This is a genomic window from Enterobacter cloacae complex sp. 385G4 (assembly GCF_057320665.1).
Genome location: NZ_JBXWDD010000001.1, coordinates 902869 through 960539, shown reverse-complemented (window position 1 = coordinate 960539; position 57671 = coordinate 902869). Strand labels below are relative to the sequence as shown.

Genomic DNA, 57671 nt, shown 5'->3' with positions numbered 1-57671 from the left:
CGACTGGCCGGTGGAGAAATTTGCGCCCGGCAGTGCCATCGGGAAGACCAGTACGATGATGGCCAGCGGGAATAGGGCGATCAGGTACTGTTTAATGCCGAAAAGATTCATGTACTGGGTCGCAAATTTGCGTCCGCCCAGTAACAGAGAGAAGCCTACCAGGCCGCCCGTCACAATCATAATGATGGAGTAAAGCGTATCGCGCATCAGGGTCGGGGCGGCATCGCCGGTTGCCATCAGCGCGGAAATCAGGCTGACTTCGAGAATAACGACGGAAAGGCTGAGAATTAAAGAGCCATAAGGCTCGCCCAGGCGGTGGGCTAATACGTCCGCATGACGAACGACGCTAAACGCGCTGGTTAAAATGCCCACCAGAGCAAGAATATTGATACCAACCACCACTGGCAGTGACTGACTGCTTCCCCAGAAGAGCAGCACAGCCAGTGCCAGAACCGGGAAAATGAGAGACGTCTCCTTGTGGCGGGTCTTTACCGCCTCGTGTGTTGCTGTCATGTGCTTCTCCATCAATGCAGGTGCTTGTAATTATAGATAGATTTTAAGGGCAATAAATTAACAGAAATCTGTAAAATAACCTTTATTTTTTACTTAATTTTACCCTTTGTTATGGTTTTCTTGTTTAATGCCTATAATAAGATATTTCTTTTAAATATATATTTAATAACAATGAATTATGGAATTCATTCGCTCATTGTTTATGACCGGCTGGCACACCGGCGTATCGTCGTCCACACTTAACTCTTTAGGCAAAAGAGAGGTTAGTAATGCCATATAAAACGAAACGCGAATTACCCGATAACGTGAAAAACGTCCTGCCCGAACACGCGCAGGATATCTACAAAGAAGCGTTTAACAGCGCCTGGGATCAGTACAAAGATAAAGACGATCGGCGGGATGATGCCAGCCGGGAAGAGACGGCACACAAGGTCGCCTGGGCCGCAGTAAAACATGACTATGAGAAAGGAGACGATGATAAATGGCATAAAAAGAAATAGCCGTAAAATTATTCGCTGCCTTCATTTTGACTTTTCAGGCGGTTGAACTTCCGTTGTATTGCAACTGGTCCGCTAATTGCTTATCGTAATTTGACTGCTGGCAAAATGACCAGCACAGAATGCCGGGAAGGCGAATTACAGATGTCGCAAGGAAGCATGCAGTGGCGGAGGTGTAAAGTGTTAACGCGTGATTTCTTAATGAAGGCAGATTGTAAGACGGCATTTGGTGCTATTGAGGAATCGCTTCTCTGGTCAGCTGAACAACGTGCGGCGTCACTCGCTGCTACGCTTGCCTGCCGCCCGGATGATGGCCCGGTATGGATTTTTGGCTACGGTTCACTGATGTGGAACCCGGCTCTCGAATTTGTTGAATCGGCAACCGGCACGCTGCCCGGCTGGCATCGCGCATTTTGCCTGCGCCTGACGGCCGGACGCGGCAGCGCCTGTCAGCCAGGGCGCATGCTTGCACTAAAAGAGGGCGGACGCACCACGGGCGTCGCGTATCGCCTTCCGGATGCCACACTCGAAGAGGAGCTGACGCTGCTCTGGAAGCGCGAGATGATCACCGGCTGCTATATGCCGAGCTGGTGCAAGCTGGAGCTCGACGACGGGCGCACCGTTAACGCGCTGGTGTTTATTATGGATCCGCGCCACCCGCTGTATGAAGCGGACACCCGCACGCAGGTGATTGCCCCGTTAATCGCCGCCGCCAGCGGGCCGCTGGGCACCAACGCGCAATATCTCTTCTCCCTCGATCAGGAGCTGACCCGCCTCGGCATGCAGGACGATTGTCTGAATGAGCTGGTGGTGAAAGTGAAGGCGCTGCTGGAAGGGAACCCGCTCAACAGCACGCTGCGACCGGGTTTTGCCTGAGAATACGCCCGGCGAGCCGGGCGTTTAAATTACGCTGCCACGTAGCTGACCGAATGCTCCAGCGACTGGCTGTGGCTGTCGATCAGCACATCCCACGTGCCGGTATACGGCACGGTAAGCCAGGCCTTGTCATCCTGCACGGTCAGAATATCCGCCTGGGATTGTTTCTGTGCTTTCGCACTCATCAGATGAATACGACAGCGCTCTGAGCAACGCACCACCACCGTATCCCCGCCAAACAGTTTCAAACTTGTTTTCACCAGTGCCATTTTCTACCCCGTCGATTTTGCCCATCCCGAGCGTGATGTTGTTCACAAAATACTCATTGCATAACACCAAAGCGGGGAGCGAGGGATGCTGATTTTGATCAAAAAATGGCATAATGATTAAACAAAGATGACAAAATTCCTGAAACCTTTCAGCGGACGCGCGTTTACCCTGTTTAACGCGCGCCTGAAGAAAATTAAATGCGGAAATGGCCGGCGGTTTCAGCAAGGTCGCCCGCCTGGCTTTGCAATGCGCTGGCGGCCGCGGCGGACTGCACCACCAGCTCGGCATTCTGCTGCACCATTCTGTCGAGATGGGTCACCGCGTGGTTAATCTCATGAATGCCTTTCATCTGCTCGCTGGTGGCAATCGAGATCTCGCGCATGATGCCGGAGACGCTGCCGATGCTGGAGCGGATCTCATCCATGCTTTCCCCGGCCAGATGCACGTAGCGCGAGCCGGTGGCCACGCTGTCGGTGGTGGAGTCGATAAGCGATTTGATCTCTTTCGCCGCCTGGGCGCTGCGGCTGGCGAGGTTCCGCACTTCACCGGCAACCACGGCGAACCCGCGGCCCTGCTCACCGGCACGCGCCGCCTCGACGGAGGCGTTCAGCGCCAGAATGTTGGTCTGAAAGGCGATGCCGTCGATTACGCTGGTGATATCGCCAATCTTAGCGGACGCCACTTCGATGGACTGCATGGTGCTGATGGCCTGCGAAACCACTTCACCGCCGCGCGCTGCGGCCGCAGAGGCCTTGCTGGCCTGATCGTTGGCTTCTGCTGCCGATTCATTCGACTGGGTGACGGAGGCGGTGATCTCTTCCACGGCGCTGGCGGTTTCGCGAAGGCTGGATGCCGCCTGCTCGGTACGTCCGGAGAGATCCTGGTTACCTGCCGCAATCTCCTGCGCGGCGTTTTTCACCGAGGCGCTGGCGTCGCGGAGCTGAACCATTACCACCGAGAGCTTATCGCTGAAGGCGTTAAACGCCTGCGCAATTTGCGCCACTTCGTCATCGCCGCTGTCCGGCAGGCGCTGGGACAGATCGTTAGTGCCGTTGGCAATGTTGTGCATCGCGTCGCGAATGTCGGACAGGCGCTTCAGCAGGCGGGCAATCAGGACGTGAACAATGGCGCCGCTCAGGAGTGCGAGGATCACCAGCGAAATCGCCGACGCTTTCAGCAGGGAATGCATGCCGGAGGTGGCATCGCTGCTGTCGAGGGCGACGACCAGGAGCCAGTTCGTGCCCGGCACGGCTGAGGCGATAAAGGTTTTTTCCTCGTCATTCAGCGTTCCGTCGACCGGGTTACCGCTCTTCAGCGCCGCAAGGTCGATGCCTTTGATCGTCTCGGCAAACGGCTTCAGCGTCAGGGCCGGCTCGTTGGCGGCAATCACCGTGCCGTCGCTGTTCAGAAGCAACCCGCTGCTGGCCGGCGTGGGGTGGATCCCGCGCACGTTCGCCACCACGCTATCCATGGCGACATCGCCCGCCACCACCGCTTTCAGAGCGCCATTCTCCTTCACCGGCACGGCAAACGTGACCACCAGCTTCCCGGTCCTGGCATCAACGTAGGGGGCCGTTACCACCGGGCCGTCCGTGCTCACCACCTGTTGATACCAGGGACGAACGGTGGGGTCATAATCCGCCGGGACGCCTGTCGGGTCGGAGAATTTCGCCGTCTTGCTGGCGTAGCCCACGTAAACGTTGGTGAACCCCCCCGCCTGGGCAAGCTGCTTAAACGCCGGAACCGGATCGTCAGCCAGCGCGATGCTCTGCGCGGAGGTAATCACCGTCATTTTGCTTTTGACCCAGTCGGCAATCGCCATGTTGTGGCTGGCGCTGGTGCTGGTCAGAATATCGCGCTGGGACTGCTGGTTATCCTGGCGCGTGACCTGGAAGTTAATTACGGTATTGAGAAGAAGGGCGACGACGAGGCAGCCTGTCGTCGCGGCGATAATGCGTGCGCGAATGGATCTGAACATAAGTGAAATACCTGCTGTGTTGTTTCCATGCCTATCGGCAACCCCGCAGGTAAACTTGATGCTGAAACCGCGTCCATAAGAAAATAATATTTTTACGGGTTTATTATTAAAAAGTTAATACTTTATCCGCGGTCAGCGTCCATTCGGCCAGTTCAACCAGCGTACCGATTTCTACGCCCTCGATCAGCGGCAGCCCGGTAATGCCGCGCCCGTCGGTGCAGGTCTTACAGAGTTTTACCGGCACGTCCTGCGCGGTCAGGATCTCCAGCATCTGCTGAATGTTGTAGCCTTCCGCTGGTTTTTGACCCTTCAGCCCGGCGGTGACGGCGTCGGACATTAAAAATATCCGCAATACCAGGTCGCTCTCTTTTTCGCGTAGCGCGATCGCCAGGCGCAGGCTGTTGAAAAGGGATTCGCTGCCGTAGGCCGCACCGTTGGCGACGATCACAATCTTCTGCATGTTGACTCCTGTTCTTATAAAGGCACGAATATTGCTTAATTTCCCCGGAGTTTCGCTGTCCGGGAGAGTAAGCATGACATTAATGGCCGGCATTTCGCCAGGTGCAACCGAATGGCTCCAGCGCGCAAGGCGGATGCGCCGGGAGCAGCTCAGCAGGCTGGCGCAGCTGAACGTGCTGGTGCGCGGCATTAGCCAGCTGGTGCATATGCTCCAGTGCGAGCGCGGCGCATCTAACGTCTGGCTCTGCTCACAGGGTAAGCTCTATGCGCCTGAATGCAAAGCCAGCCGGGCGCTGGTGGACGAAAACCTTGCTGCACTGAACGACATTCTTGGAAAACAGTCCGCCTTTCCGGGAAGCGCCGTTTGCGAACGTATCGGCAATGCGCTGCTCACGCTGGAGACGCTTCCCGCGCTGCGCGACGGTGTAAATCGGCAAACACTGACGGCTCCGCAGGCAATGGAGCACTACACCCGCATGCTGCGCCACCTGCTCAGTATCGTACCGCAGCTTAATGACAGCATTGACGACCCGCAAATCGCGGGCCGTTTCGTCGCGCTATATAGCCTGATGCAGGGGAAAGAGCTGGCGGGACAAGAGCGGGCCCTGGGGGCGATTGGCTTCACGCAGGGCTTTTTCGATGATGTGACCCGCCAGCGGCTGGTTGACCGCATTGACGGGCAGCAGGCCTGCTTTGAGATCTTTCTCTCCCACAGCCAGGCCGACGTGCAGACTTCGTTCTCCCTTGATTGTCAGCCCGATCGTGAGACGGAGCAGCTCCGGCGGGTGGCCTGTACCCGCCAGCCTGCCGCAGACAATGGCCATACAGCACTCGCCTGGTTTGCGCTGCAAACGGCGCGGCTGGAGCATCTGCGCGCGCTGGAGGAGACGATCATCGCCGATCTGATGGTCGCGGTGGATGAGCGTATTCAGCGCGACGAGGAGTACCCGCTACCCGGGGATGAACAGGACGATCCGCTGGCGCACTACCCGGATAAACCGCTGCTGACCCTGGTTCGCCAGCAGGCACGAGAGATAGAGCAGCTTTCCCGCCAGCTCGCGTCGCTGCGCGATACGCTTGAGGAGCGCAAAACCATTGATAAAGCCAAAAGCGTGCTGATGACCCACCAGAACATGAGTGAAGAACAGGCCTGGACAACGCTGCGCAAAATGGCGATGGACAAGAACCAGCGCATGGTCGATATCGCCCGCGCGCTGCTTACGGTGAAGAGCGTCTGGCAGGTAACACCAAAGGAGTAGCTGCACAATCAGCGGGCATTTTATGCCTGATTGAGGTGCGCGAACGCGGGCAAAACCCGGTTTTCGGCCCTGAAAGAGGGTCTTTAAACCTGGCACTGGCTTTGCATTATTTAATTAACCATTTTTGACGGTGCGCCAACGGCGGTGCATTTGTCTTCGGGATAAAGGCGTCCAGCGGTGCTTCGGCACGGCGGGCGCTTTTTTTTGGCTTTTTTTCGGGAGCGGTTATGGCGGATTTGTCGAGACGGCGATTTTTGCAGGCCAGCATGCTGGCGAGTGGCGCAGCGCTGTTACCGGGTGTTATGCAGGCTGCCTGGGCGGCTGGCTCAGATAAACCGGAACAGGAGACGGTGCGCGTCGGGTTTATCCCGCTGACCGACTGCGCGCCGGTGGTTATCGCAGCGTTAAAAGGCTTTGATAAAAAATACGGTATCACCATCGTTCCCACCAAAGAGGCGAGCTGGGCGGCGGTGCGCGACAAGCTGGTGGCGGGAGAACTGGACGCCGCACACATTCTTTACGGTCTGCTGTACGGGCTGGAGCTGGGCATCGCCGGCAAGCCGCAGCAGATGGCAAACCTGATGACGCTCAATCAGAACGGCCAGGCCATCACGCTTTCAAGCGATCTGGCGGAGAAGGGCGTTCGCGATCTCGACGGGCTGAAAACGCTGATCGGGCAGCAGGCGCCGGGAACCTACACCTTCGCACACACCTTCCCGACCGGAACGCATGCCATGTGGCTTTACTACTGGCTGGCCAGCGCGGGCATTAACCCCTTTGACGACGTGCGCACGGTGGTGGTGCCGCCGCCGCAGATGGTGATGAACATGCGCATCGGCAACATGGTGGGCTTCTGCGTCGGCGAGCCGTGGAACGCGCGGGCGATTAACGACCGGATCGGCTTTACCGCCGCCACGTCGCAGTCCATCTGGGCCGATCATCCGGAAAAGATCCTCGGCACGCGTCGCGACTGGGTGGAGAAAAACCCGCACACCGCCCGGGCGCTGGTGAGCGCGGTGCTGGAGGCCGCGCGCTGGATCGAGGCGTCCCCGGAAAACAAACGCGAAACCGCGCAGATCCTCTCCCGCCGGGCGTGGCTCAACTGCAAAGAACAGTATCTCACCGGGCGCATGCTCGGCGAGTACGACAACGGCCTGGGCCAGCGCTGGCAGGACGCGCACCCGATCCGCTTCTTCAACGAGGGGGCTGTGAGCTACCCGTATCTCTCCGACGGCATGTGGTTCTTAACCCAGTTCCGCCGCTGGGGCTTGCTCAAAGCCGCGCCGGACTACGCGGGCATCGCGCAGCGCATCAATCAGACCGCGGTCTGGCAGGATGCCGCCACCGCCGTCGGCGGTATGTCCACGCCGTCATCACCGTACCGCAGCAGCACGCTGATGGACGGCACCGTCTGGAACGGCGCCGATCCGGAAGGGTACGCCAGCCGTTTCGCCATTCACCGTAAAGGGGCCTGATTATGCCGCATCTGCAAAACACGAAACCACAAGAGACGCCAGAGAGCGGGGAAGTGATTGTCCTGCCTCCGGTACAGGTTCGCCGCCGCCCGCCCGCGTTAGCACGCCGGATGAACGACTTTTTCCAGCGCGTTATCCCGGCGATGCTCGGCCTCGGGCTGCTGGTGGTGCTCTGGCAACTGGCGGCGATAAACAGCAAAGGCTTCCCGACGCCGCTCAGCACGCTTGATTCTGCCATTACCCTGTTTGCCGACCCGTTTTATCGCGACGGGCCTAACGATATGGGCATTGGCTGGAACGTGCTTGCTTCTCTGCAGCGCGTCGCCATCGGCTTTGGCCTGGCAGCGCTGGCGGGTATTCCGCTGGGCTTTTTGATTGGCCGCTTCACCTTTTTCTCGCGCATGTTCAACCCGCTGATTGCGCTTCTGCGGCCGGTCAGCCCGCTGGCCTGGCTGCCCATCGGCCTGCTGCTGTTCCAGAAAGCGGAGCCCGCGTCGAGCTGGACCATTTTCATCTGCTCTATCTGGCCGATGGTGATCAACACCGCCGAAGGCGTGCGCCGCATTCCGCAGGACTACCTCAACGTCGCCCGCGTATTGCAGCTTTCCGAGTGGACGATCATGCGCCGCATACTCTTCCCGGCTGTGCTACCCGCTGTGCTGACCGGGGTGCGCCTCTCCATCGGCATCGCCTGGCTGGTGATTGTCGCCGCCGAGATGCTCACCGGGGGGCTGGGTATCGGCTTCTGGATCTGGAACGAGTGGAACAACCTCAACGTCGAAAACATTCTGATCGCCATCGTCATCATCGGCGTGGTCGGGTTGCTGCTGGAGCAGGGGCTGATGCTTATCGCCCGTCGCTTTAGCTGGCAGGAAAAATAAGGAGCGAACATGAAACCATTAATTCAGGTCCAGGCCGTGAGCCAGCGTTTTTCCACCGCCAGCGGCGAGTTTCTGGCGCTGCAGAACGTCTCTTTTGATATCCACGAGGGCGAAACCGTGAGCCTTATCGGCCACTCCGGCTGCGGCAAGTCGACGCTGCTTAACCTTATCGCCGGGATCGCGCTGCCGACGGAAGGCGGGCTGATTTGCGACAACCGCGAAATCGCCGGGCCGGGGCCCGAGCGCGCGGTGGTGTTCCAGAACCATTCGCTGCTGCCGTGGCTGACCTGCTTCGACAACGTGGCGCTGGCGGTGGATCAGGTGTTCCGTCACACCATGAGCAAGGCCGAGCGCAAAGAGTGGATCGAGCACAACCTCGACCGCGTGCAGATGGGACACGCGCTGCACAAGCGTCCGGGGGAGATCTCCGGCGGCATGAAGCAGCGCGTCGGGATTGCCCGCGCGCTGGCGATGAAGCCGAAAGTATTGCTGATGGATGAGCCGTTCGGCGCGCTGGATGCGCTGACGCGCGCCCATCTGCAGGACTCGGTGATGCAGATCCAGCAGGCGCTGAACACCACCATCGTGCTCATTACCCACGACGTGGACGAGGCGGTGCTGCTCTCCGATCGCGTGCTGATGATGACCAACGGCCCGGCGGCCACCGTCGGGGAGATCCTGCGCGTTGACCTGCCGCGCCCGCGCAACCGGGTGCAGTTGGCGGACGACAGCCGCTATCACCACATGCGCCAGCAGATCCTCCATTTCCTCTACGAAAAACAGCCGAAAGCGGCGTAACGAGGGGGCGTTGATGCGACTGGTCATTATCGGGAATGGCATGGCGGCAACCCGGCTGATTGCTTCGCTCACCGGGCGAGCTTCCGGTCGGTTCGCTATCACCGTCATCGGTGACGAGCCGGAGCATGCCTATAACCGCATCCAGCTTTCGCCGGTGCTGGGGGGTGAAAAAACGGCTGCGGGCATCTGCCTTCAGGATGACCACTGGTACCAGGAGCGCGGCGTGACGGTGCTGCGGGGCGAAAAGGCACTCGCCGTGAACGTGGACGCGCGGGAAGTGCAAACCACCGCCCGCACGCTGGGCTGGGATGCGCTGGTATTTGCCACCGGGTCAACGCCGTTTGTGCCGCCGATTCCTGGAGGCGATGCGCCGCACGTCTTCACGTTCCGTACCCTGGAGGATACCCGCGCCATTCAGGCGATCGCCGGTCCGGCGGTGGTGCTGGGGGGCGGCGTGCTCGGCGTAGAGACGGCGGCAGCGCTGGCTCGTTCAGGTGACAACGTCACGCTCGTTCATCGCGGCCCGTGGCTGATGGAGCAGCAGCTGGACCAGCAGGCGGGCGTACTGCTTGAAGAGGCGCTGGCGGCGCGGGGCGTGCGCTCTGAACTCGCCTCCGGCATCGCGGGGATTAACGGGAATAGCGTGACGCTGCTCAACGGACGCCGCGTCGCCGCCGCGCGCGTGGTGCTGGCGACCGGCGTGCAGCCCAACGTCGCGCTGGCGCAGGCCAGCGGTGTTCGCTGCGCGCGCGGCATCGTGGTGGATAGCCAGATGCGGACCTCCGCACCGGACGTCTACGCCATTGGCGAGTGCTGCGAAATTGACGGCCAGACCTTTGGCCTGGTCGCCCCCTGTATGACGCAGGCGGATGTTCTCGCCGCGCGGCTGGCGGGTGACACAGCCGCGCCGTTTGCCCTCACCGACAACGGCGTGCGCCTCAAGGTGACCGGCGTGGAGCTGTTCAGTCTCGGGCGCACGGCGGTGCAAGAGGATGATGTGGTCTGGAGTTCCTGGGATCCGCTAACCCGTCACTATCGTCGGTTACTGATCCATCAGGGTGCGCTGGCTGGCGTGCTGCTGATGGGCGACTGCCGCAGCGCGGCAACATTTACAGATTTACTGGCAACGGCTGCGCCCGCACGCGCGGACTGGCTGTTCGATCGTTTCACTACGCAACCGCAGGTTGCAGGACAGAACGCTATGACAAAACCTACTCTGGTGGTGGTTGGGCACGGTATGGTCGGCCATCATTTTCTCGAAGACTGCGTTAACCGCAATCTGCATCAGCAGTATCAGATTGTTGTCTTTGGTGAGGAGCGCTATGCCGCCTATGACCGCGTGCATCTGTCGGAATACTTTGGCGGCCGAAGCGCGGCGTCGCTCTCGCTGGTGGAGGGGGAGTTCTTTGCCGATAACGGCATTGAGCTGCGCCTCTCGCAGCAGATCGTCGCTATCGATCGCGACGCGCGCGTGGTGCGTACCGCCAGCGGGCATGAGACCCACTGGGACAAGCTGGTGCTGGCGACCGGCTCATACCCGTTCGTACCGCCGGTACCGGGCAACGATCTGCCGGGCTGCTTTGTCTACCGCACCCTTGACGACCTGGACAACATAGCGGCCCACGCGGCGGGCTCGCGTCGTGGCGTGGTGATTGGCGGCGGCCTGCTCGGGCTGGAGGCGGCGAATGCCCTCAAGCAACTCGGGCTGGAAACGCACGTGGTGGAGTTTGCGCCCAATCTGATGGCGGTGCAGCTTGATAATGACGGTGCGGCGATGCTGCGCAGGAAAATCGAGGCGCTGGGCGTTGGCGTTCACACCAGTAAAGCCACCACGGAAATTGCTGCGACGGACGACGGGCTGGTGCTGCGCTTCGCCGACGGTGAACAGCTGGAAACGGACATGGTAGTCTTCTCTGCCGGTATTCGTCCTCAGGACGCGCTGGCGCGCAGCAGCGGGCTGGCTGTCGGCGAGCGCGGCGGGATCTGCATTGATGACGCGTGCCGGACCTCCGATTCGAACGTGTTTGCCATCGGTGAATGCGCCCTGTGGGAGGGGAAAATCTTTGGCCTGGTGGCGCCGGGCTACCAGATGGCGCGCGTGGCCGCCGCCGCGCTCGCGGGCGAAGATAAGACCTTCAACGGGGCAGATATGAGCACTAAGCTCAAGCTGCTCGGCGTGGACGTGGCGTCGTTTGGCGATGCTCACGGGCGCACGCCGGGGGCGCTAAGCTACCAGTGGACGCACGGCCCGCAGCAAATCTACAAGAAAATCGTGGTCAGCCACGACGGAAAAACGCTGCTCGGCGGCGTGCTGGTGGGCGATGCCAGCGAATACGCCACGCTGGTGCAGATGATGCTTAACGGCATAAGCCTGCCGAAAGAGCCGGAAACGCTGATACTACCCGCATTGTCAGGCAGCGCGCCAAAAGCGCTGGGCGTGGCGGCGCTGCCGGAAAGCGCGCAGATCTGTTCGTGTCATAACGTCAGCAAAGGCGATATCTGCCGGGCGGTGAGCGCGGGCGCAGCGGATATCGGCGCCGTTAAGCAGTGCACCAAAGCGGCGACCGGCTGCGGGGGCTGCAGCGCGCTGGTGAAGCAGGTGATGGAGTTCCAGCTTGCCGAGCAGGGCGTGGAGGTGAAAAAGGACATCTGCGAACACTTCCCGTACTCGCGCCAGGAGATTTACCATCTGGTGCGCGTCAACCATATCCGCACCTTTGACCAGCTCATCAGCCGCTACGGTCAGGGGCACGGGTGCGAAATATGTAAGCCGCTGGTGGGGTCAGTGCTGGCCTCCTGCTGGAACGAATACCTGCTGAAGCCGGCGCATCTGCCATTGCAGGACACCAACGACCGCTACTTCGCCAATATTCAGAAGGACGGGACGTATTCCATCGTGCCTCGCATGCCCGCAGGAGAAGTGACCGCCGACGGGCTGATCGCCATCGGCCAGATTGCGAAACGCTACGGTCTGTACAGCAAAATCACCGGCGGGCAGCGTATCGACCTGTTTGGCGCCACCCTGGAACAGCTGCCTGAGATCTGGCAGGCGCTGGTGGAGGCCGGGTTTGAAACCGGGCACGCTTACGGGAAATCCCTGCGCACGGTGAAATCCTGCGTCGGGTCGACCTGGTGCCGCTACGGCGTGCAGGATTCCACTGGTCTCGCGGTCAGGCTGGAGCACCGCTACAAGGGCCTGCGTGCCCCGCACAAAATCAAAATGGCCGTTTCCGGCTGCACCCGCGAGTGCGCGGAGGCGCAGAGCAAGGACGTGGGGGTGATTGCCACGGACAAAGGCTGGAACCTCTATCTGTGCGGCAACGGCGGGATGAAGCCTCGCCATGCGGATCTCTTCGCGAGCGATCTGGATGACGAAACGCTGATCCGCACCGTCGACCGTTTCCTGATGTTCTACATCCGCACGGCGGATCGTCTGCAGCGCACCAGCACCTGGATGGACAACCTGGAGGGCGGCCTCGACTATCTGCGTGAGGTGATCCTCAACGACAGTCTCGGCATCGCCCACGAGCTGGAGCAGGAGATGGCCCGGGTAGTCGAGACGTACCAGTGCGAATGGCAAACCACGCTCAACGATCCTGACCGCCTGGCGCTGTTCCGCACCGCGGTGAACGTCGCGCCGTCGGACGAACGCAAGCGCTGGCAGGAAATCTGCGGCATTGACGATATCCCGGAGCAGGCGGGCATTGGCGCGCGTCTTGGCCGTAAACCGATCGCGCTGTTCCGCTTTGGTCAAACTGTTTATGCCCTGGACGACCTGGAGCCGGGCAGCCGCGCGAACGTGCTGTCACGCGGCATCCTCGGCGATGCGGCGGGTGAACCGGTGGTTATTTCTCCGCTCTACAAGCAGCGCATTCGCTTGCGCGACGGCTGTCAGGTGGAGAACGGCGAACCCGCGGTGCGCGCCTGGCCGGTCAAAATTGAAAATGGCAAGGTGTGGGTCGGCAACGAAGAGCTGGTGATGCGCGCGGAGGCCTCATGACGGAAACCAGGACAACGTGCCCCTACTGCGGGGTCGGCTGCGGCGTGATCGCCAGCGTGAAGGATGGAGCGGTCAGCGTTCGGGGGGACGACACCCACCCTGCAAACTTTGGCCGCCTGTGCGTGAAAGGATCGGCCCTGGGGGAGACGACGGGCTTGCAGGGGAGATTGCTGTACCCCGTTGTCGATGGACTTGAGGTGGACTGGTCCCAGGCGCTGAACGCGGCGGGCGAGCGACTGCGGGAGATCATCGACACATGGGGGCCACGGGCGGTGGCGTTTTACGCCTCCGGCCAGCTGTTAACCGAGGACTACTATGCCGCCAACAAGCTGATGAAAGGGTTTATCGGCGCGGCGAACATCGATACCAACTCCCGGCTCTGCATGTCCTCGGCGGTGGTGGGCTACAGGCGCGCCTTTGGCGAAGACGTGGTGCCGTGCAGCTACGAGGATGTGGAAAACAGCGATCTGGTGGTGCTGGCTGGCTCGAACGCGGCCTGGACGCATCCGGTGCTCTATCAGCGTCTGGTGCAGGCAAAGCACATCAATCCACAGATGAAGGTGGTGGTGATTGACCCGCGTAAAACCGCTACCTGCGATATTGCCGACCTGCATCTGGCGCTTAAACCCGGCAGCGATGCCGGGCTGTTTGTGGGGTTGCTCAATCTGATCCAGGGCACCGATGAGTGGCCGATTGACCGCGTGGCGGCGTTTTGCGACCTTCCGGCAGAGGATATTGGTACCTTTTACGACTGGTTTGTTACCGTGCCTCGCGCCATTACGCTCTACACCATGGGGATTAACCAGTCCTCCAGCGGCAGCGACAAGTGCAGCGCCATCATTAACGTGCATCTTGCCAGCGGGAAGTTCAATCGTCCGGGCTGCGGCCCGTTTTCGCTGACCGGACAGCCAAACGCCATGGGCGGCCGGGAAGTGGGCGGGCTGGCGAACCAGCTGGCGGCGCATATGAGCTTCGAGCCGGACGATCTTTCGCGGGTGGCGCGTTTCTGGGGAACGGAACGGCTGGCGCAGACGCCGGGGCTGATGGCGGTGGAACTGTTTGACGCCATCGCCCGCGGCGAGGTGAAGGCGGTGTGGATCATGGGCACCAATCCTGCCGTATCGCTGCCGGACAGCCACGCGGTGTGTCAGGCGCTGGCGGCCTGTCCGCTGGTGATTGTCTCTGAGGTGATGAAAGATACCGACACCAGCCGGTTCGCCCATATCCGTTTTCCGGCGCTGGGCTGGGGGGAGAAGGACGGCACGGTGACCAATTCCGAGCGGCGCATTTCGCGCCAGCGCGCGTTTCTGCCCGCGCCGGGTGAGGCGAAGCCGGACTGGTGGATCGTGGCTCAGATTGCAAAACGGCTGGGCTACGGCGAGGCCTTTGCCTGGCAACATCCGCAGGAGATTTTTTGCGAACATGCGGCGCTGACGGCGTTTGAAAATGACGGCGCGCGGGCGTTGAACCTTCAGGAACTGGCGGGGTTAACCCGTGAAGCGTGGGAGACGCTTGAGCCGTACCAGTGGCCGACGGGGAATTTACCGCGCCGAAACGTAGTGCCTGTCGATCCGCTGCCGCACGGCGCGACGGCTACCGCGCTATACCCGGCGATCCTCAACACTGGCCGTATCCGCGACCAGTGGCACACCATGACCCGTACGGGATACGTGCCCCGGCTGATGCAGCATATCGCGGAGCCGTTTGTTGAGGTCTGCGCCGCAGACGCCATTCGGTTTTCACTGTGCGACGGCCAGCTGGCGCGGATCGGCTCGCCGCGCGGCGTGATGGTGGCCAGAGTACGAATTAACGACGGAATACGGGAAGGCGAAGCGTTTGCCCCGATGCACTGGAACGCTGAGTTTGCCCGCCAGGGAAAGGTTAACGCGCTGGTGGAAGGGCGCATCGATCCGGCTTCCGGGCAGCCGGAGAGTAAGCAAACCGCCGTCAGAATCATGCCCTGGCAGCCCGCCTGGCAGGGGGAGCTCTATGCCCGGGAATGGCCGGAAATCCCCTCTTCGGTTCACTGGTGGCGTAAAGCCTCGCGAATGACGATAGCGGGTGATAAGCCGCTGCTGTCGTGGGTCATGGACTATGCCAGCGGCCGGGGCTGGCAGCTGCAGGTTGCGCAAACCGGGGAACGCAGCAGCGTGCTGGCCTGGCATAACGGCCATCTGATGCTGGGTTTCTGGGAAGGCACCGCCTTGCCCGATCTGGCGCACCCGGTGATAGAAGCCGCTTTTCAGTCACCGCCCTCGACACCCGCTGAGCGCCATGCGCTGCTGAACGGGCAGGGCGTGGGGAAGGTTACAGATCCGGGGCGCATCATCTGCAGCTGTTTCAGCGTTGGAGAAAACGCGATACGGGAGGCGATTGCCGGAGGCTGCGGTTCCGTTACCGCGCTGGGGGCGACGCTACGGTGCGGCACGAACTGCGGTTCGTGCGTGCCTGAGCTCAAAACAATGTTTCAGGAAATTCCGGAAAATTCCCCGTAAAGCTGCAAAGAGGGAGAAATCACGTTAAGGTACTTGGTGTTCTTACGTAAGCACCGGGTAATTCTTACGACATTGATGACTGTTTCTCCCCCTTTCCGAACGCTGGTTTTACTCTCCCTTGTTACTGCCGGAGCCGTTCACGGTGCGTCGAATTCCTTTATCCAGCAGGCACAAAATCCCTTTGATAATAACGGGGATAATCTCCCCGATCTCGGTATGGCAGCCCCCACCGGGGAGGGGGAAAAGCATCTCGCCGAAATGGCGAAAGCCTTTGGTGAAGCCAGTATGACCGACAACGGCCTGACTACGGGCGAGCAGGCGCGGCAGTTTGCCTTTGGTCAGGTGCGCGACGCGGTGAGCGGCGAGGTGAACCAGCAGATTGAATCCTGGCTGTCGCCCTGGGGGAATGCCAGCGTCAATTTGCTGGTGGATAACGACGGGAAATTCAACGGCAGCAGCGGGAGCTGGTTTATCCCCTGGAACGATAACAACCGTTACCTGAGCTGGAGCCAGCTCGGCCTGACGCAGCAGACGGATGGCCTGGTCAGTAACGCCGGAATCGGCCAGCGCTGGGTGGCAGGAAAATGGCTGCTGGGCTACAACACCTTTTACGACAACCTGCTGGATGAGAACCTGCAGCGTGCCGGGCTGGGTGCGGAGGTATGGGGAGAAAATCTGCGCCTGTCGGCTAACTATTATCAGCCTTTTGCCGGCTGGCGCGACAGCTCTGACGTCCAGGAGCAGCGCATGGCGCGGGGATATGACGTGACCGCCAAAGCCTGGCTGCCGTGGTTTCATCACCTGAACACCAGCGTCAGCTTTGAGCAATATTTTGGCGACAACGTTGACCTCTTCAACAGCGGAACCGGGTATCACAACCCGGTGGCGGTCAATCTCGGGCTTAACTATACCCCCGTGCCGCTGGTGACGCTGACCGCCGGGCATAAGCAGGGCGAAAGCGGAGAGAGCCAGAATAACCTCGGGCTGAAGCTCAACTATCGCTTCGGTGTGCCGCTGGTTAAGCAGCTCTCCGCCGGAGAGGTTGCGGCCACGCGATCCCTGCGCGGAAGCCGGTATGACTCGCCGGAGCGTAACAGCCTGCCGGTGATGGAGTTCCGCCAGCGTAAAACGCTCTCCGTCTGGCTGGCAACCCCGCCGTGGGATCTCAAAGGGGGCGAAACCGTCATGCTGAAGCTGCAGGTTCGCAGCACTCACGGAATTCGTCAGATCCACTGGCAGGGTGATACCCAGGCATTGAGCCTGACGTCCCCGGGGAAAAGTGACAGCACCGACGGCTGGAGCGTGATCATGCCTGCCTGGAATGACGCTGAAGGGGCGACAAACCGCTGGCATCTCTCGGCGGTGGTGGAAGATGCGAAGGGCCAGCGCGTCTCATCCAATGAGATCACGCTCGCTGTGGTGCAGCCGCTGGTCGCATTACCTGACGACGACCCGCGCTGGAAGCTGCTGCCGGATGAGTAATGCTTAAAAAATACGTTCCTGATGGACCCACACCGCGGCTTCAACGCGGGATTTTAGCTTCATTTTCTTGAGCATATGCTTCACGTGCACTTTAACCGTGCTTTCGGTGATATCCAGGCGGCGGGCAATCATTTTGTTCGGCAGGCCCTGGGCAATCAGCTTCAGAATATCGCGTTCGCGCGGCGTTAACTGGCTGACGTCGCGGTCAGAGGTGGCGCGGTTCGCCCGCAGGCTGGCGGCCAGCACCGGCGTCAGGGCCTCGCTCAGCACCATCTCGCCTGCGGCGGCCTGCTGCAGCGCCTTGAGCAGGTCTTCCGGCTCCATATCCTTCAGCAGATAGCCATCCGCGCCGCGCTTCAGCGCCGTGACCACATCCTCTTCGTGGTTGGAGACGCTAAAGACCACCACGCGACCGGAAAGGGATTTCTCGCGCAACTTGTCGAGGGTTTCCAGACCGTTCATGCCGGGCATGTTGAGATCGAGCAGGATCAGATCCGGATCGAGGGATTCGGCCAGCTCAATACCCTGTTCACCGTTGCTGGCTTCGCCCACCACGGTAATGTCGGGTGCCATGCTGACCAGCTGTTTTACGCCAGTACGCAGCATCGGATGGTCGTCGATCAACAGGATGGATGCCGGTTCCTGATTAGTCATGGGTTTCTCCTTGAGCAGTTGTAAGCGGTTTTTCGGGAATAAAGGTGACCACAACTTCCGTGCCACCCGTCTCTCTCCGTCGAACCTGGCAATCACCGCGCAGGCTTTGGGCGCGGTCTCGCATAATAATTAAACCATAGTGGTTAGTGCGTTCGGCATTTTCCGGCACGCCGCGACCGTTGTCGTGAACCGTCAGCCTGACCTGATTAGCGTGCTGGCTGACGGTAACCGTAACCGCTGTCGCTTCAGCGTGTTTGAGCACGTTGCTCAGCGCTTCGCGGGCGATCTGCAGCAGATGAATCGCCTGATGGGAAGGGACAAACCGCGGCGGCAGCTGATAATCCAGCTTCACCGGGAACCCCAGTCGGGCGCTAAATTCGTGACAGCTGGATTCCAGCGCCGGGCGCAGGCCCGGCTCGGTCAGCTGCAGGCGGAAGGTGGTCAGCAGCTCGCGCAGCTGTACCCAGGAGGTGTTCAGCTCGTTGCGGATCTGGCTCAGCAGCTGTTTGTTGCTTTCCGGCATTTCCGCGTCCTGCATCTGCAGGCAGCTCACCTGCATTTTCATACAGGAGAGCGACTGGGCGATAGAGTCGTGGAGCTCGCGGGCGATGGTCGCGCGCTCTTCCATGACGATCAGCTGCTGCTGTTTTTCCTGGTGCCTGTCGAGCGCCAGCGTGGCCGTTAGCTGTTCAACCAGGGTGTCCACCAGCTGCTGCTGGTCGTGGCTCAGATGACGTCCGGCTGGCAGGGTGGCCAGCAGAATACCGTACTGGGTGTGGCTGTCCGTCAGCCGCCACTTCAAGGTAGTGCCGCCAGAAGCCTGCAGCGGCAGGCCGCGCGGGCACAGGTGGCAGCCTTTATCATCGCAGGACATGTCGGACTGACAGGTAAACTCCTGATGATTATCTTCATCTTCCACATCGTAAACCCGCAGCTCCAGGTCATGCAGCAGGGTCAGATTTTGCAGGCCGTTCAGCACCGGCGAAAGGCGTTCGCATAGCGGCACTTGCATGTGCAGCCGACGGTTGGCTTGCCACAGGAAGGAGAGGATCTCATTTTTCTGCTCCAGCCCGGCGGTTTTTTCCTGCACGCGCTGCTCCAGCACCGCGTAGCTTTCGGAGAGCTCCGCCGACATGGTGTTCAGCGCCTGGCCGAGCATGGCCATCTCGTTGCGGCCGCTGATGTGCGTGCGCTGGGTAAAATCTCTGTTCGTTACGGCGCGCGCCATCGCCAGCAGCTGTTTCCAGGGATTCAGCAGCCGCGCCCGGAGCCAGATAATGGTGAAGATCAGCAGCAGGCCCATAAACAGCGCCATGGCACGGTGTACCATTACCACCCGGTCGATGCGTAATTCGGTGGTTTGGTCGAAAGAGGAGACCAGCGCGTCAATGCGGGAGACGAAACCCGCTACGTCCTGCGCAACGGTTTCGGTGCTGCGCGCCTGTTTCAGACCGGGTTCCAGCTGGGTGTGCCAGTAGCCCTGCAGGGCTTTAAGCTGGGACTGCTGGCCGGCGCGGATGGCGGCGTTTTCCAGTTCGGGGCTGAAGGCCGTGCGCTCCATTTCATCAATTAAGGGCCGATCGTCCTGCGTCAGGGGGACCGACGCCAGCAGACGATAACTCTGCATGCGTAGAGAACCTGCCTCGTTGATGGCATGTGCATTACCCTGTACCCCTTGTACCAGCCAGCCGGAAATCGCCATGCCGGCCACGCCAAGGGCGGTAGACAGCAAAACAATCAGGGCTAGCTGATTGACGAGAGTCAGCGGTGATAAACATCTTTTTAACATAGAGTTGCCGGGCTCCTAACGTGGCCTGCTTGCAGGAATGGCGCTATTCTGGTGCATACCCTGGAGTATACCCATACCAATAAAGGATTACCCCTAAATTGCCAACGGAGTATAGGTGAAGAAGCGGTGGTAGCAAGGAACCTTCAGTGCAGTGAAAAACCACGTCTTTTTTACCGAATTATCCTACTCACTAAGGATAACCCCTTTTTTTGCGCCGCAAATCCCCGCACTTTTCCTTTGATTTATATCAACTTACCGCCGCCCTAAAACCCTAATGTTTGCAGCATCATTCGAGAATCAGAGGTGTCTATGAGTCACTCATCCGCTCCCGAAAGGGAAAATGGTGCCGTTATTACAGAATGGCGTCCAGAGGATCCGGCGTTCTGGCAACAGCGCGGCCATCGTGTAGCAAGCCGGAATCTGTGGATTTCCGTTCCGTGTCTGCTTTTAGCGTTTTGCGTATGGATGTTGTTTAGCGCGGTCGCGGTAAACCTGCCGAAAGTAGGGTTTACGTTCACGACCGATCAGCTGTTTATGCTTACCGCATTGCCGTCGCTGTCTGGCGCGCTGCTGCGTGTCCCTTACGCGTTTATGGTCCCGGTATTCGGTGGCCGTCGCTGGACGGCGTTCAGTACGGGCATCATGATCGTCCCTTGCGTGTGGCTAGGCTTCGCGGTGCAGGATACCTCCACGCCGTTCAGCGTGTTCGTGATTATCTCCCTGCTGTGCGGTTTCGCCGGCGCTAACTTCGCCTCCAGCATGGCGAACATCAGCTTCTTCTTCCCGAAAGCGAAGCAGGGCGGCGCGCTGGGTATTAACGGCGGTCTGGGCAACATGGGCGTAAGCGTGATGCAGCTGATTGCGCCGCTGGCGATCTCTGTTTCTATTTTTGCCGCCTTCGGTGGCGGCGGCGTTGAGCAGGCGGATGGTTCTTCCCTCTACCTGCAGAACGCGGCCTGGATTTGGGTCCCGTTCCTGGTGGTCTTCACCCTCGCTGCGTGGTTCTTTATGAACGATCTGAGCGCGTCGAAAGCATCCCTGAGCGAGCAGCTTCCGGTGCTGAAGCGTGGACACCTGTGGGTGATGGCGCTGCTGTATCTGGCTACCTTCGGTTCGTTTATCGGCTTCTCAGCGGGCTTTGCCATGCTGTCGAAAACCCAGTTCCCGGACGTGCAGATCCTGCAATTCGCCTTCTTCGGTCCGTTCATTGGCGCACTGGCGCGTTCGCTGGGCGGCATGATCTCCGACCGTCTGGGCGGGACTCGCGTTACGCTGGTGAACTTTATTGTGATGGCAGTCTTCTGCGCGCTGCTGTTCCTGACGCTGCCTTCTGACGGGCAGGGCGGTAACTTCTTTGCCTTCTTCGGCGTGTTTATGGTGCTGTTCCTGACGGCCGGGTTGGGGAGTGCTTCCACCTTCCAGATGATCTCCGTGATCTTCCGCAAGCTGACGATGGATCGCGTGAAAGCGCAGGGCGGAAGCGAAGAGCAGGCCATGCGTGAAGCGGCGACGGATACGGCTGCGGCCCTGGGCTTTATCTCGGCTATTGGCGCAATTGGCGGCTTCTTTATTCCGAAAGCGTTCGGCATCTCGCTTGACCTGACCGGCTCTCCGGCTGGCGCCATGAAAGTCTTCCTCGTCTTCTATATCGCCTGCGTCGTGATTACGTGGCTGGTATATGGCCGTAATACCAAGAAAAACAAGTAAGTGTGATTATCCGTTAACGCGGCCTTCGGGCCGCGTTTTTTTTCGACTGAATAATAGTTACAACATACTGAAAGCTTTTACCGCAGTCATCTGCGGGTAACACTGTGATCGCCATCGCTTTGCAGGTATGTCTACCCCTTAATACCTGAGATGTTAAATTTTGCCGGGGTTATTGTACGACGAATAATAAATATCTTTATAAATCATTTATTTATTCGTTTTAAAAATATACCGCTTTGGTGGTATTTGGTCTAACCCCTCCTTTTACAGACCCTCTTCGTCTTGATCGTTATCAATTCTCCTCCTCTTTCAGGGCGTTACCTTCGCTGCAAATCAGCAATGTCGATTTAGAGAGCCACAGGCTCCATACAGGAGATACCCGATGAGCAAATTTTTGGACCGGTTTCGCTACTTCAAACAGAAGGGTGAAACTTTTGCCGATGGGCACGGCCAGGTTCTGGATACCAACCGGGACTGGGAAGACGGTTACCGCCAGCGCTGGCAGCATGACAAAGTCGTCCGTTCTACCCACGGCGTAAACTGCACTGGCTCATGTAGCTGGAAGATTTTCGTTAAAAACGGTCTGGTGACCTGGGAAATGCAGCAGACCGACTATCCGCGCACCCGTCCGGATATGCCGAACCATGAACCGCGCGGCTGCCCGCGCGGGGCCAGCTACTCCTGGTATCTCTACAGCGCCAACCGTCTGAAATATCCGCTGATGCGCAAACGCCTGATGAAAATGTGGCGTGAAGCGAAAGTGCAGCACAGCGATCCGGTTGATGCGTGGGCCTCTATCATTGAAGATGCCGACAAAGCGAAAAGCTTCAAGCAGGCGCGCGGTCGCGGTGGTTTCGTTCGTTCTTCCTGGAAAGAGGTGAACGAGTTGATTGCCGCCTCCAACGTCTATACCGTGAAGACCTACGGTCCTGACCGCGTGGCGGGCTTCTCGCCAATCCCGGCGATGTCGATGGTCTCTTACGCTTCCGGCGCGCGCTACCTGTCGCTTATCGGCGGGACCTGCCTGAGCTTCTACGACTGGTACTGTGACCTGCCGCCTGCCTCTCCGCAGACCTGGGGTGAGCAGACCGACGTACCGGAATCCGCCGACTGGTACAACTCCAGCTACATCATCGCCTGGGGCTCTAACGTGCCGCAGACCCGTACCCCGGACGCGCACTTCTTTACCGAAGTCCGCTACAAAGGGACCAAAACCGTTGCGGTCACCCCGGACTACGCGGAAATCGCCAAGCTGTGCGACCTGTGGCTGGCACCTAAACAGGGTACCGATGCCGCGATGGCGATGGCGATGGGCCACGTCATGCTGCGCGAATTCCACCTCGACAAACCGAGCCAGTATTTCACCGACTACGTGCGTCGCTACACCGACATGCCGATGCTGGTGATGCTGGAAGAGCGTGAGGGCTACTATGCCGCGGGCCGCACGCTGCGCGCCGCCGATCTGGTGGACGCGCTGGGCCAGGAAAACAACCCTGAGTGGAAAACCGTTGCCTATAACAGCAACGGTGAGCTGGTGGCGCCAAACGGCTCTATCGGCTTCCGCTGGGGCGAGAAGGGCAAGTGGAACCTTGAGCAGCGCAACAGCACCACCGGTGAAGAGACGGAGCTGCGCCTCAGCATGTTGGGCAGCCAGGACGAGATCGCCGAGGTTGGCTTCCCGTACTTTGGCGGTGAAGGTTCCGAGCACTTCAACAAGGTTGAACTGAAAAACGTGCTGATGCACAAGCTGCCGGTTAAGCGCCTGCAGCTGGCCGACGGTTCTACCGCGCTGGTCACCACCGTCTATGACCTGACCATGGCGAACTACGGCCTGGAGCGCGGTCTGAACGACGAAAACTGCGCAACCAGCTATGACGACGTGAAGGCCTACACCCCGGCCTGGGCGGAGCAGATCACCGGCGTACCGCGCGCGCAGATCGTTCGTATCGCCCGCGAGTTTGCTGAAAACGCCGACAAGACCCACGGTCGCTCGATGATCATCGTGGGTGCCGGTCTGAACCACTGGTATCACCTCGATATGAACTATCGCGGCCTGATCAACATGCTGATCTTCTGCGGCTGCGTCGGTCAGAGCGGCGGCGGCTGGGCGCACTACGTGGGCCAGGAAAAACTGCGTCCGCAGACCGGCTGGCAGCCGCTGGCGTTTGCCCTCGACTGGCAGCGTCCGGCACGTCACATGAACAGCACCTCCTACTTCTATAACCACTCCAGCCAGTGGCGCTACGAGACGGTTACTGCGCAGGAACTGCTGTCGCCGATGGCGGATAAATCCCGCTACAGCGGCCACCTGATTGATTTCAACGTGCGCGCTGAACGCATGGGCTGGCTGCCGTCTGCGCCGCAGCTGGGCACTAACCCGCTGCGCATTGCACAAGAGGCGAAGCAAGCGGGCATGTCACCGGTGGATTACACCGTCAAATCCCTGAAGGAAGGCTCCATCCGCTTCGCGGCAGAACAGCCTGAGAACGGCAAAAACCATCCGCGCAACCTGTTCATCTGGCGCTCCAACCTGCTGGGCTCGTCCGGTAAAGGTCACGAGTACATGCTGAAATACCTGCTGGGCACCGAGAACGGTATTCAGGGTAAAGACCTCGGCAAGCAGGGCGGCGTGAAGCCAGAAGAAGTGGAGTGGAAAGACAACGGTCTGGACGGCAAGCTGGATCTGGTGGTGACGCTGGACTTCCGTCTGTCCAGCACCTGCCTGTACTCCGATATCGTGCTGCCAACCGCCACCTGGTACGAAAAAGACGACATGAATACCTCGGACATGCATCCGTTTATTCATCCGCTGTCTGCCGCCGTTGACCCGGCGTGGGAATCGAAAAGCGACTGGGATATCTACAAAGACATCGCGAAGAAATTCTCCGAAGTCTGCGTAGGTCACCTGGGCAAAGAGACCGACGTGGTGACGCTGCCAATCCAGCACGACTCCGCTGCCGAACTGGCGCAGCCGCTTGACGTGAAGGACTGGAAAAAAGGCGAATGCGACCTGATTCCGGGCGTGACCGCGCCGCACATCATTCCGGTTGAACGTGATTACCCGGCAACCTACGAGCGCTTTACCTCCATCGGCCCGCTGATGGAGAAAATCGGTAACGGCGGCAAAGGCATCGCCTGGAACACCCAGAGCGAAATGGACCTGCTGCGCAAGCTCAATTACACCAAAGCAGACGGCCCGGCCAAAGGCCAGCCAATGCTCAACACGGCAATTGATGCGGCGGAGATGATCCTGACCCTGGCACCGGAAACCAACGGCCACGTGGCGGTGAAAGCGTGGGCGGCCCTGAGTGAATTTACCGGTCGCGACCACACGCATCTGGCGAAGAATAAAGAGGAAGAGAAAATCCGCTTCCGCGATATCCAGGCCCAGCCGCGCAAGATTATCTCCAGCCCGACCTGGTCTGGTCTGGAAGATGAGCATGTGTCCTATAACGCTGGTTATACCAACGTTCACGAGCTGATCCCATGGCGCACGCTTTCCGGTCGTCAGTCACTGTATCAGGACCACCAGTGGATGCGCGACTTCGGTGAAAGCCTGCTGGTGTACCGTCCGCCAATCGACACCCGCTCCGTAACCGCAGTTATGGGCGCGAAATCGAACGGTAACCCTGAGAAGGCGCTGAACTTCCTGACGCCGCACCAGAAGTGGGGTATCCACTCCACCTACAGCGACAACCTGCTGATGCTGACCCTGTCGCGCGGTGGTCCGATTGTCTGGATGAGCGAAGCGGACGCCAAAGACTTAGGTATCGAAGATAACGACTGGATTGAAGTGTTCAACAGCAACGGCGCCCTGACGGCGCGTGCGGTGGTGAGCCAGCGCGTACCGGCCGGGATGACCATGATGTACCACGCGCAGGAACGTATCGTGAACCTGCCGGGTTCAGAGATCACCGAGCAGCGCGGCGGTATTCACAACTCCGTGACCCGTATTACGCCGAAGCCGACCCACATGATCGGTGGCTATGCGCAGCTGGCCTACGGCTTTAACTACTACGGCACCGTAGGATCGAACCGCGATGAGTTCGTGGTGGTACGTAAGATGAAGAATATTAACTGGTTAGACGGCGAAGGTAATGACCAGGTACAGGAGAGCGTAAAATGAAAATTCGTTCACAAGTCGGCATGGTGCTGAATCTGGATAAGTGCATCGGCTGCCACACCTGTTCAGTGACCTGTAAAAACGTCTGGACCAGCCGCGAAGGTATGGAGTACGCCTGGTTCAACAACGTGGAAAGTAAGCCGGGCACCGGCTTCCCGACCGACTGGGAAAACCAGGAGAAGTGGAAGGGCGGCTGGATCCGCAAAATCAACGGCAAGCTGCAGCCGCGCATGGGTAACCGCGCAATGCTGCTGGGTAAAATCTTCGCTAACCCGCACCTGCCGGGCATTGAGGACTATTACGAGCCGTTTGATTACGACTACCAGAACCTGCACAACGCGCCGGAAAGCAAACACCAGCCGATCGCCCGTCCTCGCTCGCTGATCACCGGTCAGCGCATGGACAAAATTACCAGCGGTCCAAACTGGGAAGAAATTCTGGGCGGCGAGTTCGAAAAGCGCGCCAAAGACCAGAACTTCGAGAACATGCAGAAGGCGATGTACGGCCAGTTCGAAAACACCTTCATGATGTATCTGCCGCGCCTGTGCGAACACTGCCTGAACCCGGCGTGCGTCGCGACCTGCCCGAGCGGTGCCATCTACAAGCGTGAAGAAGACGGCATCGTACTGATCGACCAGGACAAGTGCCGCGGCTGGCGCATGTGCATCACCGGCTGCCCGTACAAAAAAATCTACTTCAACTGGAAGAGCGGTAAGTCTGAGAAGTGCATCTTCTGCTACCCGCGTATCGAAGCCGGTATGCCGACCGTCTGCTCCGAGAGCTGCGTAGGTCGTATTCGTTACCTCGGCGTGCTGCTGTACGACGCGGACGCGATTGAGAATGCCGCAAGCACCGAGAATGAGAAAGATCTCTATCAGCGTCAACTGGACGTATTCCTCGATCCGAACGATCCGAAGGTGATTGAGCAGGCGCTGAAAGACGGCATTCCGCAGAGCGTCATCGACGCCGCGCAGCAGTCTCCGGTGTACAAAATGGCTATGGACTGGAAGCTGGCCCTGCCGCTGCACCCGGAATACCGCACCCTGCCGATGGTCTGGTACGTGCCGCCGCTGTCTCCGATTCAGTCTGCGGCTGACGCGGGCGAGCTGGGCAGCAACGGCATTCTGCCTGACGTGGAAAGCCTGCGTATCCCGGTTCAGTACCTGGCCAACCTGCTGACCGCCGGTGATACCCAACCGGTACTGCTGGCGCTGAAACGTATGCTGGCGATGCGCCACTTCAAACGTGCGGAAACCGTTGACGGCGTGAACGATACCCGCGCGCTGGAAGAGGTCGGCCTGACCGAAGCGCAGGCGCAGGAGATGTACCGCTATCTGGCAATCGCTAACTACGAAGATCGTTTCGTGGTGCCAAGCAGCCACCGCGAGCTGGCCCGCGAGGCCTTCCCGGAGAAAAGCGGGTGTGGCTTTACCTTTGGCGACGGTTGCCACGGGTCAGACAGTAAATTCAACCTGTTCAACAGCCGCCGCATCGACGCCATGGATGTGACCAGCAAAACGGAGCCGCACCAATGATTGAACTCATCATTGTTTCGCGTCTGCTCGAGTACCCGGATGCTGCGCTTGCGCAGCATCAACAGGAACTCTTTGATGCACTCGCGTCATCTGAAAACCTGGATAAAGAGGATGCCCAGCGGCTTGGCGTTTTCCTCCGCGATCTGCTGGCACGCGATCTGCTCGACGCGCAGGCGGACTACAGCCAGCTGTTTGACCGCGGGCGCGCGACGTCGCTGCTGCTGTTTGAACACGTTCACGGGGAATCCCGCGACCGCGGTCAGGCGATGGTGGACCTGATGGCTCAGTACGAGCAGCACGGCCTGCAGCTCGACAGCCGCGAGCTGCCGGACCACCTGCCGCTGTACCTGGAGTATCTGGCGCAGCTGCCGAAAGAAGAGGCGCTGGGCGGTCTGCAGGATATCGCCCCGATTCTTGCGCTGCTCGGCGCGCGTCTTCAGCAGCGCGAGAGCCGCTATGCGGTGCTGTTCGATCTGCTGGTGAAGCTGGCTAATGCCTCGGTCGACAGCGAAAAAGTGGCAGAGAAAATCGCGGACGAAGCCCGGGACGATACCCCGCAAGCGCTGGATGCGGTCTGGGAAGAAGAGCAGGTGAAATTCTTTGCTGACCAGAACTGCGGCGAGTCTGAAATCTCCGCTCACCAGCGTCGTTTTGCCGGCGCGGTTGCCCCGCAATATTTGAATATCTCTAACGGAGGACGGCACTAATGCACTTCCTGAATATGTTCTTCTTTGACATTTACCCGTATATCGCGGGCACCGTGTTCCTGGTGGGAAGCTGGCTGCGCTATGACTACGGCCAGTACACCTGGCGTGCTGCCTCCAGCCAGATGCTGGACCGCAAAGGGATGCACGTCGCGTCTAACCTGTTCCACATCGGTATTTTGGGGATTTTTGCCGGTCACTTCCTTGGGATGCTGACGCCGCACTGGATGTACGAAGCATGGCTGCCGATTGAAGTGAAGCAGAAGATGGCGATGATCGCTGGTGGTGCCTGCGGCGTGATGACCCTGGTGGGTGGCCTGCTGCTGCTGAAACGTCGTCTGTTCAGCCCGCGCGTGCGTGCAACCACCACTGCAGCGGATATCCTGATCCTCTCCCTGCTGATGGTACAGTGCGCGCTGGGTCTGCTGACTATTCCATTCTCTGCGCAGCATATGGACGGCAGTGAAATGATGAAGCTGGTGGGGTGGGCGCAGTCCGTCGTGACCTTCCACGGCGGAGCGTCTGAGCACCTGGAGGGCGTGGCGTTTATCTTCCGAGTTCACCTGGTGCTGGGGATGACGCTGTTTGTGCTGTTCCCGTTCTCCCGTCTGGTGCATATCTGGAGCGCGCCGGTGGAGTACCTGACGCGCAAATACCAGATTGTGCGTGCCCGTCGCTAATTCAGCGTCTTGAAACCAACCCCGCATTCGCGGGGTTTTTTTTCGCCCCAGCCCAGGTTGTTGCCCGCTGCAGCAAACAGGATCAACGCGCCGCCCGCCAGCTGCGTCAGGTTCAGCGAGTGTCCGAACACCAGGTTATCGACAACGATCGCCACCACCGGATAGATAAACGACAGGGAGCCGGTAATGGGGGTAGGTAGCTTCTGAATCGCGCTGTAGAGCAGCTGGTACATAATGCCGGTATGGACGATGCCGAGCGTCAGCAGGATCGGCCAGGGAAAATCACCGGAAAATGACGGCCGGCTGGCAAACGGCAGAAGCATCACGACGCCCGTCAGCACCTGAATAAAGGCAATATGCTGCGGTGCGATTGTTTTCAGTTTGCGCGCAATGATTGCCGTCAGCGCGTAGAAGAAGGCCGCGGCCATTGCCAGACCGATTCCGGCGAGCCATTCACTGCCATGCGCGCCGGCGAGCTCGCTGGAGAGCAGTATCACCACGCCGCCGAAGGCGAGGAACAGCCAGCCCCATTTCACCACGCTGACGCGCTCGCCTAAAAACATCCCCATCAGGACCAGCATAAACGGCTGGGTGTTATAGACCACGGTCGAAAGACCAATAGAGATCCGCTCATAGGCTGCGAAGAGCAGCAGCCAGTTCACCACTAATGCCACACCGCCGAGAATCGCCAGCAGCAGCGTGGTGCGGGTGAGGGGGCTAAAGGGCTTTTGACTTACCCGGATAAAAATGAAAAGCGCTATTGCCCCAATAAGGCAGCGCCAGAACACCACTTCCGTCACCGGCAGACCGCTGAGCAAAACAAACGCGCCGATAGAGCCGGAAATTAACATCGCCAGACTCATCTGCCAGACGCCTTTATGTAAATCACGCATTATTCACCTCCTGATTAATAACGCTATTGTCGGAAATCGCTGTTGGGTTTTACAGGGATGAGATAAGGTTGAAGGTGTTAACTGCATTTTTAAATTAGGTGAAACGAGTGGAATACCTTATTGATGATATCGATCGGCAAATTTTAGCCTGCCTGGTTGAGGATGCGCGCATGTCGTTGAAGGTGCTCAGCGGCCGCATTGGCCTGACCTCACCCAGCACGGCAGAGCGTCTGAAGCGGCTGGAAGAGCGCGGTGTGATTCAGGGGTATGGCGCACGTGTGAATCTCGCGGCGCTGGGGTATACGCTGCAGGCGCTGGTACGGGTGCGGCCTTTGCCGGGGCTGTTGCATAAGGTGGATAAATACATACAGGCGATGCCGGAGTGTATTGAGAGCGACAAGGTGACCGGGGAAGACTGCTTTGTGATTAGGCTGGTGGTGCGATCGATAGAACAACTGGATGCGCTGCTGGACGGGCTGGCGGAGCATGCCCAATGTAATACGTCGATTGTGAAAAGTTCGCCGGTGAAGCGTCGTTTGCCGCCAATGTAGTCGTCTGTCGCCGGGTGGCGGCTGCGCCTTACCCGGCCTACGAAGGCGGACTCGGTTCGATTTTATTCGGGTTTTTTGAAGTGATGGTGGTGGGGGAAGGATTACTCGGCGCGTTGCGCCTCGCCCTTCGGGTCGTTGCCTGCGGCAACGCTTTCTCGCTGCGCTCGAATCGAACCTTAGTCGAAGCTTCTCATCCTTCCCCTTGCGGAAATACATGATGCACGGTGCGAGCAGAATGTTAAGTGTCATTTGAAAGTGATGGTGGTGGGGGAAGGATTCGAACCTTCGAAGTCGATGACGGCAGATTTACAGTCTGCTCCCTTTGGCCGCTCGGGAACCCCACCAGGGGTAATTCAAATTTTGAGGTCGTGCTGAGAGATGGTGGTGGGGGAAGGATTCGAACCTTCGAAGTCGATGACGGCAGATTTACAGTCTGCTCCCTTTGGCCGCTCGGGAACCCCACCACGGGGTAATGCTTTTTTACTGGCCTGCTTCCTGCTGGAAGCGGGGCGCATCATATCAAATGAGACGCCCCTGTAAAGCATTCCTTTAGGGAAAAGAAGCTGTTTGCCTGCTTTTTATCCGTAAAGGCGCAAAGCTAATCAATTCATTTTCCGAAAGATTAAAGAATGATGGTTCTGTTACCGTAGACAAAGACACGCTGCGCCAGCACCTGATACAGGGCACGACTCAACACGTTCTTCTCAACGTCACGTCCGGCGCGCATCATATCTTCTGCGGTGTAGGTGTGATCCACGTGAATCACGTCCTGCATGATGATTGGACCTTCGTCCAGATTGTCATTCACGTAGTGCGCGGTTGCGCCGATGATCTTCACGCCGCGCTCGTACGCCTGGTGATAAGGCCGCGCGCCAATAAAGGCCGGCAGGAACGAGTGGTGAATGTTGATAATCTTGTTCGGGAAGCGGGCGACGAAGGAAGGCGTCAGCACGCGCATATATTTCGCCAGCACCACGTAGTCCGGGTTATGCACTTCAATGGCAGCAGCCATTAGGTTGTCGTGCTCTTCACGGGTATGGCCTTCATGGCTCACCAGCTCAAACGGAATATCAAAACGCTCAACCAGCGTGCGCAGAGTTTCGTGGTTGCCAATAACAGCGGCAATTTCTACGTCCAGGCCACCGTAATTGGCCTTCATCAACAGATCGCCCAGGCAGTGAGCTTCTTTCGTCACCAGAATCACAATGCGACGACGGCCCGCAGGATTCAGCTCACGCACGGAACCGTCCGGCAGCGCGCTGTCCAGATCGGCCAGCAGGGTGGTGTCGTTGAAAATGCCTTCCAGTTCGGTACGCATGAAGAAGCGGCCGGTACGGTGGTCAACGAACTCGTTGTTCTGCACGATATTCAGTTCATGCTTGTAGCAAATATTGGTAATTCGTGCGATCAGCCCTTTTTGATCGGGACAGATAGTGCGCAGAACTTTACGTTGTAATGATTGCATCGCCGGGAAATCCTGTTTGTATTTGCGAAGTCTGGGTTGTCAGGCGTTACTGCCCGCAACACTTTTTGAATTTTTTTCCTGAACCACAAGGGCAGGTATCGTTACGACCAAACTGTGGACGCGTACCGTCAATATAATACCATTGCCCGCTCTCCTTTAAGAACCGGGAACGCTCGATAATGGCGCCAGGCCTGGCGTTCTCGGTAAAACGGGCAACAAAGCTGACAAAGCCTTCGTCGTGGTGGCTACCGGGTGAAGATTCAAACACGGTAAGCCCAAGCCAGTGGGTGTTGGCGAACCCGGCTTCGATCTCCTGTCGGAAATCGGCGGCGTGGCAGGACGGGTGCCAGGTTTTTATCAGGTAGTCTGCGTCTTTGATCACAAAAGCAGTATACCGTGAACGCATGAGGTGTGACGGATCCGGTGCAACCTGATTGCCAGAAAGATATCGCTGGCAACATAGGCTATACTCCAGAGCGCTACCACAGGGGCAGAGTTGAGACACGATTCTCTTCCTGGAACAAAAAATAAGGGCGTAAAACGCCTCGGGTAGCACTATGTTAACTGAGCAGTTGCGTTGACGCTATGTCAGGAATCCAGGGGAAGTCAAACAGGGCTAATGAGAAAGGTTAAAATTGGACTGGCGCTGGGATCAGGTGCAGCCCGGGGATGGTCTCATATCGGCGTGATTAATGCCTTAAACAAGATGGGCGTTGACGTTGATATCGTAGCAGGATGTTCAATCGGATCGCTTGTCGGCTCCGCCTACGCGTGCGGCAAGCTTCCGGATCTCGAAACCTGGGTGCGCTCCTTCAGCTATTGGGACGTGCTGCGTCTGATGGATCTCTCCTGGCAGCGCGGTGGGCTGTTGCGCGGCGAACGCGTCTTTAACCAGTTCCGCCGGGTGATGCCTCTCGAAGACTTTACTGACTGCCGGATGCCTTTCGGCGCCGTCGCAACTAATCTCAGCACAGGCCGTGAACTCTGGCTGACCGAAGGGGATATTCACCTTGCGGTGCGTGCTTCATGCAGTATTCCTGGGCTTATGGCGCCCGTGCCCCATAACGGTTACTGGCTTGTCGATGGTGGCGTCGTGAACCCGGTTCCCATCTCTCTGACGCGCGCCATGGGGGCGGACATCGTCATCGCCGTTGATTTGCAGCACGACGCTCATCTGATGCAGCAAGACCTTATGCCGGTCAATCTGCAGAGCGAAGATGCCGACGTTGAAAAGCTTGCCTGGCATGAACGCCTGCGCGGAAGAATTGGTCGCCTGGCCGCACGACGCTCGGTTGCCGCACCGACGGCCATGGAGATCATGACCACCTCAATTCAGGTTCTTGAGAATCGCCTTAAACGTAACCGTATGGCTGGCGATCCTCCGGATATTCTTATTCAGCCTTACTGTCCGCAAATCTCTACCCTTGATTTCCATCGGGCTGAGGCCGCCATCGCAGCGGGCTCGCTAGCCGTCGAAAAGAAAATAGACGAGTTGCTGCCGTTTGTGCGAACAGCACGTTAAGCACCTTTTTTGACTACTTCAGCAAAATCTGACAGGCGATAAGGCCGATAGCATGCCACTATTTAGTAACTGTCAGCCAGGGGAGGAACCATGACGCAGCCATTGGCCGGAAAACACATTTTGATTGTTGAAGACGAGCCCGTTTTCCGATCGCTACTGGATTCGTGGTTATCCTCGCTGGGAGCAAACACTTTACTGGCTGAAGATGGTGTCGACGCGCTGGAAAAAATGACCGGTATTACGCCCGATCTGATGATTTGCGACATCGCGATGCCGCGAATGAATGGGCTGAAACTGGTTGAACATCTGCGCAACGAGGGTGACCAGATGCCCATTCTGGTGATCTCCGCGACAGAAAATATGGCGGATATTGCCAAAGCATTACGTCTTGGCGTTCAGGATATTTTGCTGAAACCCGTCAAAGATCTGAACCGGTTACGTGAGACGGTATTAGCGTGCCTTTATCCAAATATGTTTAATTCCCGCGTTGAGGAAGAGGAACGCCTTTTTCAGGACTGGGACGCGCTGGTGAGTAATCCGCCAGCGGCGGCGAAATTGTTGCAAGAACTTCAGCCTCCCGTTCAGCAAACTATTTCCCACTGCCGCGTAAACTATCGCCAGCTGGTGGCGGCCGATCAGCCTGGGCTGGTGCTGGATATTGCACCTCTGTCTGATTCCGACCTCGCATTTTATTCTCTGGACGTAACCCGTGCAGGGGATAATGGCGTATTAGCTGCATTGTTACTTCGCGCGCTCTTTAATGGATTATTGCAAGAACAGTTATCACATCAGGGACAACGGCTCCCTGAGTTAGGCAGTTTACTCAAACAGGTAAATCAGCTTTTTCGTCAGGCCAATTTACCCGGACAGTTCCCGCTGCTGGTTGGTTATTACCATAGCGGTTTAAAGAATCTTATCCTCGTTTCTGCAGGTCTCAACGCTTCACTGAATACCGGGGAACACCATATTCAGGTGAGCAACGGGGTGCCGCTTGGAACACTGGGAACGGCGTATCTAAATCAAATTAGCCATCGCTGTTCTTCCTGGCAGTGCCAAATTTGGGGTGCCGGGGGAAGGCTTCGCTTAATGTTGTCCACGGAATAAGCAATTGGATCTTAATTTTAAGATTGCTTTACCTGTGTTTTCTCGGGAGTGCTACTATCGCTGCCCAGATTCATGCGTATTTGTCCTAATTCATCGGCAACGCGTTCTTTTCAGACCCGGACTGCGGGGCGAGGCTGATATACTCAACGCGTTATTTATTGCATAAAAGTTCAAAACTTGAACAGCTCAGGAGAATTTGAATGGCTGCCCTAAATTCGAAAGTCAGAAAGGCCGTCATCCCGGTAGCGGGATTGGGGACCAGGATGTTACCAGCAACTAAGGCGATCCCTAAAGAGATGCTGCCTCTGGTTGATAAGCCATTAATCCAGTATGTCGTTAATGAGTGTATCGCGGCCGGCATTACTGAAATTGTGCTGGTTACGCATTCATCTAAAAACTCTATCGAAAACCACTTCGATACAAGTTTTGAACTCGAAGCCATGCTGGAAAAACGCGTTAAGCGTCAGCTGTTAGAAGAAGTTCAGTCTATTTGCCCTCCGCACGTCACCATTATGCAGGTTCGTCAGGGGCTGGCTAAAGGTCTGGGCCACGCGGTTATGTGTGCACACCCGGTTGTGGGTGATGAGCCCGTCGCGGTTATTCTGCCTGACGTGATTCTGGATGAATACGAATCCGATCTCTCCCAGGACAACCTGGCTGAGATGATCCACCGCTTCGACGAAACGGGCTGCAGCCAGATCATGGTTGAGCCAGTTGAAGACGTGACCGCTTACGGTGTGGTTGACTGCAAGGGCGTGAACCTTGAGCCAGGCGAAAGCGTGCCAATGGTTGGTGTCGTAGAGAAGCCTAAAGCCGACGTAGCGCCATCTAATCTGGCAGTGGTGGGTCGCTATGTCCTGAGTGCTGAAATCTGGCCACTGCTGGCGAAAACGCCTCCAGGAGCAGGGGATGAAATCCAGCTGACGGATGCCATTGATATGCTGATCGAGAAAGAGACCGTTGAGGCTTACCACATGAAAGGTAAGAGCCATGACTGCGGTAATAAGCTCGGTTATATGCAGGCGTTCGTTGAATACGGCATTCGCCATAATACGCTGGGTGAAGAATTTAAAGGCTGGCTCAAAGAGAGTATGGGTATTAAGAAATAATCCAGGCGTAAATCTATGAAACCGGTGTGGCGCTGCCCACCGGTTTTTTTATGCCCATAAAACGCCATGACCAGCCTGTTTGTAAGCGAAACTAAATAGCCAAATAACGCTTTATGACGGAGTGTAAGAGGATGTTAGTGATAAATTGCGGGCAAAAAAAATCCCACCAGAGGCGGGATTTTTCTGAATTCGGCTTGATTAATCCTTGATCAGGAAGTCATCCAGCTGTTTACCTTGCTCATCCATAGCTTTCTTGATTACAGCAGGAGTACGGCCCTGGCCGGTCCAGGTTTTAGTTTCGCCGTTCTCATCAACATAGCTATATTTAGCAGGACGGGCAGCGCGTTTTGCTTTGGTACCGGTTTTTGCAGCAGCAATGCTGTTCAGCAATTCATTTGGATCGATACCATCAGCAATCAGCATTTCACGATATTGTTGCAGTTTACGCGTACGCTCTTCGATTTCAGCTGCAGCAGCGCTTTCTTCTTCGCGACGTTCATTAACTACAACTTCTAATTTTTCCAGCATTTCTTCGAGCGTTTCAAGGGTACATTCTCTTGCCTGCGCACGAAGAGTACGGATGTTGTTCAGAATTTTAAGTGCTTCGCTCATTGTAGTAATCTCAAACTTATAATGGGGGGTGGTTTGTTGACCTAATAATAGAGCCATAAATTCAGATGTGCAATAGCCAGGAATGTAAGGAATTCAAAAAATACTAAATAAAGCCGCTATTATTAATTACGCTAACTTAAATTTCCTCTTTGGCAGTCTCGCTTGTTATCACGATAACCTGCTTAACCCCGCCGCTTGCATCTTTTTTTTGTGACATTTGCCGCAGGAATTATAGTTTCGGCGGATAAATATCAGCCTTTTGTATTAGTTCCAGGCGACGGTGTTAAGGCAGGAATAGTTAATAAATAGTGAATTTTAATGAACGCAGATTCCACTATAAAAAGAAGTGTTATGTTTGGTTAACCATATAACCAATTCACCAGCATGACCGTCATTACTCTCTGTTTTAGCGGATTATTTTTGCGAAAAGACGGCGTTTTACACCTTTCAGCACGGCATCGTTTGTGCGGCGTGTCGCTGATGACCAGACAAAATATGGTACAATGAATCATCGGGAATATTACACATTGATTAGGGTTTTACGGCCAATGGCACAACTTTATTTCTACTATTCGGCAATGAATGCCGGGAAATCCACCGCACTGCTGCAATCCTCATACAATTACCAGGAACGAGGAATGCGTACCGTTGTTTATACCGCTGAAATCGACGATCGCTTCGGTGCAGGGAAGGTGAGTTCCAGAATCGGCCTCTCTTCGCCAGCCAGGCTGTTTAACCCGCAAACTGACCTGCTGGAGGATATCCGCGCTGCGCATGCGTCAGAGCCCATTCACTGCGTGCTGGTTGATGAGAGCCAGTTCCTGACACGTGAACAGGTGCACGCGCTCTCTGAAGTGGTTGATGAGCTCGATATCCCCGTTCTGTGTTACGGGCTGCGTACGGACTTCCGCGGGGAGTTGTTTGCCGGAAGCCAGTATTTGCTTGCCTGGTCAGATAAGCTGGTTGAACTAAAAACTATCTGTTTCTGCGGACGCAAGGCCAGCATGGTGCTTCGTCTCGACCAGGCTGGAAAACCTTATGCGGACGGTGAGCAGGTGGTGATTGGTGGCAATGAACGCTATGTGTCGGTCTGTCGTAAGCATTATAAGGAAGCGTTGTCCGTAGGCTCGCTGACGGCGATCCAGCACGACAACAGAAAATAATATCCGCCGTTATTCAGACATAAAAAAACCCGCCATACAGGCGGGTTTTTTCCTGAGGCTGTCAGTTAAGCGCTTTTCTTCGCTTTCTTGTCAGCTTTAATGACCGGAGCTTCTGTTTTCACAGCAGCAACGTCACCTTCTTTGAACTCACGACCGTAGTAGGTATCCAGCAGAATCTGTTTCAGCTCGGAGATCAGTGGGTAGCGCGGGTTAGCACCAGTACACTGGTCATCGAAGGCATCTTCAGACAGCTTGTCTACGTGAGCGAGGAAGTCAGCTTCCTGAACGCCTGCTTCACGGATAGATTTAGGAATACCCAGTTCAGCTTTCAGGCTTTCCAGCCATGCCAGCAGTTTCTCAATCTTCGCAGCAGTACGGTCGCCCGGTGCGCTCAGACCAAGGTGGTCAGCGATTTCAGCATAACGACGGCGCGCTTGCGGACGGTCATACTGGCTGAACGCAGTCTGCTTGGTTGGGTTGTCGTTGGCGTTATAGCGGATAACGTTGCTGATCAACAGGGCGTTCGCCAGACCGTGAGGAATGTGGAACTGTGAACCCAGCTTGTGCGCCATAGAGTGGCAAACACCCAGGAAGGCGTTCGCAAACGCGATACCGGCGATGGTTGCTGCACTGTGGACACGTTCACGTGCTACAGGGTTTTTAGAACCTTCGTTGTAGGACGCTGGCAGGTTTTCTTTCAGCAGTTTCAGAGCCTGCAGAGCCTGACCGTCAGAGAACTCAGACGCCAGTACAGAAACGTAGGCTTCCAGCGCGTGAGTCACGGCATCCAGACCACCGAACGCACACAGAGACTTCGGCATTTCCATTACCAGGTTGGCATCAACGATAGCCATATCTGGCGTCAGCGCGTAGTCAGCCAGCGGGTATTTCTGACCTGTTGCGTCATCTGTTACTACCGCGAATGGCGTCACTTCTGAGCCGGTACCGGAAGTAGTGGTGACGGCGATCATTTTCGCTTTCACGCCCATTTTCGGGAACTTGTAGATACGTTTACGGATGTCCATAAAGCGCAGCGCCAGCTCTTCGAAGTGGGTTTCCGGATGTTCGTACATAACCCACATGATTTTCGCGGCGTCCATTGGGGATCCACCACCCAGTGCGATAATCACATCTGGTTTGAAGGAGTTCGCCAGTTCAGCACCTTTGCGTACAACGCTCAGTGTTGGGTCAGCTTCAACTTCGAAGAACACTTCAGTTTCGACGCCAGCCGCTTTCAGCACAGAGGTGATCTGGTCAGCGTAGCCGTTGTTGAACAGGAAACGGTCAGTCACGATGAGCGCACGTTTGTGGCCATCAGTAATCACTTCATCCAGCGCGATTGGCAGAGAGCCACGGCGGAAGTAGATAGATTTCGGAAGTTTGTGCCACAACATGTTTTCAGCTCGCTTAGCAACGGTTTTCTTGTTGATCAGGTGTTTTGGACCAACGTTTTCAGAGATGGAGTTACCACCCCAGGAACCACAACCCAGAGTCAGGGAAGGTGCGAGTTTGAAGTTATACAGGTCACCGATACCACCCTGAGAAGCAGGGGTGTTAATCAGGATACGGGCAGTTTTCATCATCTGACCGAAGTGGGCAACACGCTCTGGCTGGTTATCCTGGTCGGTGTACAGACATGAGGTATGACCGATACCGCCCATGGCAACCAGCTTCTCGGCTTTTTCTACCGCATCTTCGAAATCTTTCGCACGGTACATAGCAAGCGTAGGAGACAGTTTTTCGTGAGCAAACGGCTCGCTTTCGTCAACAACTTTAACTTCACCGATCAGGATCTTGGTGGTCGCCGGAACGGTAAAGCCTGCGAGTTCAGCGATTTTATAGGCTGGCTGACCTACGATAGCAGCGTTCAGCGCGCCATTTTTGAGAATGATGTCCTGAACTGCTTTCAGCTCTTTGCCCTGCAGCAGGTAGCCGCCGTGGCTGGCGAAACGCTCGCGTACTGCGTCGTACACGGAATCAACAACAACTACAGACTGTTCAGATGCACAGATAACGCCGTTATCGAAGGTTTTAGACATCAGCACAGACGCAACAGCACGTTTGATGTCAGCGGTTTCATCGATAACAACGGGGGTGTTACCTGCGCCTACACCGATTGCTGGTTTACCGGAGCTGTATGCTGCTTTAACCATACCAGGACCACCGGTCGCCAGAATCAGGTTAATGTCCGGGTGATGCATCAGCGCGTTAGACAGTTCAACAGAAGGTTGGTCGATCCAGCCAATCAGATCTTTTGGTGCGCCCGCAGCAATTGCTGCCTGCAGAACGATGTCTGCTGCTTTATTTGTTGCGTCTTTCGCACGTGGATGTGGAGAGAAGATGATTGCGTTACGGGTCTTCAGGCTGATCAGCGATTTGAAAATAGCCGTTGAAGTAGGGTTAGTCGTTGGAACAATACCGCAAATGATGCCGATAGGTTCGGCGATGGTGATCGTCCCGAAGGTGTCGTCTTCAGACAGAACGCCACAGGTTTTCTCATCTTTATAGGCGTTGTAGATATACTCAGAAGCAAAGTGGTTTTTGATCACTTTATCTTCAACGATACCCATGCCAGATTCGGCAACGGCCATTTTAGCGAGAGGGATTCGAGCATCTGCAGCAGCCAGAGCGGCCGCGCGGAAGATTTTATCAACCTGTTCTTGGGTGAAATTGGCATATTCACGCTGGGCTTTTTTTACGCGCTCGACGAGGGCGTTCAGTTCAGCGATATTAGTAACAGCCATAATGCTCTCCTGATAATGTTTAAACTCTTTTAGTAAACCAGCGCTCGATACGTCAGACAGTATAGACAGTGCCAATACGACTTGCGTTACATAAAGTAAAACAAAGGGTTACTTTATGCTCCAGTACACTAATTTACTAAAAGAGCCTTACCTTAGCATCATCCCTTTTTGTCAGGTGACCTCCCTGGGGGCGTAATCAAGATTACTCACTTCTGAGTACGGAAATCATGATCTGCGTCAATTTTCCACCAAGCTGATACCTTTCAGCAGGGTTATTTAATGGATATATTTCCACTGTTAATTAATTAAGTAACTATTGGAAGTGGCGCTATCATTGTCTCAACATATGTTTAACATTCTGAAATGCTAACGTTTTGGCACAGATTTCTGGTGAAGTATGCTAATAAAAAGCGTATCTTCAGCGCGATTTTTCCTAACAATGTAACTGTCCCGGGCATGCGCAAAAGCGGAGCAAAACGTGATCCAAACGCTCTTTGATTTTCCAACGTATTTCAAATTTTTTATTGGTCTGTTTGCCCTGGTCAACCCGGTGGGGATCATTCCTGTCTTCATTAGTATGACCAGTTACCAGACGGCGGCGGCCCGGAACAAAACCAATCTTACCGCTAACCTGTCTGTGGCAATCATTTTGCTCACCTCGCTTTTCCTGGGTGATGCTATTCTCCAGCTCTTTGGCATCTCGATTGACTCCTTCCGCATTGCGGGCGGGATCCTGGTGGTGACCATTGCCATGTCCATGATCAGCGGTAAGCTGGGTGAGGATAAGCAGAACAAGCAGGAAAAGTCAGAAACCGCTATCCGCGAAAGTATCGGCGTGGTTCCGCTGGCATTGCCCCTCATGGCCGGGCCGGGTGCCATCAGTTCAACCATTGTTTGGGGCACGCGTTACCATAGCCTCATGCATTTAATTGGTTTTTCTGTCGCGATTGCCGTTTTCGCGCTCTGTTGCTGGGGCGTCTTCCGCATGGCGCCGTTGCTGGTACGCCTGCTGGGGCAGACCGGCATCAACGTTATTACGCGTATCATGGGGCTGCTGTTAATGGCACTCGGGATCGAATTCATTGTCACGGGTATTAAAAGCATTTTCTCCGGCTTGTTACATTGATATTTCATACGAAAGAACGGCGCTTCGGCGCCGTTTTTTTTGTATCAATATCAGCAAATCATATAAATAAAGTTGAAAAGCTAACCTGTCATAATAAATTCTACTAATAATGTTCATCTCATATATTTCATAGGGTTATGAATTCATCTCAAGCCTGCCTGCACAGAAAATCTTCGAACGCACTGTTATTTTACTCACACGATAGTCTTGGGCTTGCTGCGGGATAACCGAAATGATATTAGTAATTTCAACATTTCGTTAGATGAATGTGCTAAATAATAATCAATTGTTAAATTTTCGTACAAAACTACGCGATGATAATGCAGCGACGCGCCAGAAGGGAAAATCTTCCGTATTAGTTTGAATTTTAAGTGTTTTCTAGGGTGCTCAACGTATGGGAGGGCTGGGCAGGACGATACGGCCTGGGCCGTAAAAGAGAATTGCTTAACAAATTTGCAAAATGTATTGGCGCGTATTTACGCCATTTGATACTTTCCGGCCTACTATTTTGCAGCCTAAAACAAGTAGATGAGAATTATTTTCATATAATCCTCTTCTCAGATATCCAGCGCAGGTCTCAAACAGGGGAGGCCTGGCAAGAATCGACGCAAGACGGCCATACGAGCGGTCAGTAATAAAAAAGTCGGTGATAGCAAGCAGTAAAAAAAGAACCTGACAGCAGCAAAAAAAACTCCTGCGCTGTACAGGCCCCAACAGGGGATTAGACAGCTGGCGAAAGCCAGTAATTATAATGAGTGGAGTACCAACACAATGTCCATCATCACAAAAAAAAATCTGGTAGCGGCGGGGATTTTAACTGCGCTAATCGCGGGAAACGCTGCAATGGCTGCGGACGTTCCTGCAGGTGTTCAACTGGCTGAAAAACAGACGCTGGTGCGTAACAACGGTGCGGAAGTGCAGTCTCTCGATCCGCATAAAATTGAAGGCGTTCCTGAGTCAAACGTTAACCGCGACCTGTTCGAAGGTCTGCTGGTGACTGACGTAGACGGCCACCCGGCACCGGGTGTGGCAGAAAAGTGGGAAAATAAAGATTTCAAAGTCTGGACCTTCCATCTGCGTAAAGATGCCAAATGGTCCGACGGTACACCGGTTACCGCCGAAGATTTCGTATATAGCTGGCAGCGCCTGGCGAATCCAAATACCGCCTCTCCGTATGCGAGCTATCTGCAGTATGGCCACATCGCCAATATCGATGACATTATCGCCGGTAAAAAGCCGGTCACCGACCTGGGCGTGAAGGCGATCGATGCTAATACCTTTGAAGTGACGTTGAGCGAACCTGTTCCGTACTTCTATAAGCTGCTGGTTCACCCATCCGTCTCGCCGGTACCAAAATCCGCCGTGGAAAAATTTGGTGAAAAATGGACGCAGCCTGCCAATATCGTGACCAACGGCGCCTATAAGCTGAAAGACTGGGTGGTCAACGAACGTATGGTGCTGGAGCGTAACCCGCAGTACTGGGATAACGCGAAGACCGTGATTAATCAGGTCACCTACCTGCCAATCTCTTCCGAAGTGACCGACGTTAACCGCTACCGCAGCGGTGAAATCGACATGACCTATAACAACATGCCGATTGAACTGTTCCAGAAGCTGAAGAAAGAGATCCCGAAAGAAGTTCACGTCGATCCATATCTGTGCACCTATTATTACGAAATCAACAACCAGAAAGCACCGTTCACCGACGTGCGCGTTCGTACTGCGCTGAAGCTGGCACTGGATCGCGATATCATCGTGAACAAAGTGAAAAACCAGGGCGATCTGCCGGCGTACAGCTACACGCCTCCGTATACCGATGGGATGAAACTGGTTGAGCCTGAGTGGTTCAAATGGTCGCAGGAAAAACGTAACGAAGAAGCGAAAAAACTGCTGGCTGAAGCAGGATACACCGCAGACAAGCCGCTGACGTTCAACCTGCTGTATAACACCTCAGATCTGCATAAAAAACTGGCGATTGCCGTCGCGTCTATCTGGAAGAAAAACCTGGGCGTGAACGTTAAGCTGGAAAACCAGGAGTGGAAAACCTTCCTCGATACGCGTCATCAGGGGACCTTCGACGTGGCGCGTGCGGGCTGGTGTGCGGACTATAACGAACCGACATCATTCCTGAACACTATGCTCAGCGACAGTTCAAACAACACGGCGCACTATAAGAGCCCGGCGTTTGACAAGATCATCGCTGAAACCCTGAAAGTGTCTGACGATGCGCAGCGCGCAGAGCTGTACGCGAAATCAGAAGAACAGCTCGATAAAGACTCTGCAATTGTACCGGTTTACTACTACGTTAACGCCCGTCTGGTGAAACCATGGGTAGGGGGTTATACCGGTAAAGACCCGTTGGATAATATTTCCGTTAAGAATCTTTATATTATCAAGCATTAATGGCAATACGTGGGGCGAGCCTGGCTTGCCCCACTGTGTCTACTTTGTAACATTCATCAGGCACACGCCAGAAGGTACGGGCAATGTTGAAATTTATCCTGCGTCGCTGTTTAGAAGCGATACCAACGTTATTTATTCTAATTACGATTTCCTTTTTTATGATGCGTCTCGCGCCGGGAAGTCCATTTACCGGTGAACGTACGTTGCCGCCAGAAGTCATGGCCAACATCGAAGCGAAGTATCACTTAAACGATCCCATCACCACCCAATACTTCAACTATCTGAAGCAGCTGGCGCACGGTGATTTTGGACCGTCATTTAAATATAAAGACTATTCCGTTAACGATCTGGTGGCCTCCAGCTTCCCGGTCTCGGCAAAACTGGGTGCTGCAGCATTCATTCTGGCCGTCGTTCTCGGGGTCACCGCAGGCGTTATCGCCGCGCTCAGACAAAATACCAAATGGGATTATGCCGTAATGGGGGTGGCAATGACCGGGGTAGTCATACCCAGCTTCGTTGTCGCGCCATTGCTGGTGATGATATTTGCCATCACGCTGAAATGGCTGCCCGGGGGCGGCTGGAACGGCGGGGCATTGAAGTTCATGATTTTGCCGATGGTGGCATTATCGCTGGCGTACATCGCCAGTATCGCGCGTATTACCCGTGGTTCAATGATCGAAGTGCTGCACTCAAACTTCATCCGCACCGCGCGCGCGAAAGGGCTGCCGATGCGCCGGATCATCTTCCGCCACGCGCTCAAGCCGGCGCTACTGCCTGTGCTCTCCTATATGGGACCGGCATTCGTCGGGATCATTACGGGTTCAATGGTTATCGAAACAATTTACGGCCTGCCGGGTATTGGTCAACTGTTCGTAAACGGGGCGCTTAACCGTGACTACTCGCTCGTTCTGAGCCTCACGATCCTCGTGGGCGCACTGACCATTCTCTTTAACGCCGTTGTCGATGTGCTGTATGCCGTTATCGACCCGAAAATTCGTTACTAACGCTGGAGCACGCCATGATGTTGAGTAAGAAAAACAGCGAGGCGCTGGAAAACTTCAGTGAAAAACTGGAAGTAGAAGGTCGTAGCCTCTGGCAGGACGCGCGCCGTCGCTTTATGCATAACCGTGCGGCGGTCGCCAGCCTGGTTGTGCTGGTGATCATCGCGCTGTTTGTCACCCTGGCGCCGATGCTGTCGCAATTTACCTATTTCGATACGGACTGGGGCATGATGTCCAGTTCGCCTGATATGGAGTCCGGCCACTATTTCGGTACCGATTCATCCGGCCGTGATTTGCTGGTGCGCGTGGCGATTGGTGGCCGTATTTCTCTGATGGTCGGTATCGCCGCCGCGCTGGTGGCGGTGATCGTGGGGACGCTTTACGGCGCGCTTTCCGGCTACCTTGGCGGCAAAGTAGACTCGGTGATGATGCGTCTCCTGGAAATCCTGAACTCCTTCCCGTTTATGTTCTTCGTGATTTTGCTGGTGACCTTCTTCGGCCAGAACATCCTGTTGATCTTCGTGGCCATCGGGATGGTTTCCTGGCTGGATATGGCGCGTATCGTGCGCGGCCAGACGCTGAGCCTCAAACGCAAAGAGTTTATCGAAGCGGCGCAGGTAGGGGGGGTATCAACCAGTAATATCGTGGTTCGTCATATCGTGCCTAACGTGCTGGGCGTGGTGGTGGTCTATGCCTCACTGCTGGTGCCAAGCATGATTCTGTTTGAATCCTTCCTCAGCTTCCTGGGGCTGGGCACGCAGGAGCCACTGAGCAGCTGGGGTGCGCTGCTGAGCGACGGCGCAAACTCGATGGAAGTTTCACCGTGGCTGCTGCTTTATCCGGCGGGTTTCCTGGTCGTTACCCTGTTTTGTTTTAACTTTATCGGCGATGGCCTGCGTGATGCCCTCGACCCGAAAGACCGTTAAGGAGCGCCGTCATGACAATTATTGAAACGGCCACCGCGCCACAGGCGCAGCAGCAGAGCAATCTTCTGCTGGATGTTAAAGACCTCCGCGTGACCTTTAAAACCCCGGACGGCGATGTTACTGCGGTCAACGATCTCAACTTTAACCTGAGCAAAGGGGAAACGCTGGGGATCGTGGGTGAATCCGGCTCCGGGAAATCCCAGACGGCATTTGCGTTAATGGGCCTGCTGGCCGCTAACGGCGTGATTGGCGGTTCGGCGAAATTCAACGGTCGCGAAATTCTTAACCTGCCGGAGCTCGAGCTGAACAAGCTTCGCGCCGAACAGATCTCAATGATTTTCCAGGATCCGATGACCTCCCTGAACCCGTATATGCGCGTCGGTGAGCAGCTGATGGAAGTCCTGATGCTGCACAAAGGTTTGGGCAAAGCGGAAGCTTTTGAGGAATCCGTTAAAATGCTGGATGCGGTAAAAATGCCGGAAGCGCGCAAGCGCATGCGCATGTTCCCGCACGAGTTTTCTGGCGGTATGCGTCAGCGCGTGATGATTGCCATGGCGCTGCTGTGCCGGCCAAAACTGCTGATTGCCGATGAACCGACTACCGCGCTGGACGTCACCGTGCAGGCGCAAATCATGACCCTGCTGAACGAGCTTAAGCGTGAGTTCAACACGGCGATTATCATGATCACCCACGATCTGGGCGTGGTTGCCGGTATCTGTGACAAAGTGCTGGTGATGTACGCCGGGCGCACCATGGAATACGGCAAAGCGCGCGACGTGTTCTATCAGCCAGCCCATCCGTACTCGATTGGCCTGCTGAACGCGGTGCCGCGTCTTGATGCGGAAGGGGAGTCCCTGCTCACTATTCCGGGCAACCCGCCAAACCTGCTGCGACTGCCGAAAGGCTGTCCGTTCCAGCCGCGCTGCCCGCACGCGATGGAAATCTGTAACAGCGCGCCGCCGCTGGAAGAATTTGCCCCAGGCCGTCTGCGCGCCTGCTTTAAGCCGCAGGAGGAGCTGGTATGAACGCAGTAGATGAAAAACGCAACGTGCTGCTCGAAATCGCCGACCTCAAGGTGCATTTCGACATCAAAGACGGCAAGCAGTGGTTCTGGCAGCCGCCGAAGACCCTGAAAGCGGTAGATGGCGTCACCTTGCGTCTGTACGAGGGGGAAACCCTGGGCGTGGTGGGCGAATCCGGCTGCGGTAAATCCACCTTTGCGCGTGCGATTATCGGTCTGGTGAAAGCCACCGGCGGCAAAGTGGCCTGGCTGGGTAAAGATCTGCTGGGCATGAAGCCTGACGAGTGGCGCGACGTGCGCAGCGATATCCAGATGATTTTCCAGGATCCGCTGGCGTCATTAAACCCGCGTATGACCATCGGTGAGATTATCGCCGAACCGCTGCGCACCTATCATCCAAAGATGCCGCGTCAGGAAGTCCGCGACCGCGTGAAGGCGATGATGCTGAAAGTCGGGCTGTTGCCTAACCTCATTAACCGTTACCCGCATGAATTTTCAGGCGGCCAGTGTCAGCGTATTGGCATTGCGCGTGCGCTTATCCTTGAGCCGAAACTGATTATTTGTGATGAACCGGTCTCCGCGCTGGACGTGTCGATTCAGGCGCAGGTGGTTAACCTGCTTCAGAAATTGCAGCGCGAAATGGGGCTGTCGCTGATCTTCATTGCGCACGACCTGGCGGTGGTAAAACACATCTCCGACCGCGTGCTGGTGATGTATCTGGGCCATGCCGTGGAACTGGGAACCTATGACGAGGTGTACCATAATCCGCTGCACCCTTATACCAAAGCGCTGATGTCGGCGGTGCCGATCCCCGATCCGGATCTGGAAAAGAATAAAACGATTCAGCTTCTGGAAGGGGAATTGCCGTCGCCAATCAATCCGCCGTCGGGCTGCGTGTTCCGCACGCGATGCCCGATGGCCGGGCCGGAATGCGCGAAAACGCGACCGGTGCTGGAGGGCAGTTTCCGACATGCGGTTTCCTGCCTGAAAGTAGACCCGCTATAATCGCAAGGGCTGACATGATGTCAGCCCTTATTTTTTTGCGAGGTTACCGTGTCGCGTTTATTCACTTCAGCCCGTCGGCGGCTCTATCATCTTTTATTCGATCCTGAAACGGTATCGGGACGCCGTTTTGAAGGTCTGTGTGCGCTGTTTGCGCTATTGAGCGTAGTGGTCATCTTTATTGAATCGGGTGTGGGGACGCAATATCACCTGACATTTGAGGAATGGCATGCGTTTGTCTGGCTGGAACTTATTATTACCCTGGTCTTTACCGCTGAGTATATTCTGCGTGTTGTTTGCTGGCCCAACCCGGCAAAGTACGTCTTTAGCTTCTGGGGCTTTATTGATTTAGCGACGATCCTGCCGCTCTATGTGATGTGGCTGTGGCCGGAGATCAGCCTCAACTATGTTTTCGCCTGGCGAGCGATGCGCGTTATTCGGGTCTTGCGTATCCTGAAGTTACTGCGCTTTATGCCGTCGCTGCGCGTATTCTGGAGCGCGATCGTCAGCGCACGCCATCAGCTTATTCTGTTCTATTCGTTCATTGCCATCGTGATGATTGTTTTTGGCGCGCTGATGTATTTGATTGAAGGGCCGAAATATGGCTTCACGACGCTCAACGCTTCCGTCTACTGGGCGATAGTGACCGTTACGACCGTGGGGTATGGCGATATCACGCCCCATACGCCGCTGGGGCGGATTGTGGCATCCGTGCTGATTCTGATTGGGTATTCGGTAATTGCCATTCCGACGGGGCTTATTACCACGCACATGAGCAGCGCGTTTCAGAACCATAAACAGCGGCGCAAATGTCCGAACTGCCACCAGGTCGATCATGAACACAGCGCGCGGTTTTGCAACCGCTGCGGAAGCGCGTTACCGGATTAAATAAAAAAGGCTGCTATCGCAGCCTTTTTTATTATTCGCGCCAGAGTATGTGGCACAGCTTGTGGTCTTTCTCACGACACAGCAGGACGCGCGCAAAAATGTCGTTAATTTCACCGCCGTCTTCATCAGCCAGCCCAATAACCACTTCGGCAAAGAAGTCAGGGTTCAGGTCGAAATCTACATGTTCGGCCCAATCCTCTGAAGGGTCGAACAATTCGGCACCGCCGCGCTCTTCGAACTGCAGATTAAAGAGGATCACGTCTGCGGGATCGAGGTTATCAACCGCCAGTTCGAGAAAAATGTCATAGGCCTGCTCGAGCGTTTCGTCTTCGGTCAGGCGATTGTTCAGATCCATTTCCATGATGACTACCTGTTTAACATCGTTGGGCACGTTTTACAGCAACGGACTAAAGAAGTAAAACAGTCGTTCAGCTATTCGCTGCCATAACGGACGTTTTACCCACAGCCTGGCATCCAGCAGCCGCGAACGGGAGATATAGTCATCCTGAACCGCCGCCAGGTCACCGCCAAAGCCGGCGTCATCAATCACCAGGGTGATTTCAAAGTTTAGCCACAGGCTGCGCATATCAAGGTTAACCGTGCCCACCAGGCTTAATTCGCCGTCGACCAGCACGCTCTTGGTGTGCAGGAGCCCGCCTTCAAACTGGTAAATTTTCACTCCGGCGGCAAGCAGTTCGCTAAAGAAGGCACGGCTGGCCCAGCCCACCAGAAGAGAGTCATTTTTGCGTGGCAGAATGATACTGACGTCGACGCCGCGCTGCGCTGCGGTACAAATCGCGTGCAGCAGATCATCGCTGGGGACAAAGTAGGGCGTCGTCATGATCAGATATTCACGCGCGGAGTAGGTTGCCGTCAGCAGCGCCTGGTGAATCAAGTCCTCCGGGAAGCCCGGTCCGGAGGCGATAGTATGAATTGTATGACCGCTGGCCTCTTCAAACGGCATAATATTGCCATCCGGCGGTGGCGGCAGGATACGCTTGCCGGTCTCTATCTCCCAGTCGCAGGAGTAAACGATGCCCATCGAGGTGGCAATCGGCCCCTCCATTCGCGCCATCAGATCCACCCATTGCCCGACGCCGGAGTCCTGTTTAAAGAAGCGCGGGTCAACCATGTTCATACTGCCGGTGTAGGCAATATAGTTATCGATCATGACCATTTTACGGTGCTGGCGAAGGTCCATCCGGCGCAGAAACACGCGCAGGAGATTCACCTTCAGTGCCTCAACCACCTCGATACCGGCGTTACGCATCATGCCCGCCCAGGGGCTACGGAAAAATGCCACGCTGCCCGCGGAGTCCAGCATCAGACGGCAGTGGATCCCCCTGCGTGCGGCCGCCATCAAGGATTCAGCGACCTGGTCAGCCATGCCGCCGGGCTGCCAGATATAAAACACCATCTCAATATTATGGCGAGCCAGCTGAATATCGCGGATTAACGCCTGCATGACATCATCGGACGACGTCAGAAGCTGGAGCTGATTGCCCTTAACGCCGCCAATCCCCTGGCGGCGCTCGCAGAGCTTAAACAGCGAGGAGGCGACGCTGCTGTTCTCCTCGGCAAAGATATGCTTACAGGCTTTGAGATCGTTAAGCCACTTCGCGGTGGAAGGCCACATTGCGCGCGCCCGCTCGGCACGGCGTTTACCCAGATGAAGCTCACCGAAAGAGAGATAGGCAATAATTCCCACCAGTGGGAGGATATAAATGATCAGAAGCCAGGCCATGGCAGAGGGTACGGCTCTGCGCTTCATCAGGATGCGTAACGTCACACCCGCGATTAACAGCCAGTATCCCAGAATGACCAGCCAACTCACCACGGTGTAGAAGGTTGTCATAGATAAAAAAATCCTTTTGAAAGCGTATTGTTATGAGTGTACGCATCAGGATTCATCTGGCAAATAAAAACGCCAGGTAAAAGCGCTGGTTTGCTGTCGGGTTGGGTTTATAATGGCGGCTCTGTTTGAGAAAGAGTTGTAGACATGAAGCGCAGTAGAACAGAAGTAGGGCGCTGGCGTATGTTGCGACAGGTGAGTCGTCGCAAGGCTCGTTGGCTGGAAGCACAATCCCGCCGCAATATGCGTATCCACGCCATCAGAAAATGTGGATTGACCCGGCACCGCAATGCGTTGCTGTTCGCAGTCCAGGATATCTGAAACCCATGAGGGCACCGCAAGGTGCCCGCTGATTATATTGTGTCTTATTTTGCGACTATCGTTATTGCGGCGATATTCCGGTTATTTTTAGCAAAAGGAGGGAGAGGTGTTTGCGGAGTTTGGTGTACTGAATTTCTGGACGTATGTTGTTGGCGCATTTTTTATCGTGCTGGTTCCCGGGCCAAACACCCTGTTTGTGCTGAAAACGGGGATCGGTCACGGTGTGAAAAAAGGGTATCTTGCCGCGACCGGCGTGTTTATCGGTGATGCGGTATTGATGTTCCTGGCCTGGGCGGGTGTTGCGGCATTGATCCAGACGACCCCCGTACTCTTTAATATCGTGCGCTATCTCGGGGCTTTCTATCTGCTGTGGTTGGGCGGAAAAATGCTCTGGTCGGTGATCACACGTCAGAATAATGCTCAAGAGAGCGGAACCGAGCCTGCCAGCACGATCATGAAACGCTCCCTCGTCCTGAGCCTGACGAATCCAAAAGCGATTCTGTTCTACGTTTCGTTCTTTGTGCAGTTTATCGACGTGAATGCGCAAAATACCGGAACCTCTTTCCTGATCCTCGCTACCACGCTTGAGCTGATTAGCTTTATGTACATGAGCTTCCTGATCTTCTCTGGGGCGTTTGTTACGCGTTATCTGAAAACCAAAAAGAAACTGGCAAAGCTGGGGAACGGGCTGATAGGGCTGCTGTTTGTCGGGTTTGCGGCGCGGTTAGCGTCACTACATTGATGTGAAGAAAGGCTCCTGCGGGAGCCTTTTTAATGTCTGGCGTAACTGGAAAGCCGCGCCAGACAAGGCTTCACGTTTTACTACTAGCAGTCAAAAGCCATAAAAAGCGGCTAGGGTGTGGACACATTGTGGACACTCTGACCACCATTAGCACCCTTCAACGGGTTAAGCGAAATCGCGTCCTGCAGGTACTGAGGAGCGAAGTGCGCATAGACCATTGTCTGCGCAATTTTCGTATGACCTAAGATCCTCTGCAGTGTGATGATGTTGCCCCCGTTAATCATAAAGTGCGTCGCGAAAGAGTGTCGTAGCGCATGTGTTGCTTGTCCGGCCGGTAAGTCGGGCTTAACCTCTTTGAGGGTTCGCCTGAAGTCAGCATAACTGGCCTCGGGAAACAGAAAACCTCGTGTTTTGCCGACTACGTAAGCCGCAACGTCATCAGAGATCGGGACCGTGCGCGGTGTGTTGGTTTTCGTCTTAACGAAAGACACCCGGTTATGAATCACGTTCTCCGCCTTCAATCGCGCAGCTTCTCCCCATCTTGCTCCGGTACTCAAACACAAAACCGCAATTTTACGATTATCACCTGAGAGCGCAGCAAGTAAGGCGTCAATTTCCTCAAGAGTGAGATAGCCCGTTTCGGCTGTCTGCTCTTTCAGTTTTTTGAATCCCCTGAATGGATGCTCACCGTTATACAGTTCTGACTCAATCAGGGTTGTGAACATCCCACCTAGCGTGATCAGGTCGCGGTTGATGGTAGTTGGCTTAATACCTTCACCCCGACGTTGAGCACAATATCGCGTTATCAGGCTCTTGGTGATCTGGAAAGCGCACGGGTTTCCGGTCATCGTTTCGAAACGCTCAATTTTCCTGAGATACGATTGACCGTGCTCCTCATGTTTACCTTTCAGCTTCCACCATAACTCTTTCAGTTCCGACAATTGGCGTTTGTCCGTTGGTTTTGAAAGCCATTCCTTTGAGTGATGGTTATATTGAGTATGCTTTTCAAAAGCCATCGCCTCGCTTTTCTTGTCGAACTTCCGACGGATGCGTTTTCCGTTACGCCCGGTCGGTCTAATGTCCACTTCATATCGACCATCATCGAGCTTTTTAACAGACATAAAGCCTCCCGATGATGTTACTGCGTACTTCAATTTCCTGATTTAAATAGCAAAAACTCACTGTGCATTTACTGCACAAATAAGCGCCATAAATAGTTAGCCAGTTTTCTGGTCTGAGTGGGATGACGTTGTTGTCTGCTGCCCAAAGTGCGCGAGAGCCGGTGCAATCTGCCCAGCTTCGGGTGTTATTTGATCAGTCATAAACCACATGGTGTATTTCGTGAAGCGTGGGTGCTGGAGGATTTTCATGATTTGTTCGATTCCCGGCTTTTTGTCGCCGGCTTCATAACTACAAAAAGAACCGTAAACGATTCCAGTTAACTCGCTGAATTGTCTCCTATTTAACCTTTCTGACTCTCTTATCAGCTTGATTTTTTCATGGATCTGTATTGACATAAAATCACCTATAGTTGAACATTATCACCTATCGTAGATTTATATAACCGATGGGTGAATCACCTTTTAGAGCAACTAAACCCTATTTAGAGCAATTAATCACACTAAAGGAGAATCGTAACAGATGAGTAACCAGCTTGTAAGCAGAACAGATGCGGTTCCATATCAGGAATTTGCCCGTCTTATTGGAAAAACTCCCGCAGCGGTTAAAGGGATGATTGAGAAGGGCAAGTTGCCTGTTGTTGAGATGACCGATCCGCAGTCAACGAGTGGGCGCGCAGGGGAATATTGGGTTTATCTGCCTGCCTGGAACAAGGGTATGAAGATGGCATATGACAGCCGCCCGAAGGAAATTCGTGATGGTTGGCTGATGTGGCTCGGATTAGGGGAGCCAGTATGAATAGTGAACCTCGCTGTATTGCACAGTTGCTTCGAAGAGAAAGCCCTAATCCTATCAACTTCACCATCACTCACGGTCGCGGCCGCAAGGGCATAATCATCCGAACCCGTAAGCCGGGCGTTATCGAGAAGATTCGCCGTCTGGTCAAAAAGAGAGGACTGTGGTTATGACGGTAATGACACTGGACGTGATCCAGAAACAGCCAATAGCGCTTCGCGGTCTGGTCTGCAAGTATCTGGCTCAGCCTCGATGGCAGGACACGTGCGATTTTTACAATCAGATGATGGAGCGGGAGCGTCTTACGGTTTGTTTCCATGCTCAATTAAAACAGCGTCACTCTGTCATGCTCTTAGAGGAAATGACCGAAGCCGATCGTGAGCGTCTTGTTTGCGCGCTTGATGAATTGAGAAATGCATTCGCCCGGCACCGCCAACTTGGCGTGTCGAAAGCAACTTTCATCAGCCGCCTGACCGTTAGCCAAAGGCGATCACTGTTTCTTCATGCGGGACTGACAGAGCAGGAATTTATGATGCCGCACTGGCGTTTGAATGAAGAGGGCTGTTATTGGCGCGACAAACTTTTCCGCGCTCTGCGAGAGCTGTTCAGCCTTTTTGAGTACGCACCAACTATTTTAACCTCGGTAAAACCTGAGCAGTATTTACATTAATTAATCTGGATTCGACTTATTACGCGCCTTACAGCGTGGGGACTCCTTTTGTCCGGAGATAGGCAAATGCAAAAACAAAATACAGCACAGCGGGGGATGTGTTCGGCACATCTGGCGCAGGCAGTAAGCGAGGCTCAGCGCGACACGGCGACCCGTTTCTCTTCTCAGTTTGACGGACTTATCGCGTACATCAGTAAGTCAGAACTTAATCGCACCGAGATTATCGAGTTATTAGGCCAGGAGTCGGAAAAGCTACACAACTCAATTTTCGGTAGAGCTGGCTAACCACTTTTAACAGGAAGCAAAAATGAGCATACGCATCGAGATTAATAACCAGTACGTCATCACCAGTGACCGCTATCAATTCATTTTGCAGGAGAAGAAGACCGCAACATCCGGGAAGAACAAAGGCAAGGATTGGCTGGACGTTGTGGGTTACTACCCAACTATACCTAAGCTTATCTCAGGCCTGGTATTGCATGATCTTTTGACCAGCGATCTTACCGGCTTCTCAGCTTTGGAAGCTCGAATTGAACGCCTGGGGAAGCAATGTCTGGACGCCTTTAAATAGTATGTCCATCGAATCTCGGGGGCGTATTGCCCCCTCGCCACCACCACCATTTTTGAAGGGCACCAGTGATTCATTCGTTGGTGCTTATCCCTGGAATAACGTCAACAAAGATGCTATTGGCCGCGACAGACCCCTTACACGTGCCGAACTCCGTCAGGTGCAAGGTGTTTTAAACCGTATTGACCGTCTGCCGTTTTTCCTGCAAACGCTGTTTACATCGCGTTATAACTTCATCCGCCGTAAAAAGAGCCCTTTAGGTGGGCTGTATTTTCTTAAAAACACGTTTGAGCGCAAGCTGCTGCCGCGTCTTGAGCGTGTTAATGAGCTGTGCGGGATGAATGAATCCGCCTCGATTGGTTTTCTGTCCGAGCGCGACCAGTATGCGCGCTTACCAGATATGAATGACAAAGAGCTCAGGAAATTTGCGGCCAGAATTGCCTCTCAGCTCTGGAGCAAATACGAGGAGTTAAGCGACGCCTGGGGGGATGCTCACGGCGGGAAAGAGACACTTTTCACCGATGAAGCTCAGTCGCACCTATACGGGCAAGTGGCCGGGGTTGCTCGCGCATTTAACATCACCCCGATGTACTGGAAAAAATACCGTAAGGGTCAGATGACGATCCGCATGGCATTTTCCGCTATTTCACGTCTGATCAAGGATGAGTGGTGGGTTAACCAGCTCAAGGCGCAGCGTATGCGCTGGTGCGAGGCGCTGCTCATCGCTGCCGGTGAGGTCAATAAAGACCGCTCACCTTACGCCAGCAAAAGGGCGATCCGCGATGTTCAAGCGCGCCGCCTGGCTAATCTTGAATACCTCAAATCATGCGAGCTGGAAAACAAAGTCACCGGCGAACGTATCGACCTCATCAGTAAGGTCATGGGGAGTATCTCAAACCCTGAAATACGTCGTATGGAGCTGATGAATACCATCGCCGGGATTGAACGTTACGCGGCCAGCGTTGGTGATGTGGGAATGTTTATCACGCTGACCACGCCGTCGAAGTATCACCCGACTCGTCAGGTCGGCAAAGGTGAAAGCAAAACGGTACAGCTCAATCACGGCTGGAACGAAACCGCATTCACGCCCAAAGACGGCCAGCGCTATCTTTGCCGAATCTGGACCCTCATGCGCACTGCGTTCAAAGATAACGATTTAGAAGTATACGGGATGCGCGTTGTCGAACCGCACCACGACGGCACGCCACACTGGCACATGATGCTGTTTTGCAAACCCGGTCAGCGTAAAGCCATCAACGAAATCATGCGTCGTTATGCCCTCAAAGAGGACGGACACGAAAAGGGCGCGGCAAAACAGCGCTTTGAGTCCCGTCATCTTAATCAGGGCGGCGCGGCGGGTTATATCGCTAAATACATTGCCAAAAATATCGACGGCTACGCACTTGACGGCCAGCTCGACCACGACACCGGCAAGCCCCTGAAAGATACGGCCGCAGCCGTCACCGCATGGGCGTCTACATGGCGCATCCCTCAGTTTAAACCGATTGGCCTCCCGACGATGGGCGCTTACCGCGAACTGCGCAAGCTGCCGCGCGGAGTGAGTATCGCGAGCGAATTTGACGACAGGGTCGAGGCCGCGCGTGCTGCTGCAGATGAAGGGGATTTTGAGCGGTACATCATCGCGCAGGGTGGGGCAAACATGCCGCGTGATGCTCAGGCCGTCAGGGTCGCCCGTAAGGTGACGGATGAGGTCAACGAGTACGAGGAAGATATCGAGAGGGTGGTCGGGATTTATGCCCCTCATCTCGGGGCTGACCGTGTCCATGTAACCCGTACAGCCGAATGGCGCATTGTTCCAAAGGTTTTGGCCGTTGAGCCTTTGACCTTAAAAAGCGGCTCTGCCGCGCCTCGGAGTCCTGTCAATAACTGTGGAAAGCTCACCGGCGGCTGCGATCCAGTTATGACCCCCACACCGTCTGAGCAAGCCGCAGCGGTGTTAAATCTGATTGAGCGCGGGGTTATCGGCTGGAATGAGCCGGACGTCGTGAAGGTGCTTAACGGAGCGTTAAAAGCTGGCGTACCGCGTAAGAATCGCCAGCAAAGAAGGAATGCGCCGCTCAAAACGAGCGAGCAAGCGCCATCAGCCAGGATGACAAAAGCCGAAAGGGATCGCGTCGCAAAAATTCGTTTCGATTTAGCTCTGGAAGGGATTAACCCGGAACGGTGGGAACTTAGCGCGCTCACGCGTGGTGCAACAGTGGTTTATGGCAATAAGTCTTTTAGCTATTCGTTTGCTCAGGAGTGGGATGAAATCAAGTTAAATTTTGACTTCTGAAAAAAATTTAATAGAATGTCCGTGCTACCGCTTGGGATATCTACATTGCATTACTCTTCGTATTAGCTTTATACAGAGGGTATAAAGGCTGCTATTGGCAACAATGGCGCTTGCATGGAGATAAACTCATGTTAAAGCTAGTGAATGTACGCCAGTACAACCGCTACCGCTTCGGGCGTTGGGAGACGGTGCGCAAGCACCGTCGTTCATACCCGAATCGATAATATGCGGCCTAAGCGGTAGCGATTTCCTCATCGATTTCATCCATCATTTTAGCATAATGTTTTTCATCTCCTGTTGCTGAGAATATACTTTTTAGCTGTTTGAGGTACTTGTCTGGGTCAATGTCACCCATATCGGTGATATTCACAGAGTCAGAATGAGAACCTCGGTTTATGTATCGATAAAACGCCCTAAAATCGCTATTGTTCTCATCTTTTTCGAGTTTAGTTAGTTCATCTTGTAAGGAGTCTGTTCTGTGAACAAAGCCAAAATAGTATTCTAAAATGTTTCTCATTATGTTTGGTATTATGATTTTATTGACTTTTTCTTCTTTAGCGTCTTTTAATATTTGCCAAAGTGATTGATACTCATTTTGTATACTATTTTTTTGTATTTCGGTGATGGTGCTAAATTCATTCTTTGTGATTCTGAAAAGACGGTAATCACGCTTGAACTTTTTGTCATCTTTACTTTTAGGAGATAATTTTATCAACTCATGGAAAAAATAGAGATTGTGAGTGAGTATTAGTATTTTTTTTGTGGTTTCATTTTTGATTAGTTCATGATGAATGATTGATGCTATATCATAAACATAATTTTGTGAAAGGCTAGATATTGGGTCATCAATGATTATTAAATTATCTCTGTTATCTTCGTCGTTTTTATCCGTTTTCCCTTTGCAACATTCCAAGAAATAGAGAAAAGTGATTAATGTTTTCTCTCCTTCACTAAGGGATTTGTATACATCATCATTTTCATCTTTGTCTGAACGGGAAATGATGTACATATCCTTATTTTCTTCGTGTTTTTTTACACTAAAGCCATATATGCCTAAACTTTTCAGTCTCAAGTTGATAGACTCGATTGTTTCATCGATGTTCGAAATCTGTTCTCTCAGTTCTTTAATGTTTTTAGTAATGTCCTTTCCTTGATTTTCAATTTCTTTCATTTCATCAAGAATCTTTTTGTGGTTATCTTGAAAGCTCTTTTCGTGAGCAGCTAAGGCATTTAATTCTGGATTGCAAAAGTTTCTAAGAGCTGGCCATATTTTACTTTTAACTGCGTTTTCGGTTTCCTTGAACTTTGCAACTTTAAGATTAATATCTTTAATTATTGTATTATAATCTGCAATGCACTTAATTATCTTTTGTTCGATTGACTCATCACTCTCAAGTATGATGATAGATGAAGGGTTATGAAGTTTGCTGATTATTAGATCTATATTCCTACTTGCAATTTCATCTAAAATTTTGATGTGAGAAGTGGTGATTTCTCTATCCTCTTCAGTTATCAGTTCACAAGTAGATATTTCTTGAGTTAATTTTTGATAAATTGGTTTCGTAGCTAACTCATAAGCTGATTTAATTGCGCTTATTTGATT

49 protein-coding genes, 2 tRNA genes and 1 other RNA gene (2 of these 52 only partly in view) are annotated in these 57671 nt (G+C 55.0%); 33 read left to right on the top strand and 19 right to left on the bottom strand.

Features of this window, described 5'->3' with window-relative positions; genetic code table 11:
• Positions 1–513 carry the start of a sodium-potassium/proton antiporter ChaA gene (gene chaA / locus AC2FAJ_RS04780; RefSeq protein WP_041909576.1) on the bottom strand. Its footprint begins 588 nt before the window's first position, so the window shows 513 of its 1101 coding nt (coding positions 1–513); its start codon is at positions 511–513; the stop codon falls past the left edge of the window.
• Positions 514–782: 269 nt separating this feature from the next.
• On the opposite strand from chaA, the gene chaB reads away from it, so the two are divergent.
• Entirely contained in the window at positions 783–1013 is a 231-nt protein-coding gene (chaB, locus tag AC2FAJ_RS04775; RefSeq protein ID WP_014884191.1) for a putative cation transport regulator ChaB, read from the top strand.
• A 177-nt stretch (positions 1014–1190) separates the two neighbouring features.
• Positions 1191–1886, top strand: a complete 696-nt coding sequence (locus AC2FAJ_RS04770; protein ID WP_028013457.1) for a gamma-glutamylcyclotransferase — start codon at positions 1191–1193, stop codon at positions 1884–1886.
• A gap of 29 nt (positions 1887–1915) precedes the next feature.
• Here the strand turns inward: AC2FAJ_RS04770 and AC2FAJ_RS04765 are convergent, their stop codons facing one another.
• From AC2FAJ_RS04765 to AC2FAJ_RS04755, 3 genes are all read right to left on the bottom strand, one after another.
• Complete coding sequence (locus AC2FAJ_RS04765; RefSeq protein WP_013096243.1) at positions 1916–2155, bottom strand: DUF1883 domain-containing protein; 240 nt, start codon at positions 2153–2155, stop codon at positions 1916–1918.
• A 194-nt stretch (positions 2156–2349) separates the two neighbouring features.
• Positions 2350–4134 (bottom strand): methyl-accepting chemotaxis protein, encoded by a 1785-nt coding sequence (locus AC2FAJ_RS04760; RefSeq protein WP_485453889.1) that lies wholly within the window; start codon positions 4132–4134, stop codon positions 2350–2352.
• 106 nt (positions 4135–4240) lie between these two features.
• A complete protein-coding gene (locus AC2FAJ_RS04755; protein WP_028013455.1) occupies positions 4241–4594 on the bottom strand; it encodes a DsrE/DsrF/TusD sulfur relay family protein in 354 nt (117 codons plus the stop codon).
• A 73-nt stretch (positions 4595–4667) separates the two neighbouring features.
• On the opposite strand from AC2FAJ_RS04755, the gene nasR reads away from it, so the two are divergent.
• From nasR to AC2FAJ_RS04720, 7 genes are all read left to right on the top strand, one after another.
• Entirely contained in the window at positions 4668–5852 is a 1185-nt protein-coding gene (nasR, locus tag AC2FAJ_RS04750) for a nitrate regulatory protein NasR (protein ID WP_485453888.1), read from the top strand.
• A gap of 227 nt (positions 5853–6079) precedes the next feature.
• Positions 6080–7327, top strand: a complete 1248-nt coding sequence (locus AC2FAJ_RS04745; protein WP_048957915.1) for a CmpA/NrtA family ABC transporter substrate-binding protein — start codon at positions 6080–6082, stop codon at positions 7325–7327.
• Positions 7328–7329: 2 nt separating this feature from the next.
• Positions 7330–8208: a nitrate ABC transporter permease gene (ntrB, locus tag AC2FAJ_RS04740; RefSeq protein WP_060571737.1), complete on the top strand. Its 879-nt coding sequence runs from the start codon at positions 7330–7332 to the stop codon at positions 8206–8208.
• Between the two features lie 9 nt (positions 8209–8217).
• Positions 8218–9006: an ABC transporter ATP-binding protein gene (locus AC2FAJ_RS04735; protein WP_045630583.1), complete on the top strand. Its 789-nt coding sequence runs from the start codon at positions 8218–8220 to the stop codon at positions 9004–9006.
• Positions 9007–9019: 13 nt separating this feature from the next.
• On the top strand, positions 9020–13006 hold the full coding sequence (gene nirB, locus AC2FAJ_RS04730; protein ID WP_485453887.1) for a nitrite reductase large subunit NirB: 3987 nt from the start codon (positions 9020–9022) through the stop codon (positions 13004–13006).
• On the top strand, positions 13003–15501 hold the full coding sequence (locus AC2FAJ_RS04725) for a nitrate reductase (protein WP_485453886.1): 2499 nt from the start codon (positions 13003–13005) through the stop codon (positions 15499–15501). The genes nirB and AC2FAJ_RS04725 overlap by 4 nt, the downstream gene beginning before the upstream one ends.
• A 75-nt stretch (positions 15502–15576) precedes the next feature.
• Positions 15577–16983 (top strand): YchO/YchP family invasin, encoded by a 1407-nt coding sequence (locus AC2FAJ_RS04720; protein ID WP_041909587.1) that lies wholly within the window; start codon positions 15577–15579, stop codon positions 16981–16983.
• A 3-nt stretch (positions 16984–16986) separates the two neighbouring features.
• On the opposite strand, the gene narL is transcribed toward AC2FAJ_RS04720, so the two are convergent.
• The gene (gene narL, locus AC2FAJ_RS04715) at positions 16987–17637 is read right to left on the bottom strand and encodes a two-component system response regulator NarL (protein WP_003856701.1); all 651 of its coding nucleotides are present in this window, start codon (positions 17635–17637) and stop codon (positions 16987–16989) included.
• Complete coding sequence (gene narX, locus AC2FAJ_RS04710; RefSeq protein WP_041909589.1) at positions 17630–19426, bottom strand: nitrate/nitrite two-component system sensor histidine kinase NarX; 1797 nt, start codon at positions 19424–19426, stop codon at positions 17630–17632. Before narX ends, narL begins: the two co-directional genes overlap by 8 nt.
• A 309-nt stretch (positions 19427–19735) precedes the next feature.
• Here narX and AC2FAJ_RS04705 point away from each other — a divergent pair, with 309 nt between their 5' ends.
• The 5 genes from AC2FAJ_RS04705 (at position 19736) to narI (ending at position 28175) form a co-directional block, all read left to right on the top strand.
• Positions 19736–21133 (top strand): NarK family nitrate/nitrite MFS transporter, encoded by a 1398-nt coding sequence (locus AC2FAJ_RS04705; protein ID WP_041909590.1) that lies wholly within the window; start codon positions 19736–19738, stop codon positions 21131–21133.
• 382 nt (positions 21134–21515) lie between these two features.
• Positions 21516–25259: a nitrate reductase subunit alpha gene (locus AC2FAJ_RS04700; RefSeq protein ID WP_041909592.1), complete on the top strand. Its 3744-nt coding sequence runs from the start codon at positions 21516–21518 to the stop codon at positions 25257–25259.
• The gene (gene narH, locus AC2FAJ_RS04695) at positions 25256–26791 is read left to right on the top strand and encodes a nitrate reductase subunit beta (RefSeq protein ID WP_028013444.1); all 1536 of its coding nucleotides are present in this window, start codon (positions 25256–25258) and stop codon (positions 26789–26791) included. Before AC2FAJ_RS04700 ends, narH begins: the two co-directional genes overlap by 4 nt.
• On the top strand, positions 26788–27498 hold the full coding sequence (narJ, locus tag AC2FAJ_RS04690; RefSeq protein ID WP_045630577.1) for a nitrate reductase molybdenum cofactor assembly chaperone: 711 nt from the start codon (positions 26788–26790) through the stop codon (positions 27496–27498). The genes narH and narJ overlap by 4 nt, the downstream gene beginning before the upstream one ends.
• Positions 27498–28175 (top strand): respiratory nitrate reductase subunit gamma, encoded by a 678-nt coding sequence (narI, locus tag AC2FAJ_RS04685; RefSeq protein WP_028013442.1) that lies wholly within the window; start codon positions 27498–27500, stop codon positions 28173–28175. The genes narJ and narI overlap by 1 nt, the downstream gene beginning before the upstream one ends.
• Here narI and AC2FAJ_RS04680 read toward each other — a convergent pair.
• Complete coding sequence (locus tag AC2FAJ_RS04680) at positions 28172–29068, bottom strand: DMT family transporter (protein ID WP_248112360.1); 897 nt, start codon at positions 29066–29068, stop codon at positions 28172–28174. The two genes, narI and AC2FAJ_RS04680, sit on opposite strands and share 4 nt — an antisense overlap.
• 107 nt (positions 29069–29175) lie before the next feature.
• Here AC2FAJ_RS04680 and AC2FAJ_RS04675 point away from each other — a divergent pair, with 107 nt between their 5' ends.
• The gene (locus tag AC2FAJ_RS04675; RefSeq protein ID WP_041909598.1) at positions 29176–29619 is read left to right on the top strand and encodes an Lrp/AsnC family transcriptional regulator; all 444 of its coding nucleotides are present in this window, start codon (positions 29176–29178) and stop codon (positions 29617–29619) included.
• A gap of 84 nt (positions 29620–29703) precedes the next feature.
• Here the strand turns inward: AC2FAJ_RS04675 and AC2FAJ_RS04670 are convergent.
• The 5 genes from AC2FAJ_RS04670 to AC2FAJ_RS04650 all read right to left on the bottom strand — a co-directional run bounded on the left by AC2FAJ_RS04670 (position 29704) and on the right by AC2FAJ_RS04650 (position 31589).
• Positions 29704–29834: non-coding RNA, RtT sRNA (locus AC2FAJ_RS04670), on the bottom strand.
• Positions 29835–29878: 44 nt separating this feature from the next.
• Positions 29879–29963, bottom strand: a tRNA-Tyr gene (locus tag AC2FAJ_RS04665).
• A 35-nt stretch (positions 29964–29998) separates the two neighbouring features.
• Positions 29999–30083 (bottom strand) — tRNA-Tyr (locus AC2FAJ_RS04660).
• A gap of 158 nt (positions 30084–30241) precedes the next feature.
• Complete coding sequence (purU, locus tag AC2FAJ_RS04655; protein WP_041909600.1) at positions 30242–31084, bottom strand: formyltetrahydrofolate deformylase; 843 nt, start codon at positions 31082–31084, stop codon at positions 30242–30244.
• Between the two features lie 46 nt (positions 31085–31130).
• On the bottom strand, positions 31131–31589 hold the full coding sequence (locus AC2FAJ_RS04650) for a YchJ family protein (protein WP_041909602.1): 459 nt from the start codon (positions 31587–31589) through the stop codon (positions 31131–31133).
• 114 nt (positions 31590–31703) lie between these two features.
• On the opposite strand from AC2FAJ_RS04650, the gene rssA reads away from it, so the two are divergent.
• The 3 genes from rssA (at position 31704) to galU (ending at position 34819) form a co-directional block, all read left to right on the top strand.
• Entirely contained in the window at positions 31704–32606 is a 903-nt protein-coding gene (rssA, locus tag AC2FAJ_RS04645; RefSeq protein ID WP_028013437.1) for a patatin-like phospholipase RssA, read from the top strand.
• Between the two features lie 90 nt (positions 32607–32696).
• Positions 32697–33710: a two-component system response regulator RssB gene (gene rssB, locus AC2FAJ_RS04640; RefSeq protein ID WP_028013436.1), complete on the top strand. Its 1014-nt coding sequence runs from the start codon at positions 32697–32699 to the stop codon at positions 33708–33710.
• Between the two features lie 200 nt (positions 33711–33910).
• Positions 33911–34819: a UTP--glucose-1-phosphate uridylyltransferase GalU gene (gene galU / locus AC2FAJ_RS04635; RefSeq protein ID WP_028013435.1), complete on the top strand. Its 909-nt coding sequence runs from the start codon at positions 33911–33913 to the stop codon at positions 34817–34819.
• A gap of 198 nt (positions 34820–35017) precedes the next feature.
• Here the strand turns inward: galU and hns are convergent, their stop codons facing one another.
• Positions 35018–35431: a histone-like nucleoid-structuring protein H-NS gene (hns, locus tag AC2FAJ_RS04630; protein WP_028013434.1), complete on the bottom strand. Its 414-nt coding sequence runs from the start codon at positions 35429–35431 to the stop codon at positions 35018–35020.
• A gap of 548 nt (positions 35432–35979) precedes the next feature.
• Between hns and tdk the strand changes: the two genes are divergently transcribed.
• Complete coding sequence (gene tdk / locus AC2FAJ_RS04625) at positions 35980–36594, top strand: thymidine kinase (protein WP_028013433.1); 615 nt, start codon at positions 35980–35982, stop codon at positions 36592–36594.
• A gap of 65 nt (positions 36595–36659) precedes the next feature.
• On the opposite strand, the gene adhE is transcribed toward tdk, so the two are convergent.
• Positions 36660–39338, bottom strand: coding sequence for a bifunctional acetaldehyde-CoA/alcohol dehydrogenase (gene adhE / locus AC2FAJ_RS04620; RefSeq protein WP_028013432.1), 2679 nt, complete (start codon positions 39336–39338; stop codon positions 36660–36662).
• Positions 39339–39816: 478 nt separating this feature from the next.
• On the opposite strand from adhE, the gene AC2FAJ_RS04615 reads away from it, so the two are divergent.
• From AC2FAJ_RS04615 to AC2FAJ_RS04585, 7 genes are all read left to right on the top strand, one after another.
• Positions 39817–40464, top strand: a complete 648-nt coding sequence (locus tag AC2FAJ_RS04615; protein WP_485453885.1) for a YchE family NAAT transporter — start codon at positions 39817–39819, stop codon at positions 40462–40464.
• A gap of 771 nt (positions 40465–41235) precedes the next feature.
• A complete protein-coding gene (oppA, locus tag AC2FAJ_RS04610; protein WP_028013430.1) occupies positions 41236–42867 on the top strand; it encodes an oligopeptide ABC transporter substrate-binding protein OppA in 1632 nt (543 codons plus the stop codon).
• 83 nt (positions 42868–42950) lie between these two features.
• Positions 42951–43871 (top strand): oligopeptide ABC transporter permease OppB, encoded by a 921-nt coding sequence (gene oppB / locus AC2FAJ_RS04605; protein ID WP_028013429.1) that lies wholly within the window; start codon positions 42951–42953, stop codon positions 43869–43871.
• A 14-nt stretch (positions 43872–43885) separates the two neighbouring features.
• The gene (gene oppC / locus AC2FAJ_RS04600; RefSeq protein ID WP_041909606.1) at positions 43886–44794 is read left to right on the top strand and encodes an oligopeptide ABC transporter permease OppC; all 909 of its coding nucleotides are present in this window, start codon (positions 43886–43888) and stop codon (positions 44792–44794) included.
• Between the two features lie 11 nt (positions 44795–44805).
• Positions 44806–45819, top strand: coding sequence for an ABC transporter ATP-binding protein (gene oppD / locus AC2FAJ_RS04595; protein ID WP_028013427.1), 1014 nt, complete (start codon positions 44806–44808; stop codon positions 45817–45819).
• Complete coding sequence (oppF, locus tag AC2FAJ_RS04590) at positions 45816–46820, top strand: murein tripeptide/oligopeptide ABC transporter ATP-binding protein OppF (protein WP_041909608.1); 1005 nt, start codon at positions 45816–45818, stop codon at positions 46818–46820. The genes oppD and oppF overlap by 4 nt, the downstream gene beginning before the upstream one ends.
• Before the next feature lie 48 nt (positions 46821–46868).
• Positions 46869–47705: an ion transporter gene (locus AC2FAJ_RS04585; RefSeq protein WP_028013425.1), complete on the top strand. Its 837-nt coding sequence runs from the start codon at positions 46869–46871 to the stop codon at positions 47703–47705.
• Between the two features lie 31 nt (positions 47706–47736).
• On the opposite strand, the gene AC2FAJ_RS04580 is transcribed toward AC2FAJ_RS04585, so the two are convergent.
• Together AC2FAJ_RS04580 and cls are read right to left on the bottom strand one after the other, a co-directional pair.
• On the bottom strand, positions 47737–48066 hold the full coding sequence (locus AC2FAJ_RS04580) for an HI1450 family dsDNA-mimic protein (protein WP_006810881.1): 330 nt from the start codon (positions 48064–48066) through the stop codon (positions 47737–47739).
• Positions 48067–48099: 33 nt separating this feature from the next.
• Positions 48100–49560, bottom strand: a complete 1461-nt coding sequence (cls, locus tag AC2FAJ_RS04575) for a cardiolipin synthase (protein WP_028013424.1) — start codon at positions 49558–49560, stop codon at positions 48100–48102.
• Positions 49561–49704: 144 nt separating this feature from the next.
• Between cls and AC2FAJ_RS04570 the strand changes: the two genes are divergently transcribed.
• Together AC2FAJ_RS04570 and leuE are read left to right on the top strand one after the other, a co-directional pair.
• Positions 49705–49878, top strand: coding sequence for a YciY family protein (locus AC2FAJ_RS04570; RefSeq protein WP_086379783.1), 174 nt, complete (start codon positions 49705–49707; stop codon positions 49876–49878).
• Between the two features lie 106 nt (positions 49879–49984).
• Positions 49985–50620 (top strand): leucine efflux protein LeuE, encoded by a 636-nt coding sequence (gene leuE / locus AC2FAJ_RS04565; protein ID WP_028013423.1) that lies wholly within the window; start codon positions 49985–49987, stop codon positions 50618–50620.
• A 110-nt stretch (positions 50621–50730) separates the two neighbouring features.
• Here leuE and AC2FAJ_RS04560 read toward each other — a convergent pair whose 3' ends face one another.
• Both AC2FAJ_RS04560 and AC2FAJ_RS04555 read right to left on the bottom strand, forming a co-directional pair.
• Positions 50731–51741: a phage integrase gene (locus AC2FAJ_RS04560; RefSeq protein WP_485453884.1), complete on the bottom strand. Its 1011-nt coding sequence runs from the start codon at positions 51739–51741 to the stop codon at positions 50731–50733.
• Positions 51742–51837: 96 nt separating this feature from the next.
• Positions 51838–52137, bottom strand: a complete 300-nt coding sequence (locus tag AC2FAJ_RS04555; RefSeq protein ID WP_032674969.1) for a helix-turn-helix domain-containing protein — start codon at positions 52135–52137, stop codon at positions 51838–51840.
• Between the two features lie 124 nt (positions 52138–52261).
• Here AC2FAJ_RS04555 and AC2FAJ_RS04550 point away from each other — a divergent pair, with 124 nt between their 5' ends.
• From AC2FAJ_RS04550 to AC2FAJ_RS04530, 5 genes are all read left to right on the top strand, one after another.
• Entirely contained in the window at positions 52262–52537 is a 276-nt protein-coding gene (locus tag AC2FAJ_RS04550; RefSeq protein ID WP_014884154.1) for a regulatory phage cox family protein, read from the top strand.
• 166 nt (positions 52538–52703) lie between these two features.
• Complete coding sequence (locus AC2FAJ_RS04545) at positions 52704–53204, top strand: replication protein B (protein WP_485453883.1); 501 nt, start codon at positions 52704–52706, stop codon at positions 53202–53204.
• 66 nt (positions 53205–53270) lie between these two features.
• Complete coding sequence (locus tag AC2FAJ_RS04540; RefSeq protein WP_047365922.1) at positions 53271–53489, top strand: DUF2732 family protein; 219 nt, start codon at positions 53271–53273, stop codon at positions 53487–53489.
• A gap of 22 nt (positions 53490–53511) precedes the next feature.
• Positions 53512–53775 (top strand): DUF5405 family protein, encoded by a 264-nt coding sequence (locus AC2FAJ_RS04535; RefSeq protein ID WP_316454400.1) that lies wholly within the window; start codon positions 53512–53514, stop codon positions 53773–53775.
• Between the two features lies 1 nt (position 53776).
• On the top strand, positions 53777–56068 hold the full coding sequence (locus AC2FAJ_RS04530; protein WP_485453882.1) for a replication endonuclease: 2292 nt from the start codon (positions 53777–53779) through the stop codon (positions 56066–56068).
• 232 nt (positions 56069–56300) lie between these two features.
• Here AC2FAJ_RS04530 and AC2FAJ_RS04525 read toward each other — a convergent pair whose 3' ends face one another.
• Positions 56301–57671, bottom strand: the 3' portion of a protein-coding gene (locus AC2FAJ_RS04525) for an AAA family ATPase (RefSeq protein WP_485453881.1). 846 nt of this gene lie beyond the right edge of the window; 1371 of the gene's 2217 nt are visible here — the last part of the coding sequence; its start codon lies beyond the right edge, outside the window; it ends in the stop codon at positions 56301–56303.

What these genes read in the sequence shown, in the direction of transcription:
- AC2FAJ_RS04705 (WP_041909590.1), top strand. Translation starts at nt 19,736, where the DNA reads ATGAGTCACTCATCCGCTCCCGAAAGGGAAAATGGTGCCGTTATTACA.
- AC2FAJ_RS04700 (WP_041909592.1), top strand. Translation starts at nt 21,516, where the DNA reads ATGAGCAAATTTTTGGACCGGTTTCGCTACTTCAAACAGAAGGGTGAA.
- AC2FAJ_RS04570 (WP_086379783.1), top strand. Translation starts at nt 49,705, where the DNA reads ATGAAGCGCAGTAGAACAGAAGTAGGGCGCTGGCGTATGTTGCGACAG.
- oppF (WP_041909608.1), top strand. Translation starts at nt 45,816, where the DNA reads ATGAACGCAGTAGATGAAAAACGCAACGTGCTGCTCGAAATCGCCGAC.
- rssA (WP_028013437.1), top strand. Translation starts at nt 31,704, where the DNA reads ATGAGAAAGGTTAAAATTGGACTGGCGCTGGGATCAGGTGCAGCCCGG.
- purU (WP_041909600.1), bottom strand. Translation starts at nt 31,084, where the DNA reads ATGCAATCATTACAACGTAAAGTTCTGCGCACTATCTGTCCCGATCAA.
- narI (WP_028013442.1), top strand. Translation starts at nt 27,498, where the DNA reads ATGCACTTCCTGAATATGTTCTTCTTTGACATTTACCCGTATATCGCG.
- ntrB (WP_060571737.1), top strand. Translation starts at nt 7,330, where the DNA reads ATGCCGCATCTGCAAAACACGAAACCACAAGAGACGCCAGAGAGCGGG.
- narH (WP_028013444.1), top strand. Translation starts at nt 25,256, where the DNA reads ATGAAAATTCGTTCACAAGTCGGCATGGTGCTGAATCTGGATAAGTGC.
- AC2FAJ_RS04745 (WP_048957915.1), top strand. Translation starts at nt 6,080, where the DNA reads ATGGCGGATTTGTCGAGACGGCGATTTTTGCAGGCCAGCATGCTGGCG.
- adhE (WP_028013432.1), bottom strand. Translation starts at nt 39,338, where the DNA reads ATGGCTGTTACTAATATCGCTGAACTGAACGCCCTCGTCGAGCGCGTA.
- AC2FAJ_RS04725 (WP_485453886.1), top strand. Translation starts at nt 13,003, where the DNA reads ATGACGGAAACCAGGACAACGTGCCCCTACTGCGGGGTCGGCTGCGGC.
- rssB (WP_028013436.1), top strand. Translation starts at nt 32,697, where the DNA reads ATGACGCAGCCATTGGCCGGAAAACACATTTTGATTGTTGAAGACGAG.
- cls (WP_028013424.1), bottom strand. Translation starts at nt 49,560, where the DNA reads ATGACAACCTTCTACACCGTGGTGAGTTGGCTGGTCATTCTGGGATAC.
- narJ (WP_045630577.1), top strand. Translation starts at nt 26,788, where the DNA reads ATGATTGAACTCATCATTGTTTCGCGTCTGCTCGAGTACCCGGATGCT.
- AC2FAJ_RS04560 (WP_485453884.1), bottom strand. Translation starts at nt 51,741, where the DNA reads ATGTCTGTTAAAAAGCTCGATGATGGTCGATATGAAGTGGACATTAGA.
- hns (WP_028013434.1), bottom strand. Translation starts at nt 35,431, where the DNA reads ATGAGCGAAGCACTTAAAATTCTGAACAACATCCGTACTCTTCGTGCG.
- AC2FAJ_RS04760 (WP_485453889.1), bottom strand. Translation starts at nt 4,134, where the DNA reads ATGTTCAGATCCATTCGCGCACGCATTATCGCCGCGACGACAGGCTGC.
- AC2FAJ_RS04680 (WP_248112360.1), bottom strand. Translation starts at nt 29,068, where the DNA reads ATGCGTGATTTACATAAAGGCGTCTGGCAGATGAGTCTGGCGATGTTA.
- oppC (WP_041909606.1), top strand. Translation starts at nt 43,886, where the DNA reads ATGATGTTGAGTAAGAAAAACAGCGAGGCGCTGGAAAACTTCAGTGAA.
- AC2FAJ_RS04550 (WP_014884154.1), top strand. Translation starts at nt 52,262, where the DNA reads ATGAGTAACCAGCTTGTAAGCAGAACAGATGCGGTTCCATATCAGGAA.
- narL (WP_003856701.1), bottom strand. Translation starts at nt 17,637, where the DNA reads ATGACTAATCAGGAACCGGCATCCATCCTGTTGATCGACGACCATCCG.
- AC2FAJ_RS04530 (WP_485453882.1), top strand. Translation starts at nt 53,777, where the DNA reads ATGTCCATCGAATCTCGGGGGCGTATTGCCCCCTCGCCACCACCACCA.
- tdk (WP_028013433.1), top strand. Translation starts at nt 35,980, where the DNA reads ATGGCACAACTTTATTTCTACTATTCGGCAATGAATGCCGGGAAATCC.
- AC2FAJ_RS04545 (WP_485453883.1), top strand. Translation starts at nt 52,704, where the DNA reads ATGACGGTAATGACACTGGACGTGATCCAGAAACAGCCAATAGCGCTT.
- oppD (WP_028013427.1), top strand. Translation starts at nt 44,806, where the DNA reads ATGACAATTATTGAAACGGCCACCGCGCCACAGGCGCAGCAGCAGAGC.
- oppA (WP_028013430.1), top strand. Translation starts at nt 41,236, where the DNA reads ATGTCCATCATCACAAAAAAAAATCTGGTAGCGGCGGGGATTTTAACT.
- AC2FAJ_RS04755 (WP_028013455.1), bottom strand. Translation starts at nt 4,594, where the DNA reads ATGCAGAAGATTGTGATCGTCGCCAACGGTGCGGCCTACGGCAGCGAA.
- AC2FAJ_RS04580 (WP_006810881.1), bottom strand. Translation starts at nt 48,066, where the DNA reads ATGGAAATGGATCTGAACAATCGCCTGACCGAAGACGAAACGCTCGAG.
- AC2FAJ_RS04735 (WP_045630583.1), top strand. Translation starts at nt 8,218, where the DNA reads ATGAAACCATTAATTCAGGTCCAGGCCGTGAGCCAGCGTTTTTCCACC.
- oppB (WP_028013429.1), top strand. Translation starts at nt 42,951, where the DNA reads ATGTTGAAATTTATCCTGCGTCGCTGTTTAGAAGCGATACCAACGTTA.
- chaB (WP_014884191.1), top strand. Translation starts at nt 783, where the DNA reads ATGCCATATAAAACGAAACGCGAATTACCCGATAACGTGAAAAACGTC.
- galU (WP_028013435.1), top strand. Translation starts at nt 33,911, where the DNA reads ATGGCTGCCCTAAATTCGAAAGTCAGAAAGGCCGTCATCCCGGTAGCG.
- nirB (WP_485453887.1), top strand. Translation starts at nt 9,020, where the DNA reads ATGCGACTGGTCATTATCGGGAATGGCATGGCGGCAACCCGGCTGATT.
- narX (WP_041909589.1), bottom strand. Translation starts at nt 19,426, where the DNA reads ATGTTAAAAAGATGTTTATCACCGCTGACTCTCGTCAATCAGCTAGCC.
- AC2FAJ_RS04540 (WP_047365922.1), top strand. Translation starts at nt 53,271, where the DNA reads ATGCAAAAACAAAATACAGCACAGCGGGGGATGTGTTCGGCACATCTG.
- nasR (WP_485453888.1), top strand. Translation starts at nt 4,668, where the DNA reads ATGACATTAATGGCCGGCATTTCGCCAGGTGCAACCGAATGGCTCCAG.
- AC2FAJ_RS04535 (WP_316454400.1), top strand. Translation starts at nt 53,512, where the DNA reads ATGAGCATACGCATCGAGATTAATAACCAGTACGTCATCACCAGTGAC.
- AC2FAJ_RS04720 (WP_041909587.1), top strand. Translation starts at nt 15,577, where the DNA reads ATGACTGTTTCTCCCCCTTTCCGAACGCTGGTTTTACTCTCCCTTGTT.
- AC2FAJ_RS04555 (WP_032674969.1), bottom strand. Translation starts at nt 52,137, where the DNA reads ATGTCAATACAGATCCATGAAAAAATCAAGCTGATAAGAGAGTCAGAA.
- AC2FAJ_RS04765 (WP_013096243.1), bottom strand. Translation starts at nt 2,155, where the DNA reads ATGGCACTGGTGAAAACAAGTTTGAAACTGTTTGGCGGGGATACGGTG.